The 57,671-nt window shown below is 60.0% G+C and carries 52 protein-coding genes (2 of these 52 running past the window's edge); 41 read left to right on the top strand and 11 right to left on the bottom strand.

Annotated features, from left to right (window positions below; translation table 11 throughout):
- The 4 genes from HGP31_RS22795 to HGP31_RS22780 form a co-directional block, all read right to left on the bottom strand.
- Nucleotides 1–1,008: the 5' portion of a bifunctional protein-serine/threonine kinase/phosphatase gene (locus tag HGP31_RS22795; protein ID WP_168758733.1), read on the bottom strand. The gene continues 663 nt to the left of window position 1, outside the view; only the first 1,008 of its 1,671 coding nucleotides appear in the window; the start codon lies at nt 1,006–1,008; its stop codon lies off the left edge, out of view.
- A gap of 7 nt (nt 1,009–1,015) precedes the next feature.
- On the bottom strand, nt 1,016–2,227 hold the full coding sequence (locus HGP31_RS22790) for a nitrate/nitrite transporter (RefSeq protein ID WP_020801092.1): 1,212 nt from the start codon (nt 2,225–2,227) through the stop codon (nt 1,016–1,018).
- 275 nt (nt 2,228–2,502) lie between these two features.
- Complete coding sequence (locus HGP31_RS22785) at nt 2,503–3,078, bottom strand: ANTAR domain-containing response regulator (protein ID WP_008056396.1); 576 nt, start codon at nt 3,076–3,078, stop codon at nt 2,503–2,505.
- A gap of 15 nt (nt 3,079–3,093) precedes the next feature.
- The gene (locus HGP31_RS22780; protein WP_168758732.1) at nt 3,094–4,305 is read right to left on the bottom strand and encodes a CmpA/NrtA family ABC transporter substrate-binding protein; all 1,212 of its coding nucleotides are present in this window, start codon (nt 4,303–4,305) and stop codon (nt 3,094–3,096) included.
- A gap of 225 nt (nt 4,306–4,530) precedes the next feature.
- Here HGP31_RS22780 and HGP31_RS22775 point away from each other — a divergent pair, with 225 nt between their 5' ends.
- The 29 genes from HGP31_RS22775 to HGP31_RS22635 all read left to right on the top strand — a co-directional run bounded on the left by HGP31_RS22775 (nt 4,531) and on the right by HGP31_RS22635 (nt 30,901).
- Nucleotides 4,531–5,265, top strand: a complete 735-nt coding sequence (locus HGP31_RS22775; RefSeq protein ID WP_033045170.1) for a helix-turn-helix domain-containing protein — start codon at nt 4,531–4,533, stop codon at nt 5,263–5,265.
- A gap of 4 nt (nt 5,266–5,269) precedes the next feature.
- Complete coding sequence (gene sctC, locus HGP31_RS22770) at nt 5,270–6,925, top strand: type III secretion system outer membrane ring subunit SctC (RefSeq protein ID WP_168758731.1); 1,656 nt, start codon at nt 5,270–5,272, stop codon at nt 6,923–6,925.
- On the top strand, nt 6,922–8,028 hold the full coding sequence (gene sctW / locus HGP31_RS22765; RefSeq protein ID WP_020795883.1) for a type III secretion system gatekeeper subunit SctW: 1,107 nt from the start codon (nt 6,922–6,924) through the stop codon (nt 8,026–8,028). Before sctC ends, sctW begins: the two co-directional genes overlap by 4 nt.
- 23 nt (nt 8,029–8,051) lie before the next feature.
- Nucleotides 8,052–10,103: an EscV/YscV/HrcV family type III secretion system export apparatus protein gene (locus HGP31_RS22760; protein ID WP_033045165.1), complete on the top strand. Its 2,052-nt coding sequence runs from the start codon at nt 8,052–8,054 to the stop codon at nt 10,101–10,103.
- Nucleotides 10,104–10,114: 11 nt separating this feature from the next.
- Nucleotides 10,115–10,522 carry an InvB/SpaK family type III secretion system chaperone gene (locus HGP31_RS22755; protein ID WP_033045164.1) on the top strand — a complete coding sequence of 136 codons (408 nt, stop codon included), beginning with the start codon at nt 10,115–10,117 and terminating at the stop codon, nt 10,520–10,522.
- Nucleotides 10,519–11,805: a type III secretion system ATPase SctN gene (gene sctN, locus HGP31_RS22750; protein WP_033045163.1), complete on the top strand. Its 1,287-nt coding sequence runs from the start codon at nt 10,519–10,521 to the stop codon at nt 11,803–11,805. The genes HGP31_RS22755 and sctN overlap by 4 nt, the downstream gene beginning before the upstream one ends.
- Nucleotides 11,802–12,257 (top strand): type III secretion protein, encoded by a 456-nt coding sequence (locus HGP31_RS22745; RefSeq protein WP_033045162.1) that lies wholly within the window; start codon nt 11,802–11,804, stop codon nt 12,255–12,257. Before sctN ends, HGP31_RS22745 begins: the two co-directional genes overlap by 4 nt.
- Complete coding sequence (locus HGP31_RS22740) at nt 12,254–13,147, top strand: SpaN/EivJ family type III secretion system needle length determinant (protein ID WP_168758730.1); 894 nt, start codon at nt 12,254–12,256, stop codon at nt 13,145–13,147. The genes HGP31_RS22745 and HGP31_RS22740 overlap by 4 nt, the downstream gene beginning before the upstream one ends.
- Complete coding sequence (locus HGP31_RS22735; RefSeq protein ID WP_168758729.1) at nt 13,144–14,073, top strand: FliM/FliN family flagellar motor switch protein; 930 nt, start codon at nt 13,144–13,146, stop codon at nt 14,071–14,073. Before HGP31_RS22740 ends, HGP31_RS22735 begins: the two co-directional genes overlap by 4 nt.
- The gene (locus HGP31_RS22730) at nt 14,070–14,729 is read left to right on the top strand and encodes an EscR/YscR/HrcR family type III secretion system export apparatus protein (protein ID WP_020795891.1); all 660 of its coding nucleotides are present in this window, start codon (nt 14,070–14,072) and stop codon (nt 14,727–14,729) included. The genes HGP31_RS22735 and HGP31_RS22730 overlap by 4 nt, the downstream gene beginning before the upstream one ends.
- A gap of 9 nt (nt 14,730–14,738) precedes the next feature.
- Nucleotides 14,739–14,993, top strand: a complete 255-nt coding sequence (locus tag HGP31_RS22725; RefSeq protein WP_168758728.1) for an EscS/YscS/HrcS family type III secretion system export apparatus protein — start codon at nt 14,739–14,741, stop codon at nt 14,991–14,993.
- Nucleotides 14,994–14,997: 4 nt separating this feature from the next.
- Nucleotides 14,998–15,804, top strand: a complete 807-nt coding sequence (gene sctT / locus HGP31_RS22720; protein WP_168759217.1) for a type III secretion system export apparatus subunit SctT — start codon at nt 14,998–15,000, stop codon at nt 15,802–15,804.
- Nucleotides 15,779–16,813, top strand: coding sequence for an EscU/YscU/HrcU family type III secretion system export apparatus switch protein (locus tag HGP31_RS22715; protein WP_168758727.1), 1,035 nt, complete (start codon nt 15,779–15,781; stop codon nt 16,811–16,813). The genes sctT and HGP31_RS22715 overlap by 26 nt, the downstream gene beginning before the upstream one ends.
- 114 nt (nt 16,814–16,927) lie before the next feature.
- Complete coding sequence (gene sicA, locus HGP31_RS22710; protein ID WP_168758726.1) at nt 16,928–17,410, top strand: type III secretion system translocator chaperone SicA; 483 nt, start codon at nt 16,928–16,930, stop codon at nt 17,408–17,410.
- Between the two features lie 2 nt (nt 17,411–17,412).
- Nucleotides 17,413–19,176: a type III secretion system translocon subunit SseC family protein gene (gene sctE, locus HGP31_RS22705; protein ID WP_168758725.1), complete on the top strand. Its 1,764-nt coding sequence runs from the start codon at nt 17,413–17,415 to the stop codon at nt 19,174–19,176.
- 25 nt (nt 19,177–19,201) lie between these two features.
- Nucleotides 19,202–20,305 carry a cell invasion protein gene (locus tag HGP31_RS22700; protein WP_168759216.1) on the top strand — a complete coding sequence of 368 codons (1,104 nt, stop codon included), beginning with the start codon at nt 19,202–19,204 and terminating at the stop codon, nt 20,303–20,305.
- A gap of 13 nt (nt 20,306–20,318) precedes the next feature.
- Nucleotides 20,319–21,416 (top strand): IpaD/SipD/SspD family type III secretion system needle tip protein, encoded by a 1,098-nt coding sequence (locus tag HGP31_RS22695; protein WP_168758724.1) that lies wholly within the window; start codon nt 20,319–20,321, stop codon nt 21,414–21,416.
- 39 nt (nt 21,417–21,455) lie between these two features.
- A complete protein-coding gene (locus HGP31_RS22690; RefSeq protein ID WP_168758723.1) occupies nt 21,456–21,701 on the top strand; it encodes an acyl carrier protein in 246 nt (81 codons plus the stop codon).
- Between the two features lie 127 nt (nt 21,702–21,828).
- Entirely contained in the window at nt 21,829–23,532 is a 1,704-nt protein-coding gene (locus HGP31_RS22685) for a winged helix-turn-helix domain-containing protein (RefSeq protein ID WP_240963503.1), read from the top strand.
- Nucleotides 23,529–23,981 (top strand): transglycosylase SLT domain-containing protein, encoded by a 453-nt coding sequence (locus HGP31_RS22680; protein WP_033040152.1) that lies wholly within the window; start codon nt 23,529–23,531, stop codon nt 23,979–23,981. The genes HGP31_RS22685 and HGP31_RS22680 overlap by 4 nt, the downstream gene beginning before the upstream one ends.
- 126 nt (nt 23,982–24,107) lie before the next feature.
- A complete protein-coding gene (locus HGP31_RS22675) occupies nt 24,108–25,280 on the top strand; it encodes a PrgH/EprH family type III secretion apparatus protein (protein WP_168758722.1) in 1,173 nt (390 codons plus the stop codon).
- A gap of 10 nt (nt 25,281–25,290) precedes the next feature.
- A complete protein-coding gene (sctF, locus tag HGP31_RS22670; protein WP_168758721.1) occupies nt 25,291–25,551 on the top strand; it encodes a type III secretion system needle filament subunit SctF in 261 nt (86 codons plus the stop codon).
- A gap of 60 nt (nt 25,552–25,611) precedes the next feature.
- Nucleotides 25,612–25,920, top strand: coding sequence for a type III secretion system inner rod subunit SctI (sctI, locus tag HGP31_RS22665; protein ID WP_020795903.1), 309 nt, complete (start codon nt 25,612–25,614; stop codon nt 25,918–25,920).
- Entirely contained in the window at nt 25,917–26,639 is a 723-nt protein-coding gene (locus tag HGP31_RS22660) for an EscJ/YscJ/HrcJ family type III secretion inner membrane ring protein (RefSeq protein WP_020795904.1), read from the top strand. The genes sctI and HGP31_RS22660 overlap by 4 nt, the downstream gene beginning before the upstream one ends.
- Entirely contained in the window at nt 26,626–27,192 is a 567-nt protein-coding gene (locus HGP31_RS22655) for a secretion system protein (RefSeq protein ID WP_168759214.1), read from the top strand. The genes HGP31_RS22660 and HGP31_RS22655 overlap by 14 nt, the downstream gene beginning before the upstream one ends.
- Nucleotides 27,164–27,883 (top strand): oxygen-regulated invasion protein OrgB, encoded by a 720-nt coding sequence (locus HGP31_RS22650; protein ID WP_168758720.1) that lies wholly within the window; start codon nt 27,164–27,166, stop codon nt 27,881–27,883. Before HGP31_RS22655 ends, HGP31_RS22650 begins: the two co-directional genes overlap by 29 nt.
- Nucleotides 27,873–28,310: a hypothetical protein gene (locus HGP31_RS22645; protein ID WP_168758719.1), complete on the top strand. Its 438-nt coding sequence runs from the start codon at nt 27,873–27,875 to the stop codon at nt 28,308–28,310. The genes HGP31_RS22650 and HGP31_RS22645 overlap by 11 nt, the downstream gene beginning before the upstream one ends.
- A gap of 53 nt (nt 28,311–28,363) precedes the next feature.
- The gene (locus HGP31_RS22640) at nt 28,364–29,758 is read left to right on the top strand and encodes a hypothetical protein (RefSeq protein WP_168758718.1); all 1,395 of its coding nucleotides are present in this window, start codon (nt 28,364–28,366) and stop codon (nt 29,756–29,758) included.
- 123 nt (nt 29,759–29,881) lie between these two features.
- On the top strand, nt 29,882–30,901 hold the full coding sequence (locus HGP31_RS22635) for a quinone-dependent dihydroorotate dehydrogenase (RefSeq protein ID WP_020795909.1): 1,020 nt from the start codon (nt 29,882–29,884) through the stop codon (nt 30,899–30,901).
- A 247-nt stretch (nt 30,902–31,148) separates the two neighbouring features.
- Here HGP31_RS22635 and rmf read toward each other — a convergent pair whose 3' ends face one another.
- Nucleotides 31,149–31,364: a ribosome modulation factor gene (rmf, locus tag HGP31_RS22630; protein ID WP_003223300.1), complete on the bottom strand. Its 216-nt coding sequence runs from the start codon at nt 31,362–31,364 to the stop codon at nt 31,149–31,151.
- A 527-nt stretch (nt 31,365–31,891) separates the two neighbouring features.
- On the opposite strand from rmf, the gene rlmKL reads away from it, so the two are divergent.
- Both rlmKL and HGP31_RS22620 read left to right on the top strand, forming a co-directional pair.
- A complete protein-coding gene (rlmKL, locus tag HGP31_RS22625) occupies nt 31,892–34,162 on the top strand; it encodes a bifunctional 23S rRNA (guanine(2069)-N(7))-methyltransferase RlmK/23S rRNA (guanine(2445)-N(2))-methyltransferase RlmL (RefSeq protein ID WP_020795912.1) in 2,271 nt (756 codons plus the stop codon).
- 279 nt (nt 34,163–34,441) lie between these two features.
- A complete protein-coding gene (locus tag HGP31_RS22620; protein WP_083349573.1) occupies nt 34,442–36,841 on the top strand; it encodes a sensor domain-containing diguanylate cyclase in 2,400 nt (799 codons plus the stop codon).
- 127 nt (nt 36,842–36,968) lie between these two features.
- Here the strand turns inward: HGP31_RS22620 and dacB are convergent, their stop codons facing one another.
- Complete coding sequence (gene dacB, locus HGP31_RS22615) at nt 36,969–38,429, bottom strand: D-alanyl-D-alanine carboxypeptidase/D-alanyl-D-alanine endopeptidase (RefSeq protein ID WP_020795914.1); 1,461 nt, start codon at nt 38,427–38,429, stop codon at nt 36,969–36,971.
- Between the two features lie 232 nt (nt 38,430–38,661).
- Here dacB and HGP31_RS22610 point away from each other — a divergent pair, with 232 nt between their 5' ends.
- The gene (locus tag HGP31_RS22610) at nt 38,662–39,006 is read left to right on the top strand and encodes a YggL family protein (RefSeq protein WP_008056407.1); all 345 of its coding nucleotides are present in this window, start codon (nt 38,662–38,664) and stop codon (nt 39,004–39,006) included.
- A 128-nt stretch (nt 39,007–39,134) separates the two neighbouring features.
- Here the strand turns inward: HGP31_RS22610 and HGP31_RS22605 are convergent, their stop codons facing one another.
- Nucleotides 39,135–40,325, bottom strand: a complete 1,191-nt coding sequence (locus HGP31_RS22605) for a benzoate/H(+) symporter BenE family transporter (RefSeq protein WP_033045248.1) — start codon at nt 40,323–40,325, stop codon at nt 39,135–39,137.
- A 223-nt stretch (nt 40,326–40,548) separates the two neighbouring features.
- On the opposite strand from HGP31_RS22605, the gene HGP31_RS22600 reads away from it, so the two are divergent.
- A complete protein-coding gene (locus HGP31_RS22600; RefSeq protein WP_007971481.1) occupies nt 40,549–41,313 on the top strand; it encodes a GntR family transcriptional regulator in 765 nt (254 codons plus the stop codon).
- A 105-nt stretch (nt 41,314–41,418) separates the two neighbouring features.
- Here the strand turns inward: HGP31_RS22600 and guaD are convergent, their stop codons facing one another.
- The 4 genes from guaD to xdhA all read right to left on the bottom strand — a co-directional run bounded on the left by guaD (nt 41,419) and on the right by xdhA (nt 47,553).
- Nucleotides 41,419–42,723 (bottom strand): guanine deaminase, encoded by a 1,305-nt coding sequence (guaD, locus tag HGP31_RS22595; protein ID WP_020795917.1) that lies wholly within the window; start codon nt 42,721–42,723, stop codon nt 41,419–41,421.
- Nucleotides 42,724–42,731: 8 nt separating this feature from the next.
- Nucleotides 42,732–43,589: a xanthine dehydrogenase accessory protein XdhC gene (gene xdhC / locus HGP31_RS22590; RefSeq protein ID WP_033045249.1), complete on the bottom strand. Its 858-nt coding sequence runs from the start codon at nt 43,587–43,589 to the stop codon at nt 42,732–42,734.
- 117 nt (nt 43,590–43,706) lie between these two features.
- On the bottom strand, nt 43,707–46,106 hold the full coding sequence (gene xdhB, locus HGP31_RS22585; protein ID WP_020795919.1) for a xanthine dehydrogenase molybdopterin binding subunit: 2,400 nt from the start codon (nt 46,104–46,106) through the stop codon (nt 43,707–43,709).
- Entirely contained in the window at nt 46,099–47,553 is a 1,455-nt protein-coding gene (gene xdhA, locus HGP31_RS22580) for a xanthine dehydrogenase small subunit (RefSeq protein WP_020795920.1), read from the bottom strand. Before xdhA ends, xdhB begins: the two co-directional genes overlap by 8 nt.
- Nucleotides 47,554–47,819: 266 nt before the next feature.
- Here xdhA and HGP31_RS22575 point away from each other — a divergent pair, with 266 nt between their 5' ends.
- From HGP31_RS22575 to HGP31_RS22540, 8 genes are all read left to right on the top strand, one after another.
- Entirely contained in the window at nt 47,820–48,479 is a 660-nt protein-coding gene (locus HGP31_RS22575) for a GntR family transcriptional regulator (RefSeq protein ID WP_020795922.1), read from the top strand.
- 2 nt (nt 48,480–48,481) lie between these two features.
- Nucleotides 48,482–51,970, top strand: coding sequence for a chromosome segregation protein SMC (gene smc, locus HGP31_RS22570; RefSeq protein ID WP_168758717.1), 3,489 nt, complete (start codon nt 48,482–48,484; stop codon nt 51,968–51,970).
- A 255-nt stretch (nt 51,971–52,225) separates the two neighbouring features.
- A complete protein-coding gene (gene zipA, locus HGP31_RS22565) occupies nt 52,226–53,071 on the top strand; it encodes a cell division protein ZipA (RefSeq protein ID WP_168758716.1) in 846 nt (281 codons plus the stop codon).
- A 178-nt stretch (nt 53,072–53,249) separates the two neighbouring features.
- A complete protein-coding gene (ligA, locus tag HGP31_RS22560; protein ID WP_020795925.1) occupies nt 53,250–55,607 on the top strand; it encodes an NAD-dependent DNA ligase LigA in 2,358 nt (785 codons plus the stop codon).
- A gap of 164 nt (nt 55,608–55,771) precedes the next feature.
- Entirely contained in the window at nt 55,772–56,935 is a 1,164-nt protein-coding gene (locus tag HGP31_RS22555; protein ID WP_033045460.1) for a zinc-binding metallopeptidase family protein, read from the top strand.
- 88 nt (nt 56,936–57,023) lie between these two features.
- Nucleotides 57,024–57,332: a PepSY domain-containing protein gene (locus HGP31_RS22550; RefSeq protein WP_020795927.1), complete on the top strand. Its 309-nt coding sequence runs from the start codon at nt 57,024–57,026 to the stop codon at nt 57,330–57,332.
- The gene (locus HGP31_RS22545; RefSeq protein WP_020795928.1) at nt 57,332–57,655 is read left to right on the top strand and encodes a PepSY domain-containing protein; all 324 of its coding nucleotides are present in this window, start codon (nt 57,332–57,334) and stop codon (nt 57,653–57,655) included. Before HGP31_RS22550 ends, HGP31_RS22545 begins: the two co-directional genes overlap by 1 nt.
- Before the next feature lie 3 nt (nt 57,656–57,658).
- Nucleotides 57,659–57,671 carry the 5' end (the start) of a response regulator transcription factor gene (locus HGP31_RS22540; protein WP_168758715.1) on the top strand. It continues 656 nt past the right edge of the window, so only the first 13 of its 669 coding nucleotides appear in the window; its start codon is at nt 57,659–57,661; its stop codon lies off the right edge, out of view.

The raw sequence follows: 57,671 nt of genomic DNA, 5'->3' as shown, positions 1-57,671 counted from the left end.
CATCACGTAGTACAGATGCTGACGCTGGCTGGCCGCATGCACTTCAGGAAAGTGCCGCCCGGCTACGCGCTTGAGGAACCATTCTTCGGACAGCAACGCTTGTCCGGCCTGATGATCGTCATGCAGGCGAGGGGTCAGGGTTTTCAGCAACCAGGGCTGCTGCTGGCTGTCGAATACCCGATAGAGCAACGACTGCTGGCTCTGGCTGAGAATCCCTTCAATCTGCCAGCCCTCGAAAACCTGGCCCGGTTTCAGCGCCGGGGGCAGTGGCCATTGCTGCAGATGGATCAATGCATCGCCGATATTGGATTCACCCAGGGCATCGACCCGCACCAGCAGTGCGCTGGCGTTATCCTGGCTGCCCGCCAGGTGTGCGGCGTTGACCAGGGTTTGCGCGGCGCTGTCCAGGTCCGGCTGGTCACGCAGGATCGCCGCAATGGCGGTGTCGCCCAAGGCCGCCCAGACACCGTCGCTGAGCAGCACAAAGCTTTCGTCGATACGCAGTTCGCCATCGAGAAAGTCCAGTACCAGGTGTTGATCCAGGCCCAGTGCACGCTTGAGTACATGCTGCATGCCCGGTTGGTCCCAGACGTGATCTTCGCTGACCCGCTGCAACTGCTCGGCGTGCCAGCGATACACCCGGCAATCGCCGACATGGGCCAAGGTAAAACGCCGACCGCGCAGGACCAGGGCGCTGACGGTGGTCAGTAGCGGCTGGCCTGCGCCGTTGGCTTGCAGCCAGCGGTTTTGCGCCAGCAGCAAGCGATCCAGCGCCTGGGCAACCCCCCAGGTTTCCGGCGTGGCGTAGTAGTCCAGCGCCAGGGCCTGCAATGTCGAGCGAGCCGCCAGGCCACCGTCGGCGCACTGGCTGACGCCATCGGCGATGGCGAACAGGTAGCCCTTGCTGGCTGCCAGCGCCGGGGCCGGCGTGACGAGGCGCAAGGCGTCCTGATTCTCATCGCGCGGGCCGATGGCGCTGGCTTGCGCAAAACTTAATTGCAGGCTCATGGCGGCGTCAAACCCGTGCAGCCGTCACGGCGGCCGAACCCCAAGTGGTCCTCCAGCGGCGTTTTACGCCGTGCAGGCCGAACCAGGCGAGCACCCCCAGGCTGGCGAACAACCACAATGCCATCTGGTAGCTGCCGGTGCTTTGCTTGATCGCACCCATGCCTGCCGCCAGGGCAAATCCACCGATGCCGCCGGCCATGCCGATCAGGCCGGTCATGACGCCGATCTCGCGACGGAAACGCTGGGGCACCAACTGGAACACCGCACCGTTGCCTGCACCCAAACCGAGCATGGTGCACACGAACAGGGCCAGCGCGGCATAGGAGCTGGGCAAGTTGAAACCGACGGCAGCGATACAGATGGCCGCCACGGTGTACATCGCGAGCAGGGTGCGAATGCCGCCGAAACGATCGGCCAAGGCGCCTCCCAGCGGACGCATCAGGCTACCGCCGAACACACAGGCTGCCGTGTAGTAACCGGCGGTCACGGGGCTCAGGCCGTACTGGTCGTTGAAGTAACCGGGCAGGGCGCTGGCCAGGCCGATGAAGCCACCGAAGGTCACGCTGTAGAAAAACATGAACCACCAGCTGTCGCGGTCGCCCAGGGCCTTGAAGTAGTCAGTCATCGACTTGGCTTTCGGCCGCTCAGGCGCATTCTTGGCCAGCCAGGCGAAGACAATCAGCGTCAGGATTAGCGGGATCAGCGCAAAGCCGAACACATTGCTCCAGCCAAAGGCAGCCGCCAGAACCGGTGCAATCAGCGCCGCGAGTACGGTGCCGGAGTTTCCGGCCCCGGCGATGCCCATGGCCTTGCCCTGGTGCTGTGGCGGATACCATTGCGATGCCAAGGGCAGGGCCACGGCGAAGGAGGCGCCGGCCATGCCAAGGAACAGCCCCAGCAGCAAGGCTTGCTCGTAGGTATGGATGCCGAGTTTCCAGGCGCCGAACAATGCGCAAATGACGATCACCTGGCCGATCAGGCCGGCAGTCTTGGGTGACAGGCGATCAGCCAGCATCCCCATTACGAAGCGCAGTACCGCCCCGGCCAGAATCGGCGTGGCCACCACCAGTCCGCGTTGTTGTGTGGTCAGGTGCAGGTCGCCAGCGATCTGAACGGCCAGCGGGCCGAGCAGGTACCACACCATGAAACTCAGGTCGAAATAGAGGAAGGCTGCGAACAGTGTCGGGGTATGGCCGGATTTCCAGAAGCTTGAATTCATCGCGCACCTCAGATGATAGGAGTCTCGAACGGGAGCCAAAACAAAAAAAACGCCGCCACCTGATTCGCCATGGGGCAAATGAGGTGAGCGACGTCTTTGTCGTAGGTGGGGCAACCGCCGTTGGTTACCTGTAGGGATTACTTAGCCAGATCTGTGCCAACAGTTGGGACCGAGTTGCGGCCATTCGCGAGCAGGCTCGCTCCCACAGGGGGAATGCATTTCAAATGTGGGAGCGAGTCTGCTCGCGAAGAGGCCTTCAACGGCACCAGAAAAACTCAGCCAAGCAACTCACTCATGGCAATGATCTGCTCCGCCACCTGGATCAGCTTCTGCTGGCGGCTCATCGCCTGGCGACGCATCAGGGTGTAGGCCTCTTCTTCGTTGCAGTCCTTCATCTTCATCAGCAGCCCCTTGGCCAGCTCGATGCGCTTGCGCTCGGCCAGTTGCTGGTCACGGGCGTGCAGTTGGGCGCGCAGGGCCTGGTCGCTTTCGAAACGCGCCATGGCCACGTCGAGAATCGGTTGCAGGCGCTGTGCGTGAATGCCTTCGACAATGTAGGCACTGACCCCGGACTTGATCGCCTGGCGCATCACGTCGGGGTCGTGTTCGTCGGTGAACATCACAATCGGCCGTGGCTGGTCGCGGCTGACCAGCACCACTTGCTCCATGACATCGCGGCTCGGTGACTCGGTATCGATCAGGATCACGTCCGGGCGCACCGTTTCGACGCGTTCGGGCAAGTCGATGGTCAGCCCGGATTCGTCGATAACCTCGAAACCGGCCTCGGTCAGGGCGGCTTTCAAGCGGCCGACTTTTTTCGCGGTGTCGTTGATCAGCAGGATACGCAACATGTCTGCAGTCTCCTGTCAGCGGCTGGCGAGTAGAGGCAAGCTGTCGCTCATGGCGTGCAGCTTGAAGCTGCGGGCATAACTGGCCGGGTCCGAACCGTCCCAGACCCTGCCGTCGATCAATTGGCTGCTGCGCATCTCATTGCCTGGGATGGCAACACCGATGGCGCTGGCAGCCTCTCGGTATAAGTCTAGTTGTTGAACCTGACGGGCCACGGCGAGGTAATCGGGGTCGTCGCGCAACAGCCCCCAGCGACGAAACTGGGTCATGAACCACATGCCATCGGACAGGTAGGGCAAGTTGACCGCCCCCTGCCCATGGAAACGCAGGGCGTGCGGGTCTTGCCATTCGTTGCCCAGGCCGTCGGCATAGTCGCCCAGCAGCCGTGGTTCGATACACGACAACGGCGCATCGAGGTACTGCGGTGCACAGAGCAATTGCGCGGTACTGCGGCGATTTTCGACGCTTTCGTCGATGAAGCGGCTGGCTTCGAGGATCGCCATCACCAAAGCTCGGGCGGTGTTGGGGTATTGCTCGACGAAAGCGCGCGTACAACCGAGGATTTTTTCCGGGTGGTCTGGCCAGATGGCCTGGGAGGTCGCCAGGGTAAAACCGAGGTTTTGCTTCACCGCGCTGTCAGCCCAGGGCTCACCGACACAGAAGCCGTCGATACGCCCGGCTTGCAGGTGCGCCACCATTTGCGGCGGCGGCACCACGACGCTGTCGACGTCGTGCAGCGGATGAATGCCCTGGCTTGCCAGCCAGTAGTACAACCACATGGCATGGGTGCCGGTGGGAAAGGTCTGGGCGAAGGTCAGTTTTGGGCGAGTTTGGTGCACGTGACGGTCCAGTGCTTCAGGACTGGTCACGCCGACGGCCTGCAAACCATGGGAGAGGTTGATGCTCTGGCCGTTCTGGTTCAGGCCCATGAGCACAGCCATGTCGGTGGGGGCCACGCCGCCGATGCCCAGGTGCACGGCGTAGATAAGGCCGTAGAGGCTGTGGGCGGCGTCGAGTTCGCCGCTCACCAGTTTGTCCCGCAGGTTGGCCCAGGACGACTGGCGCTTGAGGTTCAAGGTCAGTCCGTAGGGCTGGGCGAAGCCCTGGGTGGCAGCGACCACCACCGAAGCGCAGTCGCTCAGGGCCATGAAGCCTAGGTTGATTTCGGTCTTTTCCGGGGCATCGCTGCCATTGACCCAGGCCAGGGGGCCGATTGAGGGTTCGTTCATCGATTTCGCACCTTCCAAAAAAAACGTCGTCCCGGACCCCGTATGAGCAGGGGCGGCTGACGACGCCGTTGTCCTGGCACGCATTCCGCCGTTGGCCTGCGTGCTGATGCGTGAACCGGTGCAAGGCATATGCCAGCCCGGATTTCATCACATTTACATCAGGATTCGACACGCCCCACCCCGCATCCTGCCGACCTACATCGTCAGGACGCAAAGGAGGTTGGCGTGCCCATCGAATCACTACACGCCACACGTGCCTCTAATACCCGCTCCTGTGAGCGGCTGTTGCATCTGCGTGTCAACCAAATCGCCGTTTGTCTGGCCCCGGCGCAGTGCGTCTCGACCTGCTGCCTACCGATGGGCTGGGAAGGGCTGATTGCAGTCACCAGCGGATTTGAGGTCAACGGCAGTGTGTCGATCCTGCCAACTGGCCTGGCACCGCTGGTGAAATTGCAGGTGTTCATCGATCTGGGCCATGCGCCGATCACTGCGCGAGATCGTCAGGCACCTTGGGCGGCATTGCCAGTGCCTTTTTCCCAGGTTCAGTCGGAGCAGGCACTAGAGCGCTGGTACCTCGAACAGGCGATGGCTGGCGGAACGGCCTATCAGGCCTTTGCCAGTGTGTTGCGCCAGACTGAGAGTTACGGGCTTGTGCGCTTTCTGCTGGAACAGGGTACCCACAGTGAAAAACTCACGACTCTGGCGCATCGCTATGGGGTGTCGGTATCGCATTTTCGTCGATTGTGCTGGCAGGCGCTCGGTACGGCGCCCAAGCCCGCATTGCGCGGTTGGCGGACGGCCCAGGCGCTGTTGAACATGAGTCTGCAGGACTGTTCCCTGACAGATCTGGCGTTGGAGTTCGGTTTCTCCTCTTCTTCGCATTTCTCCAAGGAAATTCGCGAGCTGGTGGGCTTCACACCCAGCAGCCTGGCGGACATTACCTACCTTCCAAGTAAGTGAAACGATGAATCGCGCAGTTCAAACCTTGTATGTTTTGCCCTTCTGGCTGGCTGCCATACTGATGCTGGTGCCGTATACGGTGCGGGCCAATGTCGACGAATACGTGGCTCGCGAACAGAGTGTGCGCACGTTTTTTTCGGAGTTGTCCGGGCCGTTGGGCAAGCCGGTGATCATCAGCAAGGCTGCCTCGGCCAAGCGGATCTCCGGCAGTTTTGACCTGCGCTCACCGCAACGGACCTTCGAGCGGGTCAGCGCACAGATGGCGTTGATCTGGTACAGCGATGGCCAGGCGATCTACCTGTATGACGCCGCGGAAGTGAAAAGCTCGATGATGTCGCTGCAGACCCTGACCGTGGCCAGGCTTCAGGCGTTTCTCGAACGGTCCGGGCTGCTCGATGGCCGTTATCCGTTGCGCCATGACGGCCTGCGTACGTTCCATGTGTCGGGGCCGCCGATGTATGTCGATCTGGTGGTGCAAGCGGCCGGTCTGATGGATAACCAACGCTCGGAGCTGTTGCTGGGCAGACAGCAGATTGGCGTTATCCAGGTGCACAACACCTTTGTCAGCGACCGTAAATACGAGCTGCGCGATGACAAGGTGACCATCCCCGGGCTGGCAACCGTGATCGAGGATTTGTTGCGCGGGGAGAAGCGCGAGGTCGAGCCGGCCGTGGCGCAAGCCGGGGCACAGCGAGTGCAGGGGGCGATGCCAGCGTTTCCCCTGGAAGGCCTGGCGACCACATCCCCTGATCAGGACCCGGCTGCGCCGCGAATCATTGCCCGGGAGATGGCCGCCGGAAACATTCGCGTGGTGGCCTATCCGGACACCAACAGCCTGCTGGTCAAGGGTTTGCCGGAGCAGGTGCGCTTTATCGAGAATCTCGTGAGTGCACTGGATACGCCGAAACGACATGTGGAGTTGTCGTTATGGATCATCGATTTGCATAAGGACGAACTCAACCAGTTGGGCATCAATTGGCAAGGCACGGTGAATTCGGGCGGGAAATTTTCCGCATCGCTCAATGCTGGCTCGGCGACCACCCTCGATGGGGCATCATTCGTCGCCCAGGTCATGGCGTTGGAGCGCACCAACCGGGCGAATGTGGTCTCGCGGCCGGTCATCCTGACCCAAGAAAACGTGCCGGCGATCTTTGACAACAACCGCACGTTTTATGCGCCACTGGTGGGGGAGCGCACTGTCGATCTGCAGCACGTGACCTATGGCACGCTGGTCAGCGTATTGCCCCGTTTCGCCCGGGCGGACGAGGTCGAAATGTCGCTCAATATCGAAGACGGCAACCAAATCGAAAACCCTGGTGAGGGAGAGCGTCCGAGCACACTGCCGATGGTCGGCCGTACGCGTATCAGCACGGTGGCGCGAGTGCCCCAGGGCAAGAGCCTGTTGGTCGGCGGTTTCACCCGCGAGGACAACAGCGAGCAAATCGGACGGATACCGGTGTTGGGTTCGATTCCGTGGATCGGCCGATTGTTCAGCTATCGGCAGAGCCGCTCGGCCAATACGGTGCGGGTGTTCCTGATTCAGCCCAGGGAAATTCTCGACGCCCTTGAACCCACCACGGTGGAGCCGGATGCGCGACTGCTGAGCCCGCAGCAGCATGAACGGGTGCGTCGATCCTTTTTCCGGAGCTCAGAAAAATGATCCTGCCACCGATTTCTTCCGGTGGGCGAGCGGCCCAGGCACGCTTGAATGCCGAGAAGGCTGCCCAGCATCCGCAACCGCAGGTCGATGCAGAGGTTGATCTTGACGACGGCATAACGGTCGACGTGGCCCGGCGCTTTGTGCAGATCAGCGATGAAATGTCTGCAGCCTTGGCCCAGTTCCGTGGCCGGCGGCAGTTCGAGCTCAAGTCCGACGCGATGACCGACTCCTTCGAAAGAGTCCTGGAGGACGATACCGTGCCCAAGGCGCGGCAGGTACTGAGCCTGGCGCGGCTATCGGACAAGTCCGACAGCTGGTTGCTGCAGATGGTACGCAACCTGTTTCCCGACGATAGCGACCTGGCATTGGTGCTGCGCGAATTGCTGCGCCGGAAAAAACTCGAGACACGGACTCGTCAGCGGCTTGAAATGTTATTGCAGACGGTGGTTGCCCAAGGCTCCCCCAAGCGCATGAGTGCCGGGATCAATACCGCCCTCAAAGCCAGAATGTTCGGTGCGAGCATGACGGTGCGAGCAGGCCTGTTGCGCGAGACCTACCGGGATTTTATTGAGTTCGACTGCGGACCGGTCAGTTGTTATCAGGACTGGATCGCCCTCTACGGTCCGTCGCAACGCCACGCTGTGCTGGCCTTCATTGAAGCGGCATTACTCACCGACATCGGCGCCCAGGATCCCAGTTGTGCACACGTGGAGTTCGGTCAACTGCTGGCCCGGGTGAACGACCTCAAACGCCTGCGTTCAGCAGATGAACTGTTTATCCGCGGCCTGCTCGGTGATGCACTCATCTGCCGGCACAACCCCGATGAACCCGACTGGCTGGTGTTCCTGATCGGTGTGCTGACCTACCCCGATGATCTCGACCAGTTGTTGCTCGGCGTCTTGGGCGAGCGCCTGCTGTTGAGTGCGCACCATGAGCGTTCGACGGTGCTGCAGAAGGTGCGTCGGCTCAGCCTGCAATTACCGACGCCGCTGTTTGCCGATGAACAGGCACCGCTGCGTCTGGCAGAACAGTTTATGCGCCTGGCTGACATCGCCTATGCCCTCGAATGTATTGAGCAGCGTCGTCCCGGCGGCACCTCATGACTTTTTCCCGGAACTGACCCGCCATGTTCAATGTGTTTTTGCGCAACGTCAGCGCTCGCCCGGAGCTGCTGATCCTGTCGCTGATGGTGATGATCATCGCGATGCTGATCATTCCCCTGCCGACGGTGCTGGTGGATTTTCTCATCGGCCTGAACATCGTGATTTCGCTACTGGTATTCATGGGGTCGTTCTACATCGAACGCATCCTCAGTTTCTCGACCTTTCCGGCGTTGCTGCTGCTGACCACCCTGTTTCGCCTGGCGCTGTCGATCAGCACCAGCCGGCTGATCCTCAGCCAGGCTGATGCGGGGGAGATCATCGCCTCTTTCGGTGAGTTCGTGATCGGTGAAAACCTGGTGGTGGGCTTCGTGATTTTTTCCATCGTCACTATTGTCCAGTTCATCGTGATCACCAAGGGCTCGGAGCGGGTGGCCGAAGTCGCGGCGCGCTTCTCGCTTGACGGCATGCCCGGCAAGCAGATGAGCATCGACGGTGATCTCAAGGCTGGCGCCATAACGGCCGAGGAAGCCAAGGAAAAACGCAGTGTGCTGGAGCGCGAAAGCCAGTTGTACGGCTCGTTCGACGGCGCGATGAAGTTCATCAAGGGCGACGCCATCGCCGGCATCATCATTATCTTCGTCAACTTTATCGGCGGCATGGCCATTGGCGTCGGGCAGATGGGCATGGACCTGTCCACAGCTTTGTCGACCTACACCCTGTTGACCATCGGCGATGGTCTGGTGGCACAGATTCCAGCCTTGCTGATCGCCATCGGCGCGGGCTTCATCGTCACCCGCGTCAACGGCGATGATGCGAATCTGGGGCGTAACATGCTCGCCCAAATGCTGGGGCATCCGTTCGTGCTGGGGGTGACGGCGCTGCTGGCAGTGGGCGTTGGACTGTTGCCCGGTTTTCCGCTGCTGACCTTCCTACCCATCGCCGCGGCCCTGGGACTGCTGGTGTACTTTCGCCGGCGCAAGGCCTCCCGGGGCGAGGGGCAGGGAGACAGTCGGTCAGCGTCGACGCAGGGTGAAGCCTTGCAGACCGGCCCGGGCCTACTCGAGGACATCGATAACGTTGCCACCGAAACCATCCCGCTGATGTTGTTGGTGCCCACCGCGCGCCTCGATGAGTTGACCAGGGCCCGTTGGGCGGCGCGTTTTCGCAGCCAGTTTTTCGTCGATTACGGGCTGCGCATTCCCGAGCCGCAACTGCGCGGCAGCGAAGCCTTGCCGGCCCATCAAGTGGCGGTGCTGATCAACGAAGTGCGCGCGGAGCAATACGATATCCATTTCGATCACTGGCGGTTGCTCGACTACTCGCCGGAACTGGAACCCATGGGCTTTGCCCTGGTGCACGGCAGCGACAGCAATCGCCTGCGCGGGGTGTGGGTCAACGCCACCGACCAGGAACGGGTGCAGCAATTGGGCTATCACCTGAGGCCGGCGGACGAGGAATGCTACCGCTGCCTGGTCACCTTGCTGGCGCGCAACATCCAGGAGTTTTTCGGCGTGCAGGAAACCAAGCAACTGCTCGACGAAATGGAAACCCGCTGCCCCGATCTCCTCAAGGAAGTCTATCGCCACGTCACGGTGCAGAAGATCGCCGAAGTGCTGCAGCGCCTGATCGGCGAGCGTATTTCCGTGCGTAACATGAAGCTCATTCTTGAGTCCCTGGCCCATTGGGCGTCCCGGGAAAAAGACGTGCTGGTGCTGGTCGAGCACGTTCGTGGCTCGCTGGCCCGCTACATCAGCAACAAGTTTGCCCAGGGTAATGACTTACGGGTGTTGCTGTTGTCGGCTGAATTCGAAGAGGTGGTGCGGCGCGGGATTAGGCAAACCTCGGCCGGCAGTTTCATCAACCTCGAGCCGGCCGAATCCGAAGAGCTGATGGATCGCCTGAGCGTCGCCCTGGACAGTGTGCACATTGCTCAAAAGGACATGGTGCTGCTGTGTTCGGTCGATGTTAGGCGCTACATCAAGAAGCTTATCGAGGGGCGTTGTCGCGAGTTGGACGTGATGTCGTTCGGCGAAGTCAGCGAGACCGTCTCCGTCAATGTGATCAAAACCTTGTGAGGAACCCCGCAATGATGTCAATGGATATAGCCGACCTGTTACGCGAAGCGCTACGTTTTAGTGGCTGCAAGGACAGCCAGATAGGACATTTTGATAGTCACAGCACCATTGAAATGCAGATGAAGAATCTGCCCGATATCAACGTGGCGTTGGTCGATGGCGATGCCTGGATCTGGACGACGGTTGCAGAAGCGAGCCCGGGTGCAATGAGCCGTTGTGCCTTCGATTTGATGCAGTTCTTACTTGAGGGCAATGCTTTTTCCCGCACCGGGCAATTGCACCTTTGCGTGGTTCAGGAACGGCTCGAACTGCGTTTGATGGCAAATGCCCATGCCCTCGGCGACGCTGAGCACTTCGCGCAAGCCCTGGATGCTTTCGTGCAGGCAATCGAAACGCTGTGCGAACTTTTACGTCGATGAACATGCGGTTGGAAAGGCATGCGGCCCATCCTTTGCGCTTGAGCGGACCCTTGATCGAAGCCGCCTTGGGCGATGTGGTAGTTGGCGAGGTCTGCGAAGTACGGCGGCATTGGCGCCTGCCTCAGGTCGTTGCACGGGCGCAGGTCATCGGCTTCAAACCCGACGCTGTTCTGCTCACCTTGCTGGGTGATGCGAAAGGTTTGTCCAGGGAATCGATGATTGTGCCTACGGGCTCGACCCTGCAACTGTCGTGCAGTGATGCCTTGCTCGGCAGCGTAGTCGACCCTCAGGGCACTATCGTCGAGCGTCTGGTACCGTCTACGGCGCTGGCGCAACAGGACTACCCGGTGGATGCCGATCCGCCGTCGTACCAGCAGCGGCGCCCGGTAGACACCCCGTTGCGCACCGGTATTCGGGTCATTGACGGCTTGCTGACCTGCGGTGTCGGCCAACGCATCGGCATTTTCGCCGCCGCCGGCTCCGGCAAAACCACCTTGATCAATATGCTGATCAACCACACCGACGCTGATGTGTTTGTCATCGGTCTGATCGGCGAGCGCGGCCGCGAAGTAACCGAATTCATCGAGCACCTGCGCCAGTCGGAAAAACGCGCGCGCTGCGTGGTGGTGTATGCCACGTCGGATTTTTCCTCGGTGGACCGCTGCAATTCGGCCCTGCAGGCAACCGCCATCGCCGAGTATTTTCGCGACCAGGGGCAACGCGTGGTGTTGCTGCTGGATTCATTGACACGCTACGCCCGGGCGCGTCGCGACCTGGCCCTGGCGGCCGGTGAAGCGCCGGCGCGACGGGGCTATCCGGCCTCAGTGTTCGATGCCTTGCCGCGCCTGCTGGAAAGACCGGGTGTGACCGCTTCCGGCAGCATTACTGCCTGGTACACGGTGTTGTTGGAAAGCGACGACGAGCCGGACCCGATCGCCGAGGAGATTCGTTCGATTCTCGACGGACACATCTACCTCAGCCGAGCCTTGGCGGCCAAGGGGCACTACCCGGCAATCGATGTGTTGCGCAGCGTCAGTCGCGTGGCGACGCAAGTCACCCCGCCCCAGGTGCAGCAACTGGCGGCGGCGACCCGGGATACGCTGACGCGGATTGAGCAGCTGCAGGTTTTTCTCGACATGGGTGAGTACAGCCCAGGCGCGGACGCCGGCAACGACCAGGCGCTGCAGCGCCGCGCAGCCCTCGACCAGTGGTTGCGCCAGCCCACGGGTGAATGCTGTGAGCCGGACGAAGCCCTGGGCCAATTACAGGGGCTGATGGCATGAATCCATTAGCCGATCGTCTTCGCCTGTTGGCACTCGGCCAGTTCCGTCGGCAACGCGCTGAACTGCTGATAACGCGTACCCGGCAGCAACTGCAGCCGCTGGTGCAGGAGCGGGCCGCTTTCGACGCACAAAAAGCGGAGCTACACAGTTTGTTGGCCAGCCATCGCGCCAATGACTGTGTGCTTGATCACGGGCAACTGTTGGCGCTGTTGCGAAGGCAGGCGGTCATCCGGCGGCAGATCGATCTGATGCGCTTTGAGCGTGACCGGGTCGATCAGCAGTGCCGGGAGATTGAGCAAGCGTTGCAGGAGCAGCGCGAGCAACTGCGGTTAGCACAGCGCAAGCACGACAAATACGAAGGGGCTGTTCAGCTTCTGTTACGCAGGCAACGGCTGGAACAGGTGCGCCGGGATGAAAGAGAAGTCGAAGAGATGAACGGAGTTTCGCGATGAGCACTGTATCTGTAATTTCACCCTTGCCGGTTCAACCCCTGGAACCCGTCATCGAACGGCCGATGGATGAGTTGCACGACAGGCTGGTATCGGTGCAGGAGGATGAACTGCCCCAAGGTGTCCTGGCGCTGATGGTGCCGTTGATCCTGCGTCATCGGCCTCAGATGGACGCTGGTCGTGCAAGCACTTTGCAGGCGATGGTCACGCTCCCGGAAAAGCTGGCTGCTGAAGTCGACGAAGTACGGCCGCTCACACCGTCGTCTCATCCCCCAGCGCAGCCGCTTTTGAGTAAACCTGTGCAGCCCCGGTTGTTGTCACCTTTGGTTGACGTTGCGCCTGTTGTCGCCAGGGCTGTCGCGTCGGCACCGATAAACCTGGCGACTCCCATCATTGTTGAATCAGGGCCGATCCAACCGCCGTCAAACATCGTCGAACCGCTGTCGGTCGAAGTTACCACTCGTCCAGGTGCATCCCCGATACCTGAGTTCGAAGGGCAAAGGCCCGAAGCCTTATCGAGCCTCCCCACCGTACGCCATGTGCACATAGCTGCCACACCTGCGGCTTCGGCGCCCGTGATGCCGCCAGTACCTCCTGTCATCGATCCGATCATCGAAACCTTGTCGGTTGCCGACCGGGGCTTGTTTCAGGTTCCGTTCAATAAAGGAGCCGTCAGCGGGCAAGTGACAGTCAGCCGCGTGGCCGATGAGCCTGCCCGCAACCTGCAACTCAGCCCGAGCAATGCCCTGGTTTTCGAACAACTCAAAGTGTCGCTGGAGCAGGTCCGCGAACCCACGTGGCGCCTGACCAATAGCGAAGACGAACAGCAGCGCCAGGGCTCGCGGCAGCCGCCGGACGACGAGCAGGCCGAAGACGCCGGGCAGGGCGCATGAGCGCACTGAAGTTGCGCCGGATCAACGCCCAGGCACGTGCCGGCGCGCAAGCGATACGACGCTGGCGGAGCGCGAATGTCGTCGCCGGTTCAGGCCATCCGCCAGGGCAATCGGGCTACCTGTGTTTTCGCGCATCAGGTGAGGGCGGGGAATGGCGGGGTTTGATCGACGCCCGCGACTGGTTGCATCAATCACTCCCGGGTTTGCGGTCGTTACTGACAGTCGAGTGCTCGCTGATGAGCATCGCCGAACTGTTCCGCGCGGTGCCGCAACCCTTGCTGCTGGAGGTAGACGACTTGCACTACCAGCAATTATCCGACGTCGATGTGGTGCTTCCCGGGCAATTGCCACCGCAAGAGCTGCCTTGGCTCGACACGCGTCGTGGGCGCTTGTGGTTGACCCGATTGCCATCGGCACGGGCCGCCAGCGCGCCCCTGTACACCGACTCATGGCTGAGCGATTTGCCGCTGTGCCTGGAGCTGATGCTGGGGTCGAGTCACCTCAGACATGGGATACGGCTGAAGGCGGGCGATGTCCTGCGAATCATTCAGCGTTCGCAACGATGCTGCCTGGGGCATCTATGCCTCGGCGTTTTCACTTTTACTGAACAGGGGATACACATGCAATTGACCGAGCCCGACGCCCAAGGCTCCGCAGACTCCGCACCGGAGCCCGATGTTGACCTCGGCGCTATGTCGGTGTGTCTGCAGTTCGTGCTCGCGACCCAGGAAATCGACCTGGCCACGCTGTCGCAGTTTATCGGGGGACAACTGATCCCGCTGGCGGGCGATGCGGCGCGGCACATCGAAGTGCGAGCCAATGGCAAGCCGGTGGCCCGTGGCGAACTGGTGCAACTGGAAGAGCAGCTGGCTGTGGAGTTGCTCGAGGTCTATCGCAACGACTCAATGGACGCAATGCCGCGATGAATGACGTCTCGTTGATTGCGCTGCTGGCATTCGCTTCACTGCTGCCGTTCCTGGTGGCGGCCGGCACCTGCTACATCAAGTTTTCCATCGTCTTTGTCATCGTGCGCAACGCCTTGGGCTTGCAGCAAGTGCCCTCGAACATGACCCTCAATGCGATTGCCCTGATGCTGGCGATTTTCGTGATGACGCCGGTGATGAAGCAAGGCTATGGCTATTACAAGGAAGAACAGGTGGCTTTTACCGACATCGAGTCGGTGGTGAATTTTGCCGAGAACGGGTTGGGGGGATACAAGGAATACTTGCGCAAATACACCGACCCGGAACTGGCGCTGTTCTTTGAGCGGGCGCAAGCGGTGCAGAGTGAGTCCGACCTCGGTCTGCCCGCCGATGAAGAACTCACGCCGTCGCTGTTTTCCCTGCTGCCGGCCTACGCATTGAGTGAAATCAAAAGCGCCTTCAAGATCGGCTTTTACCTGTACCTGCCGTTCGTGATCGTCGATCTGGTGATCTCCAGCATTCTGCTGGCACTGGGCATGATGATGATGAGCCCGGTGATCATTTCGGTGCCGATCAAACTGGTGCTGTTTGTGGCACTGGATGGCTGGGCGTTGCTGTCGACCGGGCTGGTCAAACAATACCTGACCTTGCTGGCGTAGGAGCGGCTCATGAACGATCTGGTCTATGCCGGCAATAAAACCCTGTACCTGATTCTGTTGATGGTGGCCTGGCCGATCATTGCCGCCACGGTGGTCGGCCTGGTGGTGGGTTTGATTCAAACGGTGACGCAACTTCAGGAGCAGACCCTGCCGTTCGGTTTCAAGCTGTTGGCCGTTGCCGCATGCCTGTTCCTGTTGTCGGGCTGGTATGGGGAAACCCTGCTCGATTTCAGCCGTGAAGTCATCCGCCTGGCGTTGGGTTAGCGCGATGTCGGTCACGTTGTTTTTTGACCTGTACGCCTGGTTCGCCGCCGCCATCCTGGGGGTGGCTCGCTTGGCGCCGATTTTTTTCATGTTGCCCTTTCTCAACAGCGGTGTGCTCACGGGGGCGCCACGCCAGGCAGTCATTGTGCTGGTGGCGACGGGGTTCTGGGCCTATGTGGGTGTGCCGTTGCCGGCCCTCGACGGCTTGGCATTCTTCGGCCTGGTGTTGCGTGAGGCCGGCATTGGCGTGCTGCTTGGATGCCTGCTGTGCTGGCCGTTCTGGGTGTTGCACGCCATGGGCAACCTGATCGACAACCAGCGCGGGGCAATGCTCAGCAGCACCGTGGACCCGGCCAATGGCGTCGATACGTCGGAGTTGGCAAATTTTCTCCAGTTGTTCGCCGCAGCGGTCTATCTCGAAGGTGGCGGCATGTTGCTGATGCTTGAAACCGTTGGGCACAGCTACCGCATTTGCGCGCCAGCCAATGGTTGCGAGATACACCTGTCCGCGATTGTTGGCCTGTTGGATGCACTGGTGAGCAAGACCCTGGTAATCAGCGCCCCGGTGGTGGCCACGTTGTTGGTCAGCGAAGCGCTGCTCGGTTTGCTCTCGCGGTATGCGCCGCAAATGAACGCGTTCTCGGTGTCGCTGACGGTCAAGAGCCTGGTGGCGCTGGTGGTGTTGATGTTGTATTTCGGCGTGCACCTGCCGGACGAAGTCCTGCGCATGGGCGGCAAATCCCAAGGGCTGGAACACTATCTGGGCCGTGAAGGGGAGGCCGCCGATGTCGTCCAGCGCCTCGAAGACTGAGAAGCCCACCGCCAAGCGTCTGCGCGACGCCTCACGCAAAGGCCAGACGTTCAAGGCCAAGGACCTGGTGGTCACCTGCCTGACTCTCTGCGGCATCACCTACATGGTGTTCAACAGTTCGCTGGTGGAGGTCATGGAAGTCTATCGACGCATCATTGCCAGTGATTTTGACACGGATATGCAGGCGTACTCGGCGATGCTGGTGCTGGTCGGGCTCAAGGCATTGCTGCCGTTGCTGCTGGTGTGCGTCTTGACCAGTGCACTACCTGCGTTGTTGCAAAGCGGCTTTGCACTGGCCAGCGAGGCCCTGAAGCTCAATCTCGGTGCGCTGAACCCGATCAATGGCTTCAAAAAACTGTTCAGCCTGCGCACCGTCAAGGACACGGTCAAAGCGCTGCTGTACCTGGGCAGCTTTGCCATGGCGTTGTGGATAGTCTGGATCACGCAGCGGCAACTGTTGTTTGCCCAATTGTTCGCCCAGGCCCCGGAGCTGTTCTCGATCTGGGGGCACTTGTTGCTGGTTCTGGTGTTGGCGTTCCTGGGATGCGTGCTGCTGATCGTCGTGCTGGATGCGTTGAGTGAATACTGGTTGTTCATGAAAGATCAAATGATGGACAAGGACGCCGTCAAGCGCGAGCACAAGGAGCAGGATGGTAATCCCGAGATCAAGGGCCGCCGTCGCGATTTGCACAGGGAACTCCTGTCCGAGCAGGTCAAATCCGACGTGCGCAGCTCGCGGATGATCATCGCCAACCCCACCCACATCGCCATCGGTGTGTATTTCCGCCCGGAAATCACCCTGCTGCCGTTCATCTCGCTGATGGAAACCAACCAGCGCGCCCTGGCCGTTCGAGCGTATGCCAAAGAGGTTGGCGTGCCCGTGATCAATGACATCGCACTGGCCCGACGGATCTTCAAGACCCACCAGCGCTACAGCTTCCTCCAGGTGCAGGAGGTCGAAGAAGTCCTGCGCCTGTTGATCTGGCTCGAGCAAGTCGAGCAGGCCTGATCCCCTTCTTAATCTATCCAGCGTTGGCATGAGCGCAATTTGGCAGCGTGCCTGCCAGCGCTTTGGCTCAATGCATTCGTCAGCGGCGCTGACGTTTTTTCAGGAGTGTGACTGATGAGTCGCAACAACCAACAAGACGAGCAAATCGCTCTGGATATCGTGGATGCCGTGATGGCGGGTGCGCCGTTAAAGGACGTGCAGGGCATCAGCGATGAGCACATGGACGGTCTCTATGCCTTTGCTTTCCAGTTTTATGAGCAGGGACGGCTGGACGATGCCGAGAAGTTCTTCCACTTCCTGTGCATCTACGACTTACACAATAGCCAGTATTGGCTGGGACTGGCGGCGGTGCACCAGCTCAAGCAAAACCATCAGAAAGCGATCGACCTGTACGCCATCGCCTTTGCCCAGGGCAAGAACGACTACCGCCCGATGTTCTACAGCGGTCAGTGCCAGCTCGCCCTGGGCAAGATCGGCAAGGCCCGATTGTGTTTCGAGTACGTACTCGAGCAGGCCACGGAAGAGGAACTGCGCAAACAGGCCCGGGTGTATCTCGACACCCTGGCTCACATTGAAAAACATTGTTCGGAGGACTGAACATGAGTGAAATCAGAAGTACATTCAACCCGGGTTATGCCGGAGGGCTCAGCCGTAACGAAGCCTTTGAGATTTACGGCAAAGCCGCCAGCCAGGCGGCCAGAACGGTGGATTTTCAGAAAGCGGGCCAGCAAGCGCTGGCCGGATTGATGTCGGTGAACTACGACAACGAGCACGGTAAATCCACGGCAGCTACGGGGCGTCCACAGTTGCATCTGCCGCAGGCACGCACGAGCGGCAAAGAGTCGGAAGGCGATCTGTTCACGCTGCTGATGGCGATGATCAGCGAGCTGATCGGCGAGGTCGACGTCAACAAGCTGAAACACCGCCTGGCGATGTTGCAGAGCATGGCCGGGGCTAAGCAACAGGGTCATGAAAAACTGGCGGTTGAATATGCTGAGGCCGTCGCGGCACTTGAGGCCGCTGAGGGAACCGTTGGCGGTAGTCAGCAAAATCTGGAGAAGCTGCGCGAGAAAGTCCAGCAGTGTCAGGGCTTGCTGGACGAAAGCGAGGCGCGTCTGACGAAGCTGGACCCTGAATCACCCGAATATGCGAGCGAATTGGCACTTCGTAATCATCTCAAGGGCGAGCTGGCGAATCATACCCAGGCTTTTGAAAAATCCACCGGTGCCCATCTCAAACTGATCGAAATCGCTAATGCCGCCGTTAAGGTCCTCGCGATCGTGACCGCAAAAGTCCTGGAGGCAGGCGTTGGTGGACCGCAGGTTAAACAATCGGATGAAAAGGCGCTGAGCAGCAGTGCACTGGCACTGTTGAACCGCTTGAAGATCATCGAGCTGCTGGGCGAGTCGGCGCAGAACAAGGAAGAGCTCAGTCAAGAGTTGTTTCTGGAATTGCAGGCCAAACTGCAGGAAAAAATGCAGCTCGAGTCGGACAAGTACCTGGAAGAAGTCCGAAAAGCCGAAGCGTTGCAGAAGACCATGGGCTGTATCGGCAAAATCATTGGCGCGCTGGTGTCCATCGCCACCATTGCGACCGGTGTTCTGACCCTCAACCCTGTGCTCGTAACGGTGGGGGTGATCGGGGCTGCAGTCATGATCGCGGACGAGGTGGTCAAGGAACTTACAGGTGTGTCGTTCATGGCGGAAGCGATGAAGCCGCTGATGACGGTCATGCAGGAAGCCATCAGCTTCTTTACCGATCTCTACACCAAGGTGCTGGTCGCGGTGGGCGTTGATCCCGAAACGGCGAAGGACATTGCGCAAATCGCCGGCATGATCGCGGGCATCGGCGCCACCATTGCAGCCATCGCATTGGCGGCCATCGTGGGTGCTCAGGTGATTGGGCCGATGATCGGCGCGGTCGCGTCAAAACTGGCAACTGTGGTGTCGCAGGCTGCACCTGCGGCGGTGCAGGCCGTGAAGCAGATGACCACATCGGCTGCCAACACGGCGACCCAGATGCTGACTCAATTGCGCAGTTTCATCACCAACGGTGCTGATCCTGTAGCCCTGGCACGTTACGCCACCAATCTCGAAATCGCTCGAACCCTTACCGAGTTCGTCGGCGTGGGGATGGAAGTTGGATGTGGCATTAAAAGCAGCATGCATCAGGCCCAAGCGGCAGAACACCTGGCGGACGTGAAGGTGCGCATGGCGATCAGCGAATCAATTGCCTCTTACCTCACTCAAGTGGTCGAAGACTACGGCAAGGCCATGCAAGACCGGACCCGACATATCGAACATGTTTTTTCCGATCTGCAACGCAGCCATTCCGTCAGCCTGCAAATGGCTCGGTACATCTGAACCTGCTCATAAAAAGGAATTCGTCATGTCTCAAATAAACGCAACGCCTGTGCGCACGCCTGTGGTCCCGGCGTACGATCCGCTCAACGATGCGGGCTTGAGCGAGTTGGTTGCTCAGGAACAGTTCTCCAAAGACCTCCAAGGAAAAAGGCTTTTACAACCGGCCCTGTCAGACGGGAGCGTTGCAAAGCAAATACTCCAGAGCAGTAACTCGACATTTCCTGCGGTGCAGGCGCTTGAGAACGATATCGATGCCTATCAACCCACCGAATCCGATTGGCAAGACTTCACTGCGGCCCTGGTGTTGGTCAGCGATGAAGTGCGTAACGATCTGATCTTCGATCCGGGGGCCTGGGAAAAACACGCCAACGTGCTGATCGCCGCGATCATCGCGGTCAACATTGCGCGGGTCGCCAACGCAGCACTGCGCGGGCATTTCAGTGTGATGCAGGCCGAGGCCAGCAAACTCCAGGGCGAGGCCATCATGGAATCCGGCAGGGCGGCGATCTACAGCGCCTTCTCGGCTGCGGTGGTCTCCGGTGCAATCGCCGGCTTTGCCATGGTCAAGTCCTTTCAAGGGCTTGCGCAAAAACATACTGATATCAGCCTGCATAAACGCAACGCCCTGGACGCTGGCAACATCGAACGTGACCTTACACGTGATCGCAACCGCACTGACTGGAACCCGGAAACGACCTACAAGATAACGGTGTTCGATGATTTCGGCCGGATGAAACCAGTGGATTTCAAACCCGAGGGCTCGACCCTTACACCCAAGGAGCAGCAATGGTTCAACGAGGAAATTTCCAAGGCACAGAAGGTTGGCCAAGCGTCGGATTGGCTCAGCCAGATGGGCAGCAAAGGCATTGAAAGGAAACTCGAAATCGGTCGAGCGCTTAACGCGATGTCGACGGGCATGAGTCAGGTGGTCTCCACCATGGTTCGCATGGCCGAGCATGCGGCGCGGCAGGAACAGGTGTTGCAAGAAAATGTGCAAAGCACACAAAAGAGCTTGAGCGATGAAGTCGGGGCAAAAGACTCGGCCGATGCGGCGCTCTTGCAAAAACTCATGGACATAGTGATGCAGTTATTTCAATCGCGGATTGAAGTCATTGGCAGAATGGCTTGAGTAGGGAAATGCAATGATAATTTCCAACTACACACTGCAAGCCGTTAAATCGTCGGTCAATTTAAACGTTGTTACCGACGCACCTTTACCACCCGAAATTCCTTTCGAGAATCAATCCGCTTCTTCCGTCGGGCAATTGCTGGATCGTTCGGCAAAGGAATTGAGTCGCAACCTTGGAACCATGCTCAAGCTCCAATCGGGCGCTGAAAGAATGGTCGAGAAACTGTTAGCGGGCGCAGCGGAGCAAACCCTTATTGCAGAGCTTGGTGATCTGGTTCAAGCCAAAGCCGAGCGCGGGCAAATGTGGGCGCAGCAGTTGCGCCAGTGTGGCGCGGTGATGACGCATTGCCAAGAAACCCTGCCGCCGGAACAGCGCCAATGCCTGGACGTTGCTCAGGAGCATATTCAGCTCGATCTGCAAGAAAGGTTCTCGCCGCCGACGGAAGTAGCCGAAGCGTTCGAACAGAGCATCAGTTCATCGAATGATTTCTTTGACAAACTGCTGGAGTTGATCAACCTGATCAAAAACGGCTATCTGGCCGGCTATGAACATATCATTGCGGCTTACTCGGAATTCTTTAAAGACTTCAACGAAGAGGTCAGCGCAAAGTTAAAGGACTGGATCAAAAGCGCGAACGAAGGTAAGGAGGTCGAATTAAATGCGGGCGAAATCAGGCATGCGTTGAATGCGCTGATTAAAAAATACTCACCCCCAAACGCTGCGGCAGTATTGTTTCCCGCTCCAGGCATGTTTCCCCCTCCAGGCGCTTCCAGGGAGGAAGCGGAAAAATGGCTCAAGGCGTTAGGCCTGCCTGCCACCAGCCTTCGCAATAACGGGAACGGTACGTTCAGTGTGGTCATGGACCTCGGGCCGTTGACGACGATGATGAACGGTTTACCGCCCAATGTTTATTGGATTACTTGGGATAACGCGAAATTCCAGTACTGGCAAACCGGCTTCAATGCCCAGGAAGAACGCATGAAGAACACACTGCAATCATTCACCCAGAAATATTCAAACGCCAACTCCTATCACGATAACTTCAATAAGACCTTGTCTGCACATCTGAATCAGTACGCAGATATGTTGAAGGCTATGTTGAATTTTTGAAGCGAAGCTGCCGCACCGAATTTTTTGTTGGAGGTAATAATGCCGGGTTTAATGAATGATGATCTTGAACGTCAGGTTATACAGATGCTGTCGGGTTATCTACAGGTTGATCGACGGACGATCAAGGCGGACTCACGACTGGTGGAAGATTTGTGTGTTGATTCCCTGGGTGTTGTAGAAATTGTTATGTCTGTCAATGAGGCGTTTGGTGTCGATCTACCGGCTGCTGCTGTGAAGGAGTGGCGGACGGTTGGTGACATTTGTCGTTTGGTGAGGGGGGCATGATTTTTAAAGAGAGCTTACAGTTATTGTCGTAATTTCCTACGCCATTGAGGTGATAGTCCTACGGAATCCTCCTGCTCAATTTCCTATAGTCAAGCGCTTGTTATCTTGAGCCTGATCACTCACAGGCTTGATTACGCTTGAGCAACTTTCTATAGAGAAATTTCAAAGTATGGACATTGCAACTGATCTATCGCCGGTCAAGTCATTCGTTTTTGACCACTGGCTATTGCAAAGCGATGGAACGCTGATGCGAGATGGAGAGGGGGTTCACGTCCCACCCAAAGAGTTAAACGTACTGCGCCTGCTATTGAAGTCAACGGGGACGGTGGTCAGCAAGGATTATTTGCTGGATCATGTATGGCCCGAAATGGATGCCGCCGAAGAATCGTTGACCCGCTGCATTTATGCATTGCGCAAGCTGCTCAGGGAAAACAAGGATTTCATTACGACCGTGTACGGCCATGGTTATCGATTTACCTGTGCGGTTGTTGAACTCGACACGACGGGTGAGGCGAGTACCGTGGCGCCTTCGCTGGCTGTTCTGCCGTTTCGCAATCAGGGGGAGACAGCAGCGCTGGATCTGCAGGATCTGATGATCCGTCAGTTGACTTTGGCGTTCGGCGAGGTGTTGCACGTCATTCCCTCGGGATTGATGGCGGCCTATGCTCAACCGGTCGATGTGCGGTCGCTGGTCGGGCAGTTGTCCGCGGACTTCTGCTTGAGCGGGCGCTGTAGCGGCTCGGCCGATCAGCAACAATGGTCGGTCGAGTTGATCCGTGGCCGCGATCACGCTCTGCTGCATGGTCAGACACTGGATGCAAGTGATCTCGGGGCGTCGCTTGGGGCATTGACGTGTGTGGTTGCGCAGCGTATTCCCGGCTTGCATATTGTTGGTGATGCGTGCGCGTCCTACCCGGCCGCGGTGGCGTACCTGCGTGGTTTGTGCAGCGTGCAGCAGCACACTCCGCAAAGTCTGCGCGATGCGCTGGTACAGTTTCGCCAGTGCCTGAAGCTCGATGGCGGGCACACACTGTCCTGGTACGGTTTGGCGGATGCATGGCTGGGGCAGGCAATGATCGGATTGTGTGATCAGGGCCGGGCAATCGATGAGGCACAATCGGCGATTTCCAGTGCCTTGGCATTGGACCCAGGCAACAACCCTGCATTGGCCCGCCAGGCTTTGCTCACCAGTCTGCGAGGCTGCGAGCACGCGGCCCAGGTGCTTTTCCGACGCTGTTTGCTGACTGCCGATCAGGCTGACGTTCATTACTTTCATGCCTGGCATCACTGGTTCTGGCGGCGCAACGAGCAGGCCGCGCTAAGCATCGACAACGCTCTGCGGCATGATCCTGATTGCGTAAGGACGCAGGTCTTGCGTATGCGCATTGCGCTTGCCGCAAGTCCCGAGTCGGCCTTGCTGATGGCTCGTCGAGCCCTGCAACAAGGCGCGTCGGGCAATTCTTTGCTGGTGATTCTCTATGCCGTGGTATTGGCTTATTTTGACCAGCACGCGGCAGCCTGGGACGAGCTCGAACAAGCCGGGCTTTGCGAAAGCGCAATCGGTGAACAGGGACTGGCCGCCTGGAATGTGCTGTTCGGCGTCAATCCATTCAATGCCCGCGACCTGTATGCGAACTGGCGGACTCTGGCCAGACTGCGATCCGTTGATGGCATTGCGTCGTCACGTTGGTCCGGACTGTCAGGTGGTCCGGTGGCTGAGCCGCTCTGGAGTTCTTTGCAACGATCGCCTCATGTGCCCTATCAGGCCTTGACCCAGGAACATCCTGTCCGCAAGCGACCGACGCTGGTCAGCGAGCGGCGCTTGGCATGATACCGCGCAGAATCAAGTGGCTAACGGTGCTGGTGTGCCTTGGCGCGGGCCAGGCGCAAGCCTGGTGCTGGAGTCAGGCGGGGGCGCGACATGCGATTGAACCCGAACTGCTTCGAGCGATTGCCGATGTCGAGTCGGGACAGAATCCGAACGCAATGAACTACAACAAGGACGGTTCTCGAGACATCGGGTTAATGCAGATCAACAGCCATCATTTACCCCGTTTGAGCACCCAGGGCATCACTGAGCAGCGCCTGCTGGCTGATCCTTGCCTGTCAGTTGAAGTCGGTGCGTCGGTGCTTGCCGATTTTATCGCGCGTTATGGCTACAACTGGACGGCAGTGGGTGCGTATAACGCCGGCAATTCTGCGCATCGGCAAGCTGAGCGCCTGCGCTATGCGCGCAAGGTCTGGCAGCGTTATCAGGTGTTTTCCCTGGCTCGACAATGAGGGTGTCATGAGCGCTGGCGCCAGATTCTGATGCTCTGCAGGGCACAATCAGCAGAATTCGATCATGAAGCCTGCAGCCAGCCTTTCTACCATGCCCGTTCATTTCATAGCCCTGGAGCTTGAACGGTGACAGTTCTGACGGCACCTGACCCACAACCTTGCGTTCTACGGATACTCAATGGCGCGCTGCAAGGTTGCGAATTCCCCCTCGGCGCAGGCACAACCCTGTTCGTGGTAGGGACTGTGGATCTACTAGGAGAAGGGGTACTGATTGCCAGTGTCCCAGCGGATGCCATCTTCGTTCCCCTGGAGTCGGGGGGATGCAACTTTGAGGTATTGGCCGGTCAAGTCACGCCGCAAGGCCTGCCGCTGCGGGTGCTCGATGAGTCAACGGAAATACGCCACTGTGCTTTCCAGACCAAGGTGCAGATCGGCAGCCTGCAAATAGCCGTGCGACCTGAAGACCAGCCCTGGGCACCCGAACTTCTCGGGCTGCAACCTGACGCTACCTTTGACGCCGTGGCTGTCGCGTGGTGGCGTGCCCGTTGGTCTGGATGGCTCGCCAGCGGATTGGCGCTGGCTGCCCTGGTCACCGTGGTCGGCATCTGGTCGATGCCTGGACCCACACCTGAAACCGATGTTCGCGCGTTGATCATTGGAGCCAGTGACGAGGCCAAGGTGTTGAGCGGTCGTGACAATGCGATCTATGTGTTCGTGACTTCCGAACGGGATGCCGGCTGGAGTCGGCAAGTGCTGGTGCGCCACAACACACTGAGCGGCAAAGTGCTGGTGATGGATCAGGAGCGTCGTCGGCTTGAGCAACTGCTGGTCGACCATGATCCGCAACTGGCCTGGCACTCCATAGACCTGAAGGATCCTTCGGTACCGCGCCTGTTGCTGAGTGCACAACGCAATCTGCTCACCCCTCTAAAGCAGGCAAAACTGCTCGATGTACTGCTCTTGGCCGCGCCTTATGCCCAGGACATAACGGTGCAAATGCAGGAGGACAAGCAGCTCGTCGATCTGGCGCAAGAGGGTTTGCAGCGGCTGTCGCTGGCCTACAGCCGCATTGAGCACGAGGACAGTGTCACGTTTGCCGTTGCAGGCAATTTGCAGGATTCCGAACTGGCGAACGCCCGCCGGTACATCGACAGCTTTTACCGGCAGTGGGGTGATCGCTACGTGCACTTCACCGTCGAGCTCAAGGACGACTTGCTCGGGGGCAAGTCGTTCCAGACCGGCCCGCAGGGCTACATCAAGATGACTTCGTCATCATGGCATTTTCCTACACAACGCTAAAAGGTGATTCATGGCTGACATTGCTATCCCCATCGACTTTTCCGATGACTTTCTCGGGCGTCAGGCCGAGGCATTCGAAAACGGCGCCGCCTCCCTCAAGACTGCGCTGGACAAAGCGCTGGATGACTTGAAGAAGGATGCATCGGACCCTGGTCTGCTGGCGGCTTATCAGGCCGCGTTTTCGTCCTACACGGTGTTTCGAAACGCTCAGACCAACACGATCAAGGGCTTCAAGGATATCGACATGGCGATCATCCAGGCCGCTCGCTGACTCTTCTTTTTTTGACCGGCCATCGGTACGTGACGATGGCCATTTTCATGAGTACATCGCATGGCTATTCAAAACATTTCTCTGTCTGGTATTGACCGGGCAGTCTTTACGGAACTGCGCGGCCCACACGAAGGCCCGATCGTATCCCTTGAGTCCCGATTGATCGAGGCATTTGCCGGTTCTGCGGTCAGTAGCGAGCAGGACGTTTCAGCCATCAATCAGATGATGCAAAGCCCGAATATCACCAGTCCCGAAGTATTGGCCCAGTTGCAGGAATTGACTGGGCAATACAACGTGGACATCAACCTGCTCAACGTACTGGTCCGCAAAGCGGTAGGTACTGCCGAAACCCTGTTGCGTGCGTCATGAAGCCAGGCATTTTGCTGATGCTGTTGTGCCTGGCGCTGTCGGGGTGTCGCCAACCCGATCTGCTTGAAGGGCTGGATCAGCAGCAGGCCAATGAAGTGCTGTCGGTGCTGCTGCGCAACAATATAGCGGCGGTGAAAGTCGATGCCGGCAAAACTGGTTACGCGGTGAAGATCAATCAGGTCGATTTTTCCGCGGCGGTTGATTTGCTCAACCTCTATTCCTTGCCTTCGCGGCCGCGCCTGCAAGTGGCAGAGATGTTTCCTGCCGACACGTTGGTGGCCTCGCCCCGCGCTGAAAAAGCCCGGCTTTATTCGGCGTTGGAGCAGCGAATCGAACAGTCGCTGGGTGTGCTCGAAGGCGTGGTTTCGGCGCGAGTGCATGTCAGTTACGACCTGGAGGCCGGCGAAGGCGGGCGCAAGACGCCGCCTGTCCACCTCTCGGCAGTGGCGATCCATGAACTCGACGTCGACCCGCAATTGCTGATCACCGACATCAAGCGTTTTCTCAAGAACAGTTTTGCGTCGGTCGAGTACGAGAACATCTCGGTGGTACTGTCCAGGCGCTCGCCGACCCAGCATATCGCGCCGTCCGTGGCCGCCACGCAAGGGGATTCGCACTGGACGTGGTTGTTGTCCGCGTTGACCGGATTGCTGTTGGCCAGTGGCGCAGCCTGGGCTTACCGCCAATCAAGCGCAGGACAGCGTAATGTCGCACGTTGAGTCTTTATCGCAGATTCTCGCCGAGCCCCTGAGTTACTTGCATCCGCAGCGCCTGCTTTTGCCAGAGGAATTTACCTGGCCTGAAGCACGAAGTCTGCTCAACCGAATACTGCTCGAAGGGCTTGAAAAACAGGGGGCATCACCTGCGACGCCGCCGACGGCGGTGGCGCAGCAGTGGGTTCGCCATTGGCGACAGTTACCTTATATCGCAAGGCTGATGGGCGCTCATCGCTTGATGCCCGATCTGGCGCGAGGCGCGACGTTGCTTCGCCTGCCATTGCCCCTGCGTCGGTTCGCCGGTTACAGCCTGGGTGTTCGATGCGCCCTGACGATCGGGAGCTCGCCTGTTTCGATGGAGCAGGTCGAAGCCGCCGGCCTAAATGCGTTATGGAGTTTGTACGCGCAGGTACCGCAAGCCTTGCTCGAACGCCTGCCCCTGCAATTTTCCGAACCGGTTGTTCGCCTGCACAGGCAATGGCCAGTCACGCAACCCGATACAGCGCTTTTCTTTTTGGCGGTGCAGCATGCTCGACTCTATCCGAACCCTGACTGACCTTCCCGCGGCGAGCGATGCGCTTGTATCCCGCGAAGACATCGCCGCCGCGCGTCGACGTCGAGTGTTGCAGCAACAGGCCCAGCGCTGGGCCCGTGATTGTGTAGAGCAGGCTCGGCGTGACGCCGAAGCGCTTCACGCCCATGCCTTTTCGCAAGGCTACGCCAACGGCATCTTGCGCGTCATCGAGCATCTGGCTGACAGCTTGCTGGGATCGCAGGCGTTGGGGCAGCGATTGCGCAGCGACCTTGCGCAGTCCGCTCGTGATTTGCTCGCAGACGCGTTGAAGCGACCCGAATGGCTGGACGAAATGTTCGAGCGTTGGCTAACGGCACAACCGGCCGGCTCGGGCGCAGTGTTGCAAGTGCTGCTGCCGATGCATTGTCGGCCCCAGGGCAATGAACTTCGCGAGCGCCTGAGCCGGCTCTGGTCCGGCGAACTGGTCCTCGACTATCACCCGCAAGAGCGCTATGTGGCACGGCTTGCGGATCAGTTGCTCGAATTCGATCTTGAAACGACGAGGCAACGTCTGGAACCGCGCTTGCTCGCGTGCGTGGCGAACCTGCCAGAGTCGGTTCGCACCCTGGACCGGGCCTCCATGCAGGCGCTCACGGATCTGTATTCGACCTTTGCCGAGCGCTCGGCCGATGCCACGCAAACTGCCCCTACCGAGGTCCCCCATGAAGATTGAAAGCGGTTTGAGTCTGCGCACGACTGAGAGCGGGGGGCGCGCAACGGTCGAGTCGATTGAGTCGCATATACGTGCAGCCAACCGGAACGTGCCTGAAAACAAGCGTCCGGACCCCGAATTCGAGCGCCTGTATGAGTTGCTGTCAGCCATGGAGGGGCAGGGAGAAAAGGTCATCCATGCGTTTCTCCGTTCACTTCGAGGCGCAGATGGCGAATCACCAGCGTACCCCACTGCCAAGGCGTTGATGGCAGTTACGCTGCAGGTGCTGGTTCGATTGAAGGACGACGGGCTGGAAAAGTCGCTGCTTTATGAGGAAATCGAAGGCGCCAACGGCCTTGCATTCAGCATGGACGTCTTCGTCAAGGGCTTCATGCGTGAGGTGTTTCAACCGATGGAGGATGAAGCTTGGGAGAAGAGTGAATGGTGAGGTGAAAGGAGCAACCCTGAGAGAACTTTTGTTGTTTAAAAAAGGATACGACGATGGCTTTACCTATCGCGGGAAATTTCGGAAGAGTAATTACGCTACCTGGACCTTTGACGGAACCCTCAACTGCGGCCAGTCGCAGTTCGGACTTGATGTTGAGCTCATCAAGACTTGAAGGATCGTCGGCTTTTCATCTGGCCATGTTGGGAACACCCAGGCAAGTCGCAGTGGCCATGGAAAGCATGGACCGTCGTGTAGCGTTTCAGGTAGAGGAGAGCTATAGGCAATTAGGCGAGACAGACCGAACTGTAGTGGGACGGGTGAGCGACTTCATTGACCATGGAGGCTTACCTGAAGAGTTGGTCAATGAAGACTTTTTTGCTCGGGCCACCGAGTTAAATCAAGCGGATAACGAACAAACCCGCGAAAGTCGAATGCGCACGGTGCTTGAAGCCGGTCTGGAGTTGTTGGGGAAAGCCGGGGAGCCCGCTCGCAATTTATTGAACATCACGGCGCGTACAGGCCTGGTCGTCGCGCTGACCACGGTATTGCGCCAGATCGTCGGTTATTACGTGGAAAAAGCTATCCGGGAGGGTGATTCACCCGAGGCATCTCGCGCATGGGAGGTGACTGCTATAACGATGATTGGACCCGCGATGAGTCTGATGGGCGCCATCCGCGACGAGTGCGCGGGCACGGCCAGTCTTCAGTCACGACTGGGGCGCGTTTGCATGGCCAGCATTACGATGGGCGCTCTGATTGCCGCGCACGTGACCGGTGCTTCGAACACCATGCTTTCGAGCATCATCAATACCAATATATATACGGTGGCTCGAGATCTGAGCAACGCCTTCTTCCCTTTGCAGGACAACGCAGGCGCAGCCAGTGCCGGAGCTACCGGGGTAACCACGGTAGCTTATGGCACATTGCAATATTTACTGGCTGAATTGGGAGCCTTGATGCCGCTGAGTGGTCCGGGTCGATACGCGGCCGACCTTGGCTACAGCCTGGGCGCGGATATCATCCAGGGTGCAATGAATGCCACGGGCGCGGTCTTTGACGATTTCATCTTTATCCTGTGCAGAAGCTGGCCCTTGCTGTCTCCTTCGGCTGGACTGGATTCAGTGTTGTCCGACCCGGAGTCACTGCAGCAAAGTGTGCTGCAAGTACGGGCCGGGGCACGTCTGCCCTCACGGGAGCAACTGACTGATGCGCTGTTGAATGTCAACGCGTCCCGAACTTCGGCATTTCAGGCCCTCAATCTTGCAGTATCCGCGGCGGCCGTCGAGTTGGCTTTGACTGATATGGGTGAGGAGACTCAAGGCCATGTTGTGAATGTCTGTGTAATGCTGATGCTGATGCTCATCTACTTTCCGTTTATCTGGAGTTGTTCCCAGCGTACTGACAATCAATGGTCGCCAGAGCAATTGCGCGAGAATCCTGCGCCGTAAAGGCTTTGCGTGGTGTCGTCAAGAATGTGGAGTGGGGCAGGTCTAGCACAGGTCCTCGCCTGTCCCCCTCCACCCGGCTATAATCGCCGGCTCAATTCGCCGCCAATCGAGTCAAACCCACCCATGTACACCCTGGCCCGTCAGCTGTTGTTCAAACTTTCCCCGGAAACCTCCCACGATCTGTCCCTGGACCTGATCGGCGCGGGCGGGCGTCTGGGGCTCAACGGTTTGCTGTGCAAGGCCCCGGCGAAACTGCCGGTGAATGTCATGGGCCTGGATTTCCCGAACCCGGTAGGCCTGGCCGCCGGCCTGGACAAGAATGGCGCGGCCATCGACGGCTTTGCGCAACTGGGTTTTGGTTTTGTCGAAATCGGCACCATTACCCCGCGTGCGCAACCGGGCAATCCGAAACCCCGGTTGTTCCGGTTGCCGGAGGCCGAGGCGATCATCAACCGCATGGGCTTCAACAACCTTGGCGTCGATCACCTGCTGGCCCGCGTGGCGGCCGCCAAGTACAAGGGCGTACTGGGTATCAATATCGGCAAGAATTTCGACACCCCGGTCGAGCGCGCGGTCGACGACTACCTGATCTGCCTGGACAAGGTCTATGCCCATGCCAGCTACGTGACGGTCAACGTCAGCTCGCCCAACACCCCGGGCCTGCGCAGCCTGCAATTTGGTGACTCGCTCAAGCAGCTGCTGGCAGACCTCGCCACGCGCCGGGCGGAACTGGCGCTGCGTCACGGCCGACACGTTCCACTGGCGATCAAGATCGCACCGGACATGACCGACGAAGAAACTGCGCAGGTCGCACAGGCGTTGATCGAAACCGGGATGGACGCGGTCATCGCCACCAACACCACCTTGAGCCGCGTGGGTGTCGAAGGCATGGAACATGGGGACGAGGCGGGCGGCCTGTCCGGCGCGCCGGTGCGTGACAAGAGCACGCACACCGTGAAGGTGCTGGCCTCGGAGCTGGGCGGTCGCTTGCCGATCATCGCGGCGGGCGGCATCACCGAAGGCAGGCACGCAGCGGAAAAAATCAGCGCGGGTGCGAGCCTGGTGCAGATCTACTCGGGCTTTATCTACAAAGGCCCGGCACTCATCCGCGAGTCGGTAGACGCGATCGCAGCCCTCAGGTAACCCGCCCCCTGTAGGAGCGAGCATGCTCGCGATGGTCGTTAACGATAACGCTGGAAACCTGACACCCCGCGGCGCTCTCAGGTTTATCGCGAGCATGCTCGCTCCTACAGGTATTGGGTTGGCCATGAAACAGGCATAAAAAAGGGCCCCTTCAAAGGAGCCCCTGGGCCGTAGCCCGCCGTCCGGATGGGACGTGCGTGGTTAATTCGCTATATATCAGATTGTATGTCGGAGTGTGTGCCCTGTGTTAGCCGACGGCGTGAAGTTCGTTGAGTCTGTGGATTCCCGCAGTGCCGGTCATACCGTCCCAGTTGTCGCCGCGTCCTTCGCGCCAGCCGTTAATCCAGGCTTGGCGTACCGACGGTAGAGTAAATGGGCAAAGCTCACGGGATTTGCCACCAACGCCATATTGATATCCGCGCAAAAATGCTCTTTCCAACGGATCACGCTTAAGTCTTCTCATAGGGTGTTGCCCTCACTTGTTGACTGTATTTATCGCGTAGACCTCAATCGAGGTCTGGCAGAAAAACTCTGCCGTTGGGGCTCGTTGCCGGCGTGACGAGCCAAGGTGTTGGCGTCATTGCGGCGCCAACCTGTATTGAGTTCTAACCAATGCGTCACATCGAGGGAATGATCGTTTTGTCATAAGGACGTAACCGTTAATGTGCTATGGCACTAAGTAACATGATGTTTGTAGCGTATTTCTTGACCAAACCCCGGTATGATCGGCCCTGCGTTGGATGATCAGGTTAATCCTTTGCTGAGAATGCCTCCCGTTGGCGGGGTGGACTATTCGACGAAGGGTCAACTTATGTCATTTTATTGCATCAACTTTTTTATCTGTCCTTGCATCTAAGCTCATTTAACCCGGGCAGCAAGGGTGGAACGGCACACCTTCGTGCCACGCGGGCGCTCTTCGAGAAAAGCGCCTGATTGAAAACCGGGCCGGCAATGCGTTGCCGCTCCACTCAGCAAAGGCTCCGAATTCTCATGTCCGATCGTTTCGAACTCTTCCTCACTTGCCCTAAAGGCCTTGAAGGCCTGCTCATCGAGGAAGCCGTCGGGCTTGGCCTTGAGGAAGCACGTGAGCACACTTCCGCCGTGCGTGGCATGGCCACCATGGAAACCGCTTATCGCCTGTGCCTGTGGTCGCGCCTGGCCAACCGGGTCCTGCTGGTGCTCAAGCGTTTTCCGATGAAAGACGCCGAAGACCTCTACCACGGTGTGCTGGACATCGAGTGGCAAGACCACATGCTCAATGACGGCACGCTGGCCGTCGAATTCAGCGGCCACGGCTCGGGTATCGACAACACCCACTTCGGTGCCTTGAAGGTCAAGGACGCCATCGTCGACAAACTGCGCACCCCACAGGGCGACCGTCCGTCCATCGACAAGCTCAACCCGGACCTGCGCATCCATCTGCGTCTGGACCGCGGTGAAGCGATCCTCTCCCTCGACCTGTCCGGCCATAGCCTGCACCAGCGTGGCTATCGCCTGCAGCAAGGCGCGGCGCCGCTGAAGGAAAACCTGGCGGCGGCGATCCTGATCCGTTCCGGCTGGCCACGCATCGCCGCTGAAGGCGGAGCCCTGGCTGACCCGATGTGCGGTGTCGGCACCTTCCTGGTCGAAGCGGCGATGATCGCTGCCGACATCGCGCCGAACCTGCGCCGCGAACAATGGGGTTTCACTGCGTGGCTCGGTCACGTACCGGCGCTGTGGAAAAAACTCCATGAAGAAGCTTCCGAGCGTGCAGCTGCCGGCCTGGCCAAGCCACCGTTGTGGATTCGCGGTTACGAAGCCGATCCGCGCCTGATTCAACCGGGGCGCAACAACGTCGAGCGTGCCGGCCTGAGCGAGTGGATCAAGATCTACCAGGGCGAAGTCGCGACCTTCGAGCCGCGTCCGGACCAGAACCAGAAAGGCCTGGTGATCTGCAACCCCCCTTACGGCGAGCGTCTGGGCGACGAGGCGAGCCTGCTCTACCTCTACCAGAACCTTGGCGAACGTCTGCGCCAGGCTTGCCTCAACTGGGAAGCCGCGGTATTCACCGGTGCGCCGGACCTGGGCAAGCGCATGGGCATCCGTAGCCATAAGCAATATTCGTTCTGGAACGGCGCCTTGCCGTGCAAGCTGTTGCTGATCAAGGTGTTGCCGGATCAATTCGTCACCGGCGAGCGTCGTACCCCGGAGCAGCGTCAGGCCGAGCGTGAGCAGGCGGCCTACGATCAGGCGCCGAGCGAGCCGCAAGAGCGCCAGTACAACAAGAACGGCAACCCGATCAAACCTGCGCCAGCCCCGGCACCGGTGATCGAGCAGCCGCGCCTGAGTGAAGGCGGGCAGATGTTTGCCAACCGCCTGCAGAAAAACCTCAAGGCGCTGGGCAAGTGGGTCAAGCGTGAGGGCATCGACTGCTATCGCGTCTACGATGCCGACATGCCGGAATACTCCATGGCCATCGACCTCTACCACGATTGGGTCCACGTCCAGGAATACGCCGCACCGAAATCCATTGATCCGCAAAAGGCCTCGGCGCGCATGTTCGACGCCCTGGCGGCGATCCCGCAGGCCCTGAACATCGACAAGAACCAGGTGGTGGTCAAGCGCCGCGAGCGTCAGAGCGGTACCAAGCAATACGAGCGCCAGGCGGCCCAGGGCAAGTTTGTCGAGGTTAATGAAGGCGGCGTGAAACTGCTGGTCAACCTCACCGATTACCTCGACACCGGGCTGTTCCTCGACCACCGGCCGATGCGCATGCGCATTCAGAAAGAGGCTGCCGGCAAGCGCTTCCTCAATCTGTATTGCTACACCGCCACTGCCAGTGTGCACGCGGCCAAGGGCGGCGCGCGCAGCACCACCAGCGTCGACCTGTCGAAAACCTACCTGGACTGGGCGCGTCGCAACCTGTCGCTGAACGGTTTCTCCGACAAGAACCGCCTGGAGCAGAGCGATGTGATGGTCTGGCTGGATGCCTGCCGTGAAGAGTACGACCTGATCTTCATCGATCCGCCGACTTTCTCCAACTCCAAGCGCATGGAAGGCATCTTCGACGTGCAACGTGACCAGGTGCAGCTGATCGACCTGGCCATGGCGCGGCTGGCACCGGGTGGGGTGTTGTACTTCTCCAACAACTTCCGCAAGTTCGAACTCGAGCCTAACCTCAGCGAGCGCTACGCGATCGAAGAGATCACCGCCCAGACCATCGATCCGGATTTTGCCCGTAACGCCAAGATCCATCGCGCGTGGAAGATCACTGCTCGCTGACAGGCGAGCCGGACGCGGGGGGGCATCTGCCACACCGCGTCATCGTTCTTCGCTTTGTAGGAGCCAGCGGTGCGGCGATCCGACTTGCCGGCGAACCAGCCGCCGCGGTGTACCCTGCTACACCGCTGCGTCTGGTTCGCGGGCAAGCCTCGCTCCTACAGGAGGGGAGGCGCACCAGATGTTGTTGGTCCCGCACCACTGGTCAAATTAGTGGCTAATAGCTATAACTCAACTCACGGCCAATGGGCTTTCCCGCACATGGCGTTTTGAGTTGCGTCTATGTCGTTGTACGCCGTGCGCCCCAAGATCCTGGGTTTTATCAGCGAAGATGTCTCGGCCGGGCTGGTCGCGCTCATGGTCTTGCTCGTCGGCGCGATTCTCACGGCACTGCTCGCCTGGTCGACGCTAAACCTGTTTCACAATCAATTGCGTCAACGCTTCCAGTTACTGGCCAGCGAACGCTACAGCCGTATCGAAGAACGTTTCCAGGATCAGGAGCAGCGCCTCGATGGCCTGCGCCGCTTCTTTGCCAACTCCGATACGGTCTCGCACGCGGAATTCAACGGCTACACCCAACCCCTGTTGCACCGGACCCAGGCGTATTCGTTCGCCGAGCGGGTCAGCCGCGACCAGCGGGCGGCCTTTGAGCGCCGGGCGCGCGAGGAGGGCCTGAGCGGGTTCACCCTGCGCGAACTCAATGCCGCCGGCCAACTGCAATTGGCCGGCGAGCGGGATGAGTACGTTGCGGTGCTGTATAGCCAGACGCAAAGCAAGCTCGGTGCGCCGCTGGGTTATGACTTGCTGGCTCAGCCCTTGCGTCGGGCCACCTTGGAGCGGGCCGACCAGCATCAGGGCATGGCCGTGTCGCAACCGATGCACCTGGTCAATATCGAGCCGGCTTATGCGCGAGGCGTACTGTTGGTCGCGCCGGTCATGCCGCACAGCAACAAAGGCGGCGCAACCGGCAAACCGTTCGGGTATGTCATGGCGGTGATCAGCATGCGCCAGTTGCTGGCGGACGGGTTGCCGGAGGCGGGTCGCGATTATCTCTCGGTGCGTATCCTCGACCTGTCCACCGATGAGCAGCACGAGGTGCTGTTTGAATCGCCCAATGCACCAGCGCACAGTGACTTGTCCACGACGCGCTTGTTACGTCTCGCCGATCATGATTATCAGGTCGATATCCGGCCCAGCGAGGCTTTTCTCCAAGCCAACCACTCTTCAGTGACCACGCTGGTCGTGCTCGGTGGCTTGCTCAGTGTGTTGCTCAGCGCCTTGCTGTATGTACTGGTCAGTCAGCGGCAGCGGGCGCTGAAAATGGTCGAGCAAAGGACCGCGGAGCTGCGCGCCCGCGAACAGGAACTGCGCGGCACCCATGGCCAGTTGCGCGGGGTGCTGGATGCCGCGACCCAGGTAGCCATCATCGCCACGGACCTGCGCGGGGTGATCAGCACTTTCAATGCCGGCGCCGAGCAGATGCTCGGTTATACCGCCGCCGACGTGGTCGGGCACATGACCCTGGAAAACCTGCACTTGCCCCGGGAGCTCGCGGCACGCTCGGCGGAATTGAGTGCGCGTTACGGCAAGCCGGTACCGGCCTGTCACGCGATGCTGGTCGAGGGCGGCGAGGAGGGTGGCCATGAGGCGCGGGAGTGGACGTTGGTACGCGGCGATGGCAGCCATCTGATTGTCAACATGCTGGCGACCCCGGTCCTCGACGAGCAGGGGTTGTGGGTCGGGCACCTGGCGATCTGCATCGACATCACTGAACGCAAGCGCGTGCACGAGGCCCTGGCCGCGCGGGACCTGTTGTTGAAGAAGCTCAGTGCCCATGTGCCCGGCGGGATCTACCAGTTCAAGATGGAGTTCGACGGGCGTTTCAGCGTGATCTACGCCAGCGACGGTATTCGCGAGATCTATGAGCTGGAGCCGGACGTGCTGTTGCTCAACGCCGAAGCGATTTTCACGCGGATTCATCCTCAGGACACCACCCGCGTGCGCGCCTCGATCCGCGCCTCGGCCAACAGCCTCAGCCACTGGCGCGAGGAGTACCGCGTGCAATTGCCCCAGCGCGGCCTGCGCTGGGTCCGTGGCGAGGCGACCCCGGAGGAACTGCCCGGCGGCGGCGTGCTCTGGCATGGCTACATTTCCGACATTACCGACACCAAGCGAGTGGAAGAGGAACTGCGGGCGCTGTCGGTCACCGATTCCCTGACCGGTATCCACAATCGTCGCTATTTCCAGGAACGGCTGACCACCGAGATGGCGCGGGTGGAGCGCGGTGGTGGCGAACTGTCGGTGATCATGCTCGACATCGACCACTTCAAGCGTATCAATGACCAGTACGGCCACGCCGTCGGCGATCGGGTGTTGCAGGCGGTGTGCGAGCGCATTGGTCATCGGCTGCGGCGTTCGGATGTGTTCTGCCGCCTGGGTGGCGAGGAGTTCATGGTCCTTTGCCCGGACATCGGTGGCGAGCAGGCCCATCTGTTGTCACTGGAGTTGTGGCAAAGCCTGCGCAGTGCGCCGATCGATGAAGTAGGCGTGGTCACCGCCAGTTTCGGCATTGCCAGCTGGCGACCCGGAGAAGGTGCGGATGCGCTGTTGTTACGGGCGGACTCGGGGGTGTATGTGGCGAAGCAGGAAGGCAGGGATCGGGTGCAGGGGGAGATGAACTGATCCGGAGGTTCTACACCATCACTGTGGGAGCGAGCCTGCTCGCGAAGACGGCAGTACATTCAACATCGATGTGACTGATAAGCCGCTTTCGCGAGCAGGCTCGCTCCCACAGTTGATTGAGGTGGGGTTAGAGCACCGAAGCGGTCTGCGCCAGTTTCGGCTGGCGATACAGGTCCAGCAGCACCTGGTCGAGCACCGACGATGCGCCAAACGGTGCCTTGTCGTTGAGAATCGCTACCACTGCCCAGGTGTTGCCGTTGATGTCGCGGCTGAAGCCGGCGATCGCCCGCACAGTGTTCAAGGTGCCGGTCTTGACGTGGGCTTCACCGCGCATCGCGGTGGTCTTCAGGCGTTTGCGCATGGTGCCGTCGGTACCGGCAATCGGCATTGAGGCGATGTACTCGGCGGCATAAGGGCTGCGCCAGGCGGCCTGCAGCATCGACGCCATTTCCCGGGCACTGACACGTTCGGCACGAGACAGCCCGGAGCCGTTCTCCATCACCAGGTGCGGCGCGGTGATGCCTTTCTTCGCCAGCCACTGGCGCACAACGCGCTGGGCGGCCTTGGCGTCGTCGGCGTCGGCGTCGGTGCGGTACTTCTGGCCCAGGCTCAGGAACAGCTGCTGGGCCATGGTGTTGTTACTGTATTTGTTGATGTCGCGGATGATTTCCGCCAGATCCGGCGAGAAGGCCCGGGCCAGTACCTTGGCGCCCTTGGGCGTTGCCGCCAGCACGTCCTTACCCTGGATGCTGCCGCCCAGTTCTTTCCAGATCGCGCGCACGGCACCGGCCGTGTAGGTCGCGTGGTCCAGCAATGACAGGTAGGTTTGCGAGCTGCAGCCATCACCCAACTGGCCACCGACGGTCACGGTCACGCTGCCATCGGCCTGGGGCACCGGGTTGTAGCGCACGCCGCCGGTGCATTGCTTGGAATTGATCGCCTTGACCTGGTTTTCGATGCGGATGCTGGCAATCGGTGGTTCCACGGAGACCAGCACCCGGCCGCCATCGTTGCGCGCCACGAAACGCAGGGCCTTGAGGTTGACCAACAACGCATCGGGCTTGACCAGGAACGGCTTGTTCTCGTCGTTGCCGTCGTCGTTGAACTCGGGCAGTTGCGGTTGCACGAAGAAGTTCTTGTCCAGGACCAGGTCGCCGGTCACCTGGGTCACGCCGTTGGCGCGCAGGTCGCGCATCAGCAGCCAGAGTTTTTCCATGTTCAGCTTCGGATCACCGCCACCCTTGAGGTAGAGGTTGCCGTTGAGGATGCCGCCGCTCAGGGTGCCATCGGTATAGAACTCGGTTTTCCACTGGTGATTGGGGCCGAGCATTTCCAGGGCCGCGTAAGTGGTGACCAGCTTCATGGTCGACGCCGGGTTGACCGAGACGTCGGCGTTGAAAATGGTCGGGGTGCCGGGGCCGTTGAGCGGAATCATCACCAGCGACAGGGCGTTGTCCTGCAATTTGCTGGCCTTGAGGGCTTTTTCGACATTGGGCGACAGGCTGGTGTTGATCTGATCAGCGGAAACGGGGAGGGCCAGGGGGAAAAGCAGGCCGGCCAGGAGCAATGGACGCAACGATTTGATCATGTAAATAAAACCCTACAGCCGAGGGGGAAAAAGACGAGGGCATGAAGATAAATTCCCTCAGTAGTCATGAAAGTGTCGGCATTATGCCCCAAGGTGCTACAGCGTGTGCCGTGCGTGGGGCCTCCAATCGGCTATTTTTTACCGACGGTAGGCATCGCGGCCCAGAGAATCGGGCAATTGGCGGCTTAAACTGCTAAAGTGCGGCCCGTTATTACTTAAGAGGATTGTTCCAATGGCGACTAACCGTTCCCAGCGTCTGCGCAAAAAATTGTGCGTCGATGAATTTCAAGAGCTGGGTTTCGAACTGAACCTGGATTTCAAGGAAGATCTGTCCGAAGAAGCCATTGATGCCTTCCTCGAGGCCTTCCTTAAAGAAGCCATGGAAGCCAACGGTCTGGGCTATGTCGGCGGTGATGACTACGGTCTGGTTTGCCTGATCAAGCGTGGCTCGGTCAGCGCTGAACAGCGCGCTGCCGTTGAAGCCTGGCTCAAAGGCCGCACCGAGCTGACCAGTGTTGAAGTCAGCCCGCTGCTGGACGTCTGGTACCCGGAAAAGCCGATCAATCCGGTAGCTTGATGTTCTGAAAAAATCGGCGACCCTTGAGTCGCCGTTTTTTTTGGATCAAAAGATCGCAGCCTCGTTTCACTCGTCAGCTCCTACAGGGCCACGCGTTCAATGTAGGAGCTGCCGAAGGCTGCGATCTTTCAGCTTTTACTCCAATTCAGAATCACCAGCGTCACCACCCCCGCCACAATTCCCCAGAACGCCGAACCGATGGAAAACAGCGTCAGCCCCGATGCCGTGACCATGAAGGTAATCAGCGCCGCTTCACGCTCCTTCGCCTCGCTCATGGCGATGCTCAAGCCATTGATGATCGAACCGAACAACGCCAGTGCGGCAATCGACAGCACCAGCTCCTTGGGCAAAGCGGCAAACAACGCTGCCAGCGTCGCGCCGAACACACCGGCGATGCCATAGAAAATCCCGCACCAGACCGCCGCCGTGTAGCGTTTGTTGCGATCCTCATGGGCATGTGGCCCGGTGCAGATCGCCGCGCTGATGGCAGCCAGGTTGATCCCGTGGGAACCGAATGGCGCCAGCAACAACGAGGCGATGCCGGTGGTGGTGATCAGCGGCGAGGCCGGCACGTTGTAACCGTCGGCGCGCAGTACGGCGATGCCCGGCATGTTTTGCGAAGTCATCGCGACCACGAACAACGGGATGCCGATACTGATGGTCGCGGCCAGGGAGAAATGCGGTGTGGTCCACACAGGCGTGGCCACTTCCAGGTGGAACGCGCTGAAGTCCAGAAGCCCCATGACCCCGGACAACGCCGTGCCGATCAGCAATGCGCCCAATACTGCATAACGCGGCGACAGGCGCTTGACCACCAGGTAGGTAAAGAACATGCCCAGCACCAGCGCGGTGCGATGCTGGGCCGCGACGAAAATCTCGCTGCCGATCTTGAACAGGATCCCCGCCAGCAAAGCCGCCGCCAGGGACGCCGGAATCTTTTTCACCAGGCGCTCGAAACTGCCGGTCAGCCCGCAAATGGTCACCAGCACTGCGCAGGTGATATAGGCACCGATCGCTTCACCGTAGGTCACGCCCCCCAGGCTGGTGATCAGCAGAGCCGCGCCCGGGGTGGACCAGGCAATGGTGATGGGGGTGCGATAGCGCAACGACAGGCCGATCGAGCACACCGCCATGCCGATGGATATCGCCCAGATCCACGAGGAAATCTGCCCGCTGGTCAGCCCGGCTGCTTGCCCGGCCTGGAACATCAGCACCAGTGAACTGGTGTAGCCAGTCATCATGGCGATGAACCCGGCGACGATGGCCGATGGCGATGTGTCGGCCAGGGGGCGCAGTTGCGTGTGCGTGGCGTCTGTCATGACAGCGTTGTTCCTTGTTCAGGCTGCGAATTCTGCTTTAAAGCCTAAACTCAAACGTAATGGATCGTTGCGATACAGCGGAAGTGACAAACAGCCGTACAGTCGTGTTGGCACCAACCATTGTGTACAATCGCAGTGTTTTTTACGCGATACTTGCCAGCGACCCACTGTGCCGTATTACAGTCACCGTCAATTCGCCGCAGTTCTCCCGACTCGAGTGCCCATGAACGAACAGTTGCAACCCCTAAAGAAACAGCCGCGCGCAGGCAAAGCCGGCCGCAGCGGAACCCAGGACGATATTGTCTACGCGCATATCTTCGAGGCTATCCTCGAACAGCGCCTGGCGCCCGGCACCAAGTTGAGCGAAGAAGCGCTGGGGGAAATTTTCGGGGTCAGCCGCACCATCATTCGCCGCGCGCTGTCGCGCCTGGCCCATGAAGGCGTGGTATTGCTGCGTCCCAATCGCGGTGCTGTCGTTGCCAGCCCGAGTGTCGAAGAGGCGCGCCAGGTGTTCATGGCCCGGCGCCTGGTGGAACGTGCGATCACTGAACTGGCGGTTCAACACGCCACCGCCGAGCAAATTGCCGAATTGCGCCAGATGGTCAACGACGAGCGCGACAGTTTCTCCCGTGGCGATCGTGGTGCCGGCATCCGCCTGTCTGGCGAGTTCCACCTGAAGCTGGCCGAAGCGGCAAAAAACGCCCCGCTGATCAGCTTCCAGCGCAGCCTGGTGTCCCAGACTTCGCTGATCATCGCCCAGTACGAAAGCGGCAACCGTTCCCACTGCTCCTACGACGAACACACCCAACTGATCGACGCCATTGAAAAGCGCGATGCTGAACTGGCGGTGAACCTGATGATGCATCACATGGATCACATCGACAGCAAGCTCAATCTCGATGAAGAAAGTGCGTCAGATGATTTGCATGCGGTGTTCTCGCATTTGCTGCAGACCAAGAAGCCTGGGCGTTCGCCAGCGAAAATCTGAGAGAGTCGATGAAAAAATCCCCCGGACCGAAAGGTCGCGGGGGGTTTTTTTTGAGTCTGGATCGTTCCCATGCTCTGCGTGGGAACGATCAGTGTCCGGGGAAACTCAGCGCTGATGCACCAGGTTCCCCGCCGCATACGTCTGCAACACCGTCCGGTCATCCCCCAGGGTCATTAACACAAACAACGTCTCGGCAATATTATTGGCCTGCTGCAGGCGATAGCCCAGCAACGGCGTGGCGTTGTAGTCCAGCACCAGGAAGTCGGCGTCGGTGCCCGGCTGCAGATTGCCGATCTTGTCTTCAAGACGCAGCGCACGGGCGCCGCCGAGGGTGGCCAGGTACAGCGACTTGAACGGGCTCAGGCGCGCGCCTTGCAGCTGCATGACCTTGTAGGCCTCGTTCAGCGTTTGCAGCAGCGAGAAACTGGTGCCGCCGCCTACATCGGTGCCGATGCCGACGTTGAGTTTGTGCTTCTCGGCCATCGGCAGGTTGAACAGGCCGCTGCCGAGGAAGAAGTTCGAAGTCGGGCAGAAGGAGATGGCCGAACCGGTTTCTGCCAGTCGCGCGCATTCGTCATCGCACAGGTGCACACCGTGGGCGAAGACCGAGCGCTCGCCGAGCAACTGGTAGTGGTCGTAGACATCCAGGTAGCCTTTGCGCTCCGGGAACAGTTCCTTGACCCACTCGATTTCCTTGAGGTTTTCGCTGATGTGGGTCTGCATGTACAGATCCGGGTATTCGGTCAGCAACTGGCCGGCCAGGGTCAACTGTTCCGGGGTGCTGGTCGGGGCAAAGCGCGGGGTGACGGCATAGTGCAGGCGACCCTTGCCGTGCCAGCGCTCGATCAGCGCCTTGCTGTCCAAATAGCTGGATTCGGCGGTGTCGGTCAGGTAGTCCGGGGCGTTGCGGTCCATCATCACCTTGCCGGCGATCATGCGCAGGTCCAGTTGCTCGGCAGCTTCGAAGAACGAGTTCACCGATTGCGGATGCACGCTGCCGAACACCAGCGCGGTGGTGGTGCCGTTGCGCAGCAGTTCCTTGATGAAAATGTCCGCCACTTCGTCAGCGTGAGCCTTGTCGGCGAACTGGCTTTCACAGGGGAAGGTGTAGGTGTTGAGCCAGTCCAGCAGTTGCTCGCCGTAGGCGCCGACCATGCCGGTTTGTGGCAGATGGATGTGGGTGTCGATGAAGCCGGGGGTGATCAGTGCATCCTGGTAATGGGTGATCTCGATATCGGCCGGCAGCGTTGGCAGCAGTTCACTGGCGTGGCCAAGGGCACTGATCTTGCCGTTTTCGATCACCAGCAAACCGTCCTCGAAATACTCATAGGAGGCTTCGATCCCGACTTCGGCGGGGTCGGCGATGCTGTGCAGAATGGCGGCGCGGTAGGCTTTGCGAGTCAGGGGCATGTCAGTTCTCAATTTGAGGCTTTCAAGTTGGTGGCCTGGCTGCGGCGTGAAACGGGCAGCAACTTGGCAATCGGTTCGGCGCGGGACGTTTGTTGGCCGAAACTGGCGTTATAAGTGGCGATGATCTCGCCGGCGATGGAGATGGCGATTTCCACAGGCAGCTTGCCTTTGACTTCGCCGATGCCCATCGGGCAGCGCATGCGTTGCACGACACTGCTGTCGAAGCCGCGGTCGCGCAGGCGGTGTTCGAACTTCACCCGTTTGGTTTTCGAGCCGATCAGGCCGAAGTAGGCGAAGTCGTTGCGCTTGAGAATGGCGGCGGTGAGTTCGAGGTCGAGCTGGTGGTTGTGGGTCATGACGATGCAGTAGCTGCCGGCGGGCAGGTCGTCGATTTCATCCACCGGTTCTTCGCTGACGATCTTGCGTACGCCGTGGGGAATCTGTTCCGGGAATTCGTCTTCCCGCGAGTCGATCCAGCGCACCCGGCAGGGCAGGCTGGCCAGCAGCGGTACCAGCGCGCGACCGACGTGGCCGGCGCCAAACACGGCGATCTGCGCCTGGACCTGGCCCATCGGTTCGAACAGCAACACGGTCGCGCCGCCGCAGCACTGGCCCAGGCTGGCACCGAGGCTGAAGCGCTCGAGATGGGTGTCCTGCTTGCCGCTGGCGAGCATTTCGCGGGCGATCTGCATGGCCTTGTATTCCAGGTGTCCGCCACCGATGGTGTCGAAGGCCTGGTGGGCGCTGACAACCATCTTCGAGCCAGCATTGCGCGGCGTCGAGCCGAGCTCTTCGATGATGGTCACCAACACGCAGGGTTCACCCTGGTTTTGCAGGTCGGCGAGGGCGTCGATCCAGTTGTACATGTTTCACCTCAACATCTCTGTTGTCTGTTCGGGCCTCTTCGCGAGCAGGCTCGCTCCCACATTTGGAATGCTTTCCCCTGTGGGAGCGAGCCTGCTCGCGAAGGCCGCGCCTCGGTCTTAGAGCGAAGCCAACTCGGCATCGGCCTCGACAGCCTTCGCCGCCTTCAACTGGCGCATCTGCTCACAGCCCCACAACACCCGCTCCGGCGTCGCCGGCGCGTCGATCTTCGGTTGATGCCGGTAGTCGCCCAGGCTCGCCACGGCGTCCTTGATCGCGCACCAGGCGGCGATGCCGAGCATGAACGGCGGTTCGCCCACGGCCTTGGAATGGAACACCGTGTCTTCCGGGTTCTTGCGGTTTTCCACCAGCTTCACCCGCAGGTCCAGCGGCATGTCCGCCACGGCCGGGATCTTGTAGCTGGCCGGGCCGTTGGTCATCAGCTTGCCCTTGTTGTTCCACACCAGCTCTTCCATGGTCAGCCAGCCCATGCCCTGGATGAAACCGCCTTCGACCTGGCCGATGTCGATGGCCGGGTTCAGCGAGGCACCGACGTCGTGGAGGATGTCGGTGCGCAGCATTTTGTACTCGCCCGTCAGGGTGTCGATGATCACCTCGCAGCAGGCTGCACCGAAGGCGTAGTAATAGAACGGACGCCCCCGGGCCTGGCTGCGGTCGTAGTAGATTTTCGGGGTCTTGTAGAACCCGGTACTCGACAGCGACACCTGGGCGAAGTACGCCTGCTGGATCAGTGCTTCGAAAGTCAGGATGTGATCGCGAACCCGCACGTGGCCGTTGTGGAACTCCACGTCTTCTTCACTGACCTTGTATTGCCGCGCGGCAAATTCCACCAGGCGTTTCTTGATGGTTTCAGCGGCATTCTGCGCAGCCTTGCCGTTCAGGTCGGCGCCGCTGGAGGCCGCGGTCGGCGAAGTGTTCGGTACTTTGTCAGTGTTGGTCGCGGTGATCTGCACGCGGTCCATTTCCACCTGGAACACCTCGGCCACTACTTGCGCGACTTTGGTGTTCAGGCCCTGGCCCATCTCGGTGCCGCCATGGTTCAGGTGGATGCTGCCGTCGGTGTAGACGTGTACCAGGGCGCCGGCCTGGTTGAGGAAGCTGGCGGTGAAGGAGATGCCGAATTTCACCGGGGTCAGCGCCAGGCCCTTTTTCAGGATCGGGCTGTTGGCGTTGTAGCGACGGATCGCTTCGCGGCGCTCGGCGTACTGGCTGCTTGCTTCCAGTTCGGCGGTCATTTCCTCGAGCATGTTGTGCTCGACGGTCTGGTAGTAATGGGTGACGTTGCGCTCGGTCTTGCCATAGTAGTTGGCCTTGCGCACCGCCAGCGGATCCAGCCCCAAGTGACGGGCGATGGCGTCCATCACTTCTTCGATGGCGACCATGCCTTGCGGGCCGCCGAACCCACGGTAGGCGGTGTTCGAGGCGGTGTTGGTCTTGCAGCGATGACCGTTAACGGTCGCGTCGCCCAGGTAATACGAGTTGTCCGAGTGGAACATCGCGCGGTCGACGATCGACGCCGACAGGTCTGGCGAACAGCCGCAGTTGCCGGCCAGTTCCAGGTTGATGCCGTGCAGGCGTCCGGTGCTGTCGAAGCCCACGTCGTATTCGACATAGAACGGGTGCCGCTTGCCGGTCATCAGCATGTCTTCGACACGGGGCAGGCGCATCTTGGTCGGCTGGCCGGTGAGGTGCGCGATCACTGCGCACAGGCAGGCCGGGCTGGCCGCCTGGGTTTCCTTGCCGCCAAAACCGCCACCCATGCGACGCATGTCGACCACGATCTTGTTCATCGAAACGTCCAGCACTTCGGCCACCAGTTTCTGCACTTCGGTGGGGTTCTGGGTCGAGCAGTAGACGATCATGCCGCCGTCTTCGGTGGGCATCACCGAGGAAATCTGGGTTTCCAGGTAGAAGTGTTCCTGCCCGCCGATGTGCAGCGTGCCCTGGATGCGATGTTCGGCAGTGGCCAGCGCCGTCGCCGAATCGCCGCGCTGGTGCGTGTGGCTGTCGAGCACGAAGTGGCGCTTGCGCAGGGCTTCGACCACGTCCAGTACCGGTTCCAGGTCTTCGTATTCGATGATCGCGGCCATCGCCGCCTTGCGTGCGGTTTCCAGGTCTTTGGCGGCAACGGCCACCACGGGTTGACCGACGAATTGCACGGTGTCGATCGCCAGCAGCGGATCGCCCGGCAGCAACGGGCCAATGTCCTTCAAGCCTGGTACGTCTTCGTGGGTAATGGCGATGCGCACACCCTCGAAGGCATAGCACGGCGAGGTGTCGATGCTGATGATCCGGGCGTGGGCACGGTCCGACATGCGGGCGTACACGTGCAACTGGTTCGGAAACTCCAGGCGATCATCGATGTACTGCGCTTCACCGGACACATGCTTGGCGGCGCTGTCGTGCTTGACGCTGCGGCCGACACCGGTGGTCAGGTCCTTGGCGAACAGTTCAGCCAGTTCGGCCTGGGTCTTCTCTACGGCGTGATGGTTAGACATAAGCGGTCACCCGAGTCTCGATGTGCGGCGTTTGCAGTTCGATGAAGTATTTGCGCAGCAGGTTTTGTGCGCTGAGCAGGCGGTATTCCTTGCTGGCGCGGAAGTCCGACAGCGGTGTGAAATCTTCGGCCAGGGCAGCGCAGGCGCGTTCAACGGTGGCGCTGTTGAAGGGCGAACCGATCAGCGCGGTTTCGCAACTGTTGGCGCGTTTCGGAATGGCCGCCATGCCACCGAAGGCCACGCGGGCATCGGCGACCACACCGTTTTCCAGGCGCAGGTTGAATGCCGCGCACACGGCCGAAATGTCATCGTCCAGGCGCTTGGACACCTTGTAGGCGCGGAACAGCTGTTCGACGCTGGCGCGAGGCACGATGATCTTCTCGATGAACTCGCTTTCCTGGCGCGCCGTGACGCGGTAATCGATGAAGTAATCCTCCAGGGCCAGGGTGCGGCGGGTTTCGCCCTTGCACAGGACAATTTGCGCGCCCAAGGCAATCAGCAGGGGCGGCGAGTCGCCGATGGGCGAGGCGTTGCCGATGTTGCCGCCCAAAGTGCCCTGGTTGCGGATCTGCAGGGAGGCGAAGCGTTGCAGCAGTTCGCCGAAGTCCGGGTACTCGGCCTTCAGGGCCTCGTAGCAGTCGGAGAGGGCGGTGGCGGCGCCGATTTCCAGGCGGTCGTCGAAGCGTTCGATGCGCTTCATTTCGGCGACGTTGCCGACGTAGATCATCACCGGCAACGTGCGATGGAACTGGGTCACTTCCAGCGCCAGGTCAGTGCCGCCGGCCAGCAGCCGGGCCTGTGGATAAGCGTCGTAGAGGTCGGCCAGGTCGGCCACGGTCAAAGGCACCAGGCAACGCTTGTCGCCGCTGTTGAGTTCGCCGATATCGGTCGGCGCGATGGCTTTGAGCCGGGCAATGGTCTGGGCTTCGTTGGCATCGAACTGATCCGGCTTTTTAGCGCAGCAGGACTGCTCGGCGGCTTCCAGGATCGGCCGATAGCCGGTGCAGCGGCAGAGGTTGCCGGCCAGGGCTTCGTGGGCCTTGTGCTGATCCGGTGCGTCGCTGTTCTTTTGCAGGGCAAACAACGACATCACGAAACCAGGGGTGCAGAACCCGCATTGCGAGCCGTGGCACTCGACCATGGCCTTCTGCACGCTGTGCAGTTCGCCCTTGTGCTTGAGGTCTTCGACGCTGATCAGTTGCTTGCCGTGCAAGGACGAAACGAACGTCAGGCACGAGTTGAGGCTGCGGTAGCGAATGTGTTCGCGGCCCGCATCATCGGTCTGCAATTCGCCGACCACCACGGTGCACGCGCCACAGTCTCCGCTGGCGCAGCCTTCTTTGGTGCCGGGTTTGCCCACATGGTCGCGCAGATAATTGAGCACGGTCAGGTTCGGGTCCAGGGCGTGCTCGCTACGGAGTTCCTGGTTGAGTAAAAACTGGATCACGGAAGGCCTCGCAGACTCATTATTGTTGTTAACCGCCATGAACCGAATTTAGCAGGTCTGACTTTTCGGTCAATGATTTTCTGACTTAAAGGTCAGGAAAGTGCATTTTGTCGATTAACGTCGCTTTTCTTCATTATTGACCCTCGATCAACAGCCTGCTTTTTGCTTGAATCGTGCCAAAAACCACTGGGTGGGCCCTGCGCCATGACGTATCAATTGCGCTACACTGCGCCGCTTGTACAAATCGAAGAGTTTGAAGGACAACCATGACGTTCAAGGCGCCGGACAGCCTCGCCGAGCAAATCGCGCATCATCTCGCCGAACGCATCATTCGCGGCGAAATGAAGCCCGGGGAGCGCATCCAGGAACAGAAGGTCACGCAGGCACTCGACGTCAGTCGTGGCTCGGTCCGCGAGGCTTTGCTGATTCTCGAGCGCCGGCACCTGATCGCCATCCTGCCGCGACGTGGCGCCCACGTCACCGAACTCACCGCGCACAAGGTCAAGAGCCTTTGCACGCTGATGAGCGAGATGTACATCCTGCTCGCCAACGCCGTGGCCACTGGCTGGAAAGTCCAGGCCGACCTGGCGCCGTTCGTGCAGATCCAGCAGCGCCTGACGGCCAGCTACGAGCGCCAGGACATCCATGCCTTCGTCGACGACAGTTTCAACGTGATGCGTGCCACGTACTCGTTTGCCAACAATCCTTACCTGCAGGAAACCGTCGAGAATCTGCAGCCGGCCATGAGCCGTGCGTATTTTCTCGCCCTGGAGCAACGCAAGGCCTCGATGAGTGAGTATCTGGAGCTGTTCGAACGTCTGCTTGCTGCAGTGATCGCCCGTGATTTTCCACTGATCCGCGAAGTGCTGACCGCTTATGGCCAGCGCAGTTGCGATCTGGTGATCTCTGCCCTGACGGACGCATAAGCGTGCGGCTAAAGTGCATCAAGTTGGCGGGGTTCAAGTCCTTCGTCGACCCGACCACAGTGAACTTCCCCAGCAACATGGCGGCGGTGGTTGGGCCCAATGGTTGCGGCAAGTCGAACATCATCGACGCCGTGCGCTGGGTGATGGGCGAAAGTTCGGCGAAGAACCTGCGCGGCGAGTCGATGACCGACGTCATCTTCAACGGCTCCACCAGCCGCAAGCCGGTGAGCCAGGCGAGCATCGAACTGGTATTCGATAACGCCGATGGCACATTGCTCGGTGAATACGCCGCCTATGCGGAAATTTCCATTCGCCGCAAAGTCACCCGCGACAGCCAGACCACCTATTACCTCAACGGCACCAAATGCCGGCGCCGCGACATCACCGATATCTTCCTCGGCACCGGCCTGGGCCCGCGCAGCTACTCGATCATCGAACAGGGGATGATCTCCAAGCTGATCGAGTCCAAGCCTGAAGACCTGCGCAACTTCATTGAAGAGGCGGCGGGGATCTCCAAGTACAAGGAGCGTCGGCGCGAAACCGAAAACCGCATCCGCCGCACCCACGAAAACCTGGAGCGCCTGACCGACCTGCGCGAAGAGCTCGAACGTCAGCTCGAACGCTTGCACCGCCAGGCCGAAGCGGCCAAGAAGTACCAGGAATTCAAAGGCGAGGAGCGCCAGCTCAAGGCGCAACTGTCGGCCCTGCGCTGGCAGGACCTGAACGATCAGGTCGGCCAGCGCGAAGCGATCATTGGCACCCAGGAAGTCAGTTTCGAAGCCCTGGTGGCCGAACAGCGCAACGCCGACGCCAGTATCGAACGCTTGCGGGACGGCCATCACGACCTCTCCGAGCGCTTCAATCTGGTGCAGGGGCGCTTCTATTCGGTCGGCGGCGACATCGCCCGGGTCGAGCAGAGCATCCAGCATGGGCAACAGCGCCTGCGCCAATTGCAGGACGACTTGAAGGAAGCCGAGCGCGCGCGCCTGGAGACCGAGTCGCACTTGGGCCACGACCGCACACTGTTGCTGACCCTCGGCGAAGAACTGGACATGCTCACGCCGGAGCAGGAAGTCACCAGCGCCGCCGCCGAAGAGGCCGCCGCTGCGCTGGAGGAATCCGAAACCACCATGCACGGCTGGCAGGAGCAGTGGGACACGTTCAACCTCAGTGCCGCCGAGCCACGGCGCCAGTCGGAAGTCCAGCAATCACGCATTCAGCAGCTGGAAACCAGCCTGGAGCGCCTGGCCGAACGGCACCGGCGCCTGGGTGAAGAGCGCGCCTTGTTGTCGGCGGACCCGGAAGACGCGGCGATCATGGCGCTCAACGAGCAGCTCGCTGAATCCGAGGCGACCCTCGAAGATTTGCAGACCAGTGAAGAAGCTCAGGTTGAAAAGCTCGAGCAACTGCGCCAGCAATTGCAGCAGGCACTGTCGGCGCAGCAACAGGCCCAGGGCGATCTGCAGCGCCTCAACGGTCGCCTGGCTTCGCTTGAAGCCTTGCAGCAAGCCGCACTCGACCCGGGCACCGGCACCGCGCAATGGCTGAGCGAGCAGAATTTGGCGGACCGCCCGCGCCTGGCCGAAGGCCTGAAGGTTGAAGCCGGTTGGGAGCTGGCGGTGGAAACCGTACTGGGGGCCGACCTGCAAGCGGTGCTGGTGGATGACTTCAACGATTTCGATTTGTCCGGGTTTACCCAAGGCGATCTGCGCTTGCTCAGCCCCGCGACCGACGGCGCGCGCGTGCCCGGCAGCCTGCTCGATAAAGTCGAGGCGCAGATCGATCTGTCGCCGTGGCTGGGGCAGGTCAAACCCGTCGAAAGCCTCGAACAAGCGCTGGGGTTGCGTGGGCAGCTGGCAGCGGGCCAGAGCCTGATCAGCCGCGACGGATATTGGGTCGGTCGGCACTTTTTGCGCGTGCGCCGCGCCAGTGAAGCGGAAAGCGGGATGCTCGCCCGGGGTCAGGAAATCCAGAAACTGGGCCTTGAACGCGAAGAACGTGAAGCGGCCGTCGAAGCCTTGGAAACCGAATTGCAAAACCTGCGGGCGCAACAGCGCCAGCAGGAAAACGGCCGCGAACATTTGCGCCGCCTGCTGCAGGACGAAGCGCGCCAGCAAGGTGAACTCAAGGCTCAGCTGTCGGCCGGCAAGGCCAAGGCCGAGCAGTTGAACCTGCGGCGCACGCGCCTCGATGAAGAGCTCCAGGAGTTGGCGGAACAGCGAGCCCTGGAACATGAACAGATCGGTGAAGCGCGCGTGCACTTGCAGGAGGCCCTCGACGCCATGGCCCTGGATACCGAGCAGCGCGAGCTGCTGCTGGCCCAGCGTGACAGCTTGCGCGAACGGCTTGACCGGGTGCGCCAGGAAGCCCGCCAGCACAAGGATCACGCCCATCAACTGGCGGTGCGCCTGGGTTCGCTGCGGGCCCAGCATGACTCGACGCGCCAGGCCCTGGAGCGCCTGGAAATGCAGGCCGAGCGCCTGACGGAAAAACGCGAGCAACTGAGCCTCAACCTCGAAGAGGGCGAGGCGCCGCTGGAAGAGCTGCGCCTCAAGCTCGAAGAACTGCTCGACAAGCGCATGACCGTCGACGAAGAGCTCAAGACCGCGCAGATCGCCCTGGAAGACGCCGACCGTGAACTGCGTGACGCTGAAAAGCGCCGCAACCAGGCCGAACAACAGTCCCAGCTGATTCGCGGCCAGCTTGAAAACCAGCGCATGGAATGGCAAGCCCTGACCGTGCGGCGCAAGGCATTGCAGGACCAGTTGCTTGAAGACGGCTACGACCTGCACGGCGTGCTGGCCACGCTGACCGCCGAGGCCAGCGAGAAAGCCGCCGAGGAAGAACTCGAGCGCATTGTCGCGCGAATCCAGCGCCTGGGCGCGATCAACCTCGCGGCCATTGATGAGTATCAGCAACAATCGGAGCGTAAACGTTATCTGGACGCCCAGAACGACGATCTGGTCGAAGCGCTCGATACGCTCGAGAACGTGATTCGCAAGATCGACAAGGAAACCCGAAACCGTTTCAAAGATACCTTTGATCAGATCAATGGCGGTTTACAGGCACTTTTCCCAAAAGTTTTCGGTGGAGGGCGCGCGTATTTGGAACTGACGGGCGAAGATCTACTCGATACAGGGGTGACGATCATGGCGCAGCCGCCCGGAAAGAAGAACAGCACCATCCATTTGCTATCAGGTGGCGAAAAGGCCCTGACGGCATTGGCCCTGGTTTTTGCGATCTTCAAGCTGAACCCGGCGCCGTTCTGCATGCTCGATGAAGTGGACGCGCCATTGGATGACGCTAACGTTGGACGCTACGCACGACTGGTCAAGGAGATGTCGCAGACGGTGCAGTTCATCTATATCACCCACAACAAAATCGCCATGGAAATGGCTGAACAACTGATGGGGGTGACGATGCACGAACCGGGTTGCTCGCGTCTGGTGGCGGTGGATGTCGAGGAGGCCATGGCGATGGTGGACGCCTGAAACATGGCTTTCAGGTCGGATTTTTTAGCGGTGGGACCTAATTAGCCATGCCGACTTGCTGGCCAATCGACATAATCGCGGGGCCAACGTGCCAGACGGTGTAAAGTTGCCTTTGGTCGTGCTAGTTTAATGTCAATTTTTCGTATACGTGGGCAAAACGCCTGTCAGAACATAGAGTTGGCGCCACGTTTTAAAGCGGTTTACAGAATGTAAGCCCCTTATTTTTCAGCATTTTTTATAGAGGCACGGGATTACATGGAAATCGGTCTGCGCGAGTGGCTGATCGTCATCGGCATTATTGTCATTGCCGGTATTCTTTTCGATGGCTGGCGCCGTATGCGCGGCGGCAAGGGAAAGCTGAAATTCCGTCTTGACCGGAGCCTGTCCAACCTGCCTGACGAGGACACCAGCCCCGAGGTGTTGGGCCCGTCTCGCGTCCTGGATACGCACAAGGAACCGCAACTGGACGAGCGCGACCTGCCGTCAGTGAGCATGCCTGCCCGCGATTCGGGCTCCAAGCGCGGCAAGCGTGGCCATGGCGAGCCTTCCCAGGGTGACATGAACCTCAGCCTGGACCTGGACGGCGGCCCTAGCTTCAGTAGCCGTGACGACGATTTCCCGGATGACACCAAGGCATCGCCTGCGGTCAGCGAAAAAGAGCAGCCGCAAGCAGAAGAAGTGCTGGTCATCAGCGTAATTTGCCGCGACCCGGCCGGCTTCAAGGGCCCGGCGCTGCTGCAGAACATTCTCGAAAGTGGCCTGCGTTTCGGCGAAATGGACATCTTCCACCGTCACGAAAGCATGGCGGGCAATGGCGAAGTGCTGTTCTCCATGGCCAACGCGGTCAAGCCTGGCGTCTTCGACCTGGACGACATCGACCACTTCAGCACCCCGGCGGTGAGCTTCTTCCTCGGCTTGCCAGGCCCGCGTCATCCGAAGCAGGCCTTCGACGTGATGGTGGCTGCAGCACGTAAACTGTCACAAGAGTTGAACGGCGAGCTGAAGGACGACCAGCGCAGTGTACTGACCGCCCAGACGATCGAGCACTACCGTCAACGCATCGTTGAATTCGAGCGTCGCGCACTGACCCAGAAGCGCTGATATTTGTAACGTGTGGAAACCTCCGTACCCCTGTAGGAGCCGGCTTGCTGGCGATGGCGATGTCGAATACGCCTTCGCCGGCAAGTCGGATCGCCGCACCGCAGGCTCCTACAATGAATCAACGCCGCATCGAAATTGAGCAGCCTCGGCTGCTCTTTTGCTTTATGAGAGACCACCCATGACTGCCGCCCAAGACCGCATTCTAGAGCTACGTGCCGAGCTGGATCAGCACAACTATCGTTATCACGTGCTGGACGAGCCGAGCATCCCGGACGCCGAGTACGACCGGTTGTTCAACGAGCTCAAGGCCCTCGAAGCGACCCATCCCGAGCTGGTCACCAGCGACTCGCCAACCCAGCGGGTCGGTAGCGCGGCGCTGTCGGCGTTCACCCAGGTACGCCACGAAGTGCCGATGCTCAGCCTGGGCAACGCCTTCGAAGAAACCGACATGCGCGAGTTCGACCGTCGGGTGACCGAGGGCCTGGACCTGCCGGCCGGTGATCTGTTCGGCGCTGGCGCGGCGGTTGAATACAGCTGCGAACCCAAGCTCGATGGCCTGGCGGTCAGCCTGCTCTATCAGGACGGCATGCTGGTGCGCGGGGCCACCCGCGGCGACGGTACCACCGGCGAAGACATCAGCGTCAACGTGCGCACCGTGCGCAACATCCCGCTCAAGCTGCACGGCACTGGCTGGCCGGCGACCCTGGAAGTGCGCGGCGAAGTGTTCATGTCCAAGGCCGGTTTCGAGCGGCTCAATGCCACGCAACTGGAAGTCGGCGGCAAGACCTTCGCCAACCCACGCAACGCCGCGGCCGGCAGCTTGCGCCAGCTGGATTCGAAGATCACCGCCAACCGTCCGCTGGAGTTTTGCTGCTACGGCATCGGCCAGGTGTCTGCGGACATCGCCGACACGCACATCGGCAACCTGCAGCAACTCAAGGCCTGGGGCATGCCGATCAGCCATGAGCTGAAGCTGGCGAACGGCATCGATGAGTGCCTGGATTACTACCGCGACATCGGCGAGCGCCGCAATGCGTTGCCCTATGAAATCGACGGTGTGGTGTTCAAGGTCAACAGCATCGCGTCCCAGCGCGAACTGGGCTTCCGTGCCCGAGAACCGCGCTGGGCCATCGCCCATAAATTCCCGGCCATGGAAGAACTCACCGAGCTGCTCGACGTGGAATTCCAGGTCGGCCGCACCGGCGCGGTGACGCCGGTGGCGCGCCTCAGGCCGGTCAAGGTTGCCGGTGTCACCGTGGCCAACGCGACGCTGCACAACATGGACGAAGTGGCGCGCCTGGGCCTGATGATCGGTGACACGGTGATCATTCGCCGTGCTGGCGACGTGATCCCGCAAGTGGTGCAAGTGGTCACCGAGCGTCGCCCGGAAGACGCCCGGCCGGTGCAGATCCCGCAGCAGTGCCCGGTGTGCGGCTCCCATGTCGAGCGCACGCAACTGGTCAAGCGCAGCAAGGGTCGCGAGACGGTCAGCGAAGGCGCGGTGTACCGCTGCGTCGGGCGCCTGGCCTGTGGTGCACAACTCAAGCAGGCGATCATTCACTTCGTCTCCCGCCGCGCCATGGACATCGAAGGCTTGGGCGACAAGAGCGTCGAACAGCTGGTCGATGAAGGGCTGGTGAGTTCGCCGGCCGACCTGTACGCCCTGAAGTTCGAAGACATCGTCGACCTGGAAGGCTTTGCCGAGCTGTCGAGTAACAAGCTGCTCAGTGCTATTGCCGACAGCAAGAAACCGGGTCTGGCACGCTTCATCTACGCCCTGGGAATTCCCGATGTCGGCGAAGAGACGGCCAAGGTGCTGGCACGTTCCCTGGGTTCGCTGGAGCGGGTGCAAAAAGCCTTGCCACAAGTGCTGACCTACCTGCCGGACGTCGGCCTGGAAGTGGCCCACGAAATTCACAGCTTCTTCGAAGATGCGCACAACCAGCAGGTCATTACCGAACTGCTCAACCACGGTTTGCAGATTCAGGACCAGGGCGAGCTGGGCGCCGAGTTTGCCGCCAGCACCACGTTGGGCGGTTTCCTCGACAAGCTGCACATCCCTTCGGTGGGGCCGGGCGGGGCGCAGAAACTGGCTGACAAGTTCGGTTCGCTGCAAGCGGTGATCAGCGCCGACTGGTTGGACATGCGCCAGGCATTGCCCGAGAAGCAGGCCACTTCGGTTCGCGAATTTTTCGCCATCGAGGCCAATCGCCAACTGGCCGAAGCCGCCGAGAAGCAACTGGCGGATTTCGGCATGCACTGGCACAGCGAGAAGAAAGTCGTCGAAGGCCTGCCCCTGGCCGGCCAGACCTGGGTGCTCACAGGCTCGCTGGAACTGATGAGCCGCGATGTGGCCAAGGACAAACTCGAAAGCCTCGGTGCCAAAGTCGCAGGCTCCGTATCAGCCAAGACCCATTGCGTGGTCGCGGGGCCGGGAGCGGGATCGAAGTTGACCAAGGCCAATGAGCTGGGGTTGAAGGTGCTGGATGAAGAGGCGTTCGTCGAGTTCCTGAAAAAACACGGTATTGCGGTCTAAGTGATCGTTCCCACGCTCTGCGTGGGAATGCAGCCCGGGACGCTCCGCGTCCCATTCGAGAGCTGGAACGCGGAGCGTCCCTTGAGGCATTCCCACGCAGAGCATGGGAACGATCTTCACCCAGGAATGATCTAGTCTTGGCAAGCCCCAGGGAGAGATCGCTCATGCACCGCTTCTTCGAACAGCTCACGTCGCGTATCGCGGCCCCCTTCATCGGCGAAAGCTCGCGCAACAGCAAGATCTGGCCCTGTCGATGCGGGCAGTCGCTGTTCTTTCGCAACAGCCAGTGCCTGGCCTGTTCTGCAGCCTTGGGTTATCAGCCAGAGCAAAGCCGCCTGTCTTCGCTGCAACCAGGCGAACAGCACGACACCTGGCTGCTCGATGCCGATCCCTCTGCCGGCCTGTTTCGTCGCTGCGCCAATCTCGATTCGCCCGCCGCCTGCAACTGGTTGCTCCCCGCCAATGACCACGACTCACTGTGCATCGCCTGTAGCCTGAACCGTACCATCCCCGACTTATCCATTGCCGAAAACCACGAGCGCTGGCGCAAGATGGAAATCGCCAAGCGCCGACTGGTTGCGCAATTGGTCAGCCTCGGGTTGCAGGTGGTCCCGAAAACCCTGGATGAGGAAGTCGGCCTGGCCTTCGACTTCATCGGCGTCGACCTCGAAGGCAATGCACCCACCACCGGCCACGCCAATGGCCTGATCACCCTCGATATCAAGGAAGCCGACGACGCCCACCGCGAACAGGTGCGGGTGCAAATGCACGAACCCTATCGCACCTTGCTCGGGCATTTTCGTCATGAAGTCGGGCATTACTATTGGGACCGCTTGATTGCTGATAGTGACTGGCTGGATCCCTTTCGCGACCTGTTCGGCGACGAACGCGCCAGCTACGCCGAGGCCCTGGAGCGGCATTATCAGCAAGGCGCGCCGCTCGACTGGCAGCAGCAGTACGTCAGCGCCTACGCCACCATGCACCCCTGGGAAGACTGGGCCGAAACCTGGGCTCACTACCTGCACATGATGGACGCCGTCGACACCGCGCTCGGGTTTGGCATGAGCGCACGGGAAATGGACCTCGACTATCAGCCCTTTCCCCCCAGCACCCTCTACGATCCGCAGCACCCCGGCGGTACCGCGTTCCTCTCATTCGTCAATGCGTGGATCGAACTGGCCGGCATGCTCAATGAATTGTCGCGCAGCATGGGCCAGCCGGATTTCTACCCCTTCGTGCTGCCGCCCGCGGTGATCGCCAAGCTGCACTTCATCCACCTGGTGATCCAGCGCGCGGGCGGCAGGGCGGATGAAGTACTGGCACAATAGTTGTGCATGATGGCAATTCAGTTTCAGTTAAGTTCGTTTCGCTAAGGTGAGCCCCGTAGGCAACACATAAAAGATACGGAGACACCCCATGAAATCCTTCACTGCCCTGTTCGTCACATCCCTCATCGCCATGTCCGCCAGCCTCGCCCATGCACGTGACCTCGGGCCCGACGAAGCCCTGAGACTGCGAGACGCTGGTACCATTGTGTCTTTCGAGAAGCTCAACGCCACCGCGCTGGCCAAGCACCCAGGCTCCACGGTCACGGAAACCGAACTGGAAGAAGAGTACGGCAAGTACATCTACCAGATTGAACTGCGCGATCCGCAGGGCCTCGAGTGGGACCTGGAGCTGGACGCGGTCAGCGGGCAGATTCTCAAGGATCATCAGGACACGTAATGACGCTGCAATCCTTTTCACTTCGACGCGCCAGCGCCCGCCTGGCGCTGGCGCTGCTGGTTTTTTGCTCGGTGGTGGCGGCCCGCGACCTCGACCAGGACGAGGCCCTGCGCCTGCGCCAACAAGGTGTGATCCTGCCGCTCGAGCAACTTTTACAGCAGGCACTGGATCGTTATCCGGGCGCCAAGCTGCTGGAAGCCGAGCTCGAAGAAAAGCATGACGTCTACATTTATGAAGTCGAATTGCTGACCAGCGAAGGCGTGGTCCGCGAACTGGACATCGACGCCACCACCGGCCGTTTACTCAAAGACAAGGAAGATTGACCGATGCGTTTGCTCC

The sequence above is a fragment of the Pseudomonas umsongensis genome, assembly GCF_012647205.1.
Classification (GTDB): Bacteria; Pseudomonadota; Gammaproteobacteria; order Pseudomonadales; family Pseudomonadaceae; genus Aquipseudomonas; species Aquipseudomonas umsongensis.
This window is presented reverse-complemented; position numbering and strand designations above follow the sequence as displayed.

Coding starts and splice junctions, on each gene's coding strand:
- HGP31_RS22790 (WP_020801092.1), bottom strand. CDS start 2,227: ATGAATTCAAGCTTCTGGAAATCCGGCCATACCCCGACACTGTTCGCA.
- HGP31_RS22785 (WP_008056396.1), bottom strand. CDS start 3,078: ATGTTGCGTATCCTGCTGATCAACGACACCGCGAAAAAAGTCGGCCGC.
- HGP31_RS22780 (WP_168758732.1), bottom strand. CDS start 4,305: ATGAACGAACCCTCAATCGGCCCCCTGGCCTGGGTCAATGGCAGCGAT.
- sctC (WP_168758731.1), top strand. CDS start 5,270: ATGAATCGCGCAGTTCAAACCTTGTATGTTTTGCCCTTCTGGCTGGCT.
- sctW (WP_020795883.1), top strand. CDS start 6,922: ATGATCCTGCCACCGATTTCTTCCGGTGGGCGAGCGGCCCAGGCACGC.
- HGP31_RS22760 (WP_033045165.1), top strand. CDS start 8,052: ATGTTCAATGTGTTTTTGCGCAACGTCAGCGCTCGCCCGGAGCTGCTG.
- HGP31_RS22755 (WP_033045164.1), top strand. CDS start 10,115: ATGATGTCAATGGATATAGCCGACCTGTTACGCGAAGCGCTACGTTTT.
- sctN (WP_033045163.1), top strand. CDS start 10,519: ATGAACATGCGGTTGGAAAGGCATGCGGCCCATCCTTTGCGCTTGAGC.
- HGP31_RS22745 (WP_033045162.1), top strand. CDS start 11,802: ATGAATCCATTAGCCGATCGTCTTCGCCTGTTGGCACTCGGCCAGTTC.
- HGP31_RS22740 (WP_168758730.1), top strand. CDS start 12,254: ATGAGCACTGTATCTGTAATTTCACCCTTGCCGGTTCAACCCCTGGAA.
- HGP31_RS22735 (WP_168758729.1), top strand. CDS start 13,144: ATGAGCGCACTGAAGTTGCGCCGGATCAACGCCCAGGCACGTGCCGGC.
- HGP31_RS22730 (WP_020795891.1), top strand. CDS start 14,070: ATGAATGACGTCTCGTTGATTGCGCTGCTGGCATTCGCTTCACTGCTG.
- HGP31_RS22725 (WP_168758728.1), top strand. CDS start 14,739: ATGAACGATCTGGTCTATGCCGGCAATAAAACCCTGTACCTGATTCTG.
- sctT (WP_168759217.1), top strand. CDS start 14,998: ATGTCGGTCACGTTGTTTTTTGACCTGTACGCCTGGTTCGCCGCCGCC.
- HGP31_RS22715 (WP_168758727.1), top strand. CDS start 15,779: ATGTCGTCCAGCGCCTCGAAGACTGAGAAGCCCACCGCCAAGCGTCTG.
- sicA (WP_168758726.1), top strand. CDS start 16,928: ATGAGTCGCAACAACCAACAAGACGAGCAAATCGCTCTGGATATCGTG.
- sctE (WP_168758725.1), top strand. CDS start 17,413: ATGAGTGAAATCAGAAGTACATTCAACCCGGGTTATGCCGGAGGGCTC.
- HGP31_RS22700 (WP_168759216.1), top strand. CDS start 19,202: ATGTCTCAAATAAACGCAACGCCTGTGCGCACGCCTGTGGTCCCGGCG.
- HGP31_RS22695 (WP_168758724.1), top strand. CDS start 20,319: ATGATAATTTCCAACTACACACTGCAAGCCGTTAAATCGTCGGTCAAT.
- HGP31_RS22690 (WP_168758723.1), top strand. CDS start 21,456: ATGCCGGGTTTAATGAATGATGATCTTGAACGTCAGGTTATACAGATG.
- HGP31_RS22680 (WP_033040152.1), top strand. CDS start 23,529: ATGATACCGCGCAGAATCAAGTGGCTAACGGTGCTGGTGTGCCTTGGC.
- sctF (WP_168758721.1), top strand. CDS start 25,291: ATGGCTGACATTGCTATCCCCATCGACTTTTCCGATGACTTTCTCGGG.
- sctI (WP_020795903.1), top strand. CDS start 25,612: ATGGCTATTCAAAACATTTCTCTGTCTGGTATTGACCGGGCAGTCTTT.
- HGP31_RS22660 (WP_020795904.1), top strand. CDS start 25,917: ATGAAGCCAGGCATTTTGCTGATGCTGTTGTGCCTGGCGCTGTCGGGG.
- HGP31_RS22655 (WP_168759214.1), top strand. CDS start 26,626: ATGTCGCACGTTGAGTCTTTATCGCAGATTCTCGCCGAGCCCCTGAGT.
- HGP31_RS22650 (WP_168758720.1), top strand. CDS start 27,164: ATGCTCGACTCTATCCGAACCCTGACTGACCTTCCCGCGGCGAGCGAT.
- HGP31_RS22645 (WP_168758719.1), top strand. CDS start 27,873: ATGAAGATTGAAAGCGGTTTGAGTCTGCGCACGACTGAGAGCGGGGGG.
- HGP31_RS22640 (WP_168758718.1), top strand. CDS start 28,364: ATGGCTTTACCTATCGCGGGAAATTTCGGAAGAGTAATTACGCTACCT.
- HGP31_RS22635 (WP_020795909.1), top strand. CDS start 29,882: ATGTACACCCTGGCCCGTCAGCTGTTGTTCAAACTTTCCCCGGAAACC.
- rmf (WP_003223300.1), bottom strand. CDS start 31,364: ATGAGAAGACTTAAGCGTGATCCGTTGGAAAGAGCATTTTTGCGCGGA.
- rlmKL (WP_020795912.1), top strand. CDS start 31,892: ATGTCCGATCGTTTCGAACTCTTCCTCACTTGCCCTAAAGGCCTTGAA.
- HGP31_RS22620 (WP_083349573.1), top strand. CDS start 34,442: ATGTCGTTGTACGCCGTGCGCCCCAAGATCCTGGGTTTTATCAGCGAA.
- dacB (WP_020795914.1), bottom strand. CDS start 38,429: ATGATCAAATCGTTGCGTCCATTGCTCCTGGCCGGCCTGCTTTTCCCC.
- HGP31_RS22610 (WP_008056407.1), top strand. CDS start 38,662: ATGGCGACTAACCGTTCCCAGCGTCTGCGCAAAAAATTGTGCGTCGAT.
- HGP31_RS22605 (WP_033045248.1), bottom strand. CDS start 40,325: ATGACAGACGCCACGCACACGCAACTGCGCCCCCTGGCCGACACATCG.
- HGP31_RS22600 (WP_007971481.1), top strand. CDS start 40,549: ATGAACGAACAGTTGCAACCCCTAAAGAAACAGCCGCGCGCAGGCAAA.
- guaD (WP_020795917.1), bottom strand. CDS start 42,723: ATGCCCCTGACTCGCAAAGCCTACCGCGCCGCCATTCTGCACAGCATC.
- xdhC (WP_033045249.1), bottom strand. CDS start 43,589: ATGTACAACTGGATCGACGCCCTCGCCGACCTGCAAAACCAGGGTGAA.
- xdhB (WP_020795919.1), bottom strand. CDS start 46,106: ATGTCTAACCATCACGCCGTAGAGAAGACCCAGGCCGAACTGGCTGAA.
- HGP31_RS22575 (WP_020795922.1), top strand. CDS start 47,820: ATGACGTTCAAGGCGCCGGACAGCCTCGCCGAGCAAATCGCGCATCAT.
- zipA (WP_168758716.1), top strand. CDS start 52,226: ATGGAAATCGGTCTGCGCGAGTGGCTGATCGTCATCGGCATTATTGTC.
- ligA (WP_020795925.1), top strand. CDS start 53,250: ATGACTGCCGCCCAAGACCGCATTCTAGAGCTACGTGCCGAGCTGGAT.
- HGP31_RS22555 (WP_033045460.1), top strand. CDS start 55,772: ATGCACCGCTTCTTCGAACAGCTCACGTCGCGTATCGCGGCCCCCTTC.
- HGP31_RS22550 (WP_020795927.1), top strand. CDS start 57,024: ATGAAATCCTTCACTGCCCTGTTCGTCACATCCCTCATCGCCATGTCC.
- HGP31_RS22545 (WP_020795928.1), top strand. CDS start 57,332: ATGACGCTGCAATCCTTTTCACTTCGACGCGCCAGCGCCCGCCTGGCG.